The sequence below is a fragment of the Pseudoalteromonas sp. XMcav1-K genome, assembly GCF_044005875.1.
Lineage (GTDB): Bacteria > Pseudomonadota > Gammaproteobacteria > Enterobacterales > Alteromonadaceae > Pseudoalteromonas > Pseudoalteromonas spongiae.
Genome location: NZ_JBIPJE010000051.1, coordinates 173,015 through 229,551, shown reverse-complemented (window position 1 = coordinate 229,551; position 56,537 = coordinate 173,015). Strand labels below are relative to the sequence as shown.

Genomic DNA, 56,537 nt, shown 5'->3' with positions numbered 1-56,537 from the left:
GGTCAGCGACTTGATAACCTAATTCGTCGTCCAGATTTTATTAAATACATGCGTGCAAAAGAATACTTTGAGCCATTAGAGCTGCAATCACCGATTGATCCACACAGTGTATTAGAAGTGAGGGTAACGCCTTATGCAGCATCACAGTTAATGATGGTGGTGCGCGATGTGACGTTAATCAAACAACTCGAAGAAATGCGCCGAGATTTTATTGCTAATGTGTCGCATGAGCTGCGCACGCCGTTAACAGTAATGTCGGGCTATCTCGAAATGTTTGATCCAGATATGGCGCCGCCACCTTCAATGTGGGGCAAAGCGCAACAAACTATGCTGGATCAATGTAAGCGCATGGCAAGCTTAGTAGAGCAGTTACTTGCGCTGGCACGCATCGAAAATTCTGATAAGCCAGACTTCGAGGAGGAAGTAGATGTAGCAGATATGCTCACTGCGATTTACCGCGAGGCGGAACAATTAAACCAAGAGAAACAACACACAATTGTGCTGGATATGGATGAGTCATTAAATTTAATTGGCAAAGAGCAAGAGTTGCGCAGCGCCTTTTCAAATTTAGTATTTAATGCCGTTCGTTACACCCCAGCTCATGGTGAAATAAACATTAGTTGGCATAAAACCGATAAGGGCGCTGAGTTCCGTGTAGAAGACAACGGCGATGGTATTGCTGGCGAGCATATTCATCGATTAACTGAACGCTTCTACCGTGTTGATCAGGCACGCTCTCGCGATACTGGTGGTTCGGGTTTAGGTTTGGCGATCACTAAACATGTATTAAGTCGTCATGATTCTCACTTAAATATTTCATCAAAATTGGGCGAAGGTTCAACATTTAGTTTTTCTTTTTCTAACGAACGTATAAAAAACAAAGTGTTAGAAGTTTAATCTGAATAAATTAGTGTGTTAATAAATTTGTCATATTTTAGTCATTTTAATGTCATGGAAAAGGCTAAAAATAGTCGCATCATCAAAACGGGATAATCAATTGGAGTTACCCAATGAAACTTAAAAACTTAGTGGCTACTATGGGCCTAACTGTTACAGCAATGCTTGCTGGTAACGCGATTGCAGTAGATAACAAATTAGCAGATTATGAAAAAACAACAGGTATTTCTGGTAATTTCTCGTCTACAGGCTCAGACACATTAGCAAACATGATGACCTTTTGGGCAGAAGAGTATAAGCGTCAGTACCCTAACGTAAATATTCAAATTCAAGCTGCTGGTTCATCAACTGCGCCACCGGCACTAACAGAAGGTACATCAAACTTCGGTCCAATGAGCCGTAAGATGAAGTCGAAAGAAATCGAAGCGTTTGAAAAGAAATTCGGTTATAAGCCAACTGAAGTACGTGTTGCTATCGATGCACTAGCTGTATTTGTACACAAAGATAACCCAGTTAAAGGCTTAACAATTAAAGAAGTGGATTCTGTATTCTCATCAACACGTAAGTGTGGTGCAGATAAAGAAGCGACACGTTGGAGCGATGTAGGCTTAGAAGGTTCTTGGGCTGGTAAAGACATCCAATTATACGGCCGTAACTCAGTGTCTGGTACTTATGGTTACTTCAAGAAAAAAGCACTGTGTAAAGGTGACTTTAAAAACAACGTAAATGAGCAACCAGGTTCTGCATCAGTAGTACAGTCAATCTCATCTTCATTAAATGCGATTGGTTACTCAGGCATTGGTTATAAAACATCAGGTGTTCGTACTGTTCCACTAGCGAAGAAAGGTACTAACTACGTTGATGCAACGTTAGAAAACGTAGCAACAGGTAAATACCCGCTATCTCGTTTCCTATACGTTTACGTGAACAAGCACCCTAACAAGCCGCTTTCACCAATCGAAGCTGAGTTCCTTAAGATGGTACTTTCTAAAGATGGTCAAAAGATTGTTGAAAAAGACGGTTATGTACCACTTACTTCAGGTATGGCTAACAAAGAACTTAAGAAGCTAGGCCTTCTATAAGTTAATCGGTTAAGTCATAAAAAAAGCCGCTAATTAGCGGCTTTTTTGTATTTAAAATTATATATTTTTAGTTAATAAATTCAGGGCCTACTTGTGCTTTACAAGCATTGTGTTCGTCAACGCATTTACGCATGCATACGCCGTTGGTCATGCTTTCGTTTAAGCTTGAATTACTACAAGAAGACTCGCACTGAAAGTTTTGCTGTGCACAGCGATTAAGCCCTTCTTTTTGCTCTTGTGTTAAGTTTTGAGAGCTACATGCAGCCAACAAACCTACTAACGCGATAGTGATTAACTGTTTCATTATCCTTAATCCTTATTATTTTTGAATTGAGTATAGAACTGCTTGGTTCTAGGCTGTCGTTACTTGTAAGTTATCAATTAAACGTACATTTGACAAAAATGCAGCAACAAGAATAACTAAATTAGTATCATTCTTAGTGGCTAACTCTAAGGTTTTTGCATTACAAATATTAAAGTAATCAAGTGTAAAGCCGTACTTTTCAATTGCTAACTTAGCTTGCTCTGTAATCTTATCTAAATTTAACTCGTTTGCTTTAAGCGCCGTTTCAGCGTCACGCATAATCTGATACAGCGCACTTGCTTGTTGCTTTTCATCATCCGATAAATAGCCATTACGCGAGCTCATGGCGAGACCAGAGTCTTCACGCTTGGTCGCAACGCCGATAATTTCAATCGGCATCGATAAGTCTTCAACCATGGTTCTAATAACCGCAAGTTGTTGAAAATCTTTTTCGCCAAAACAGGCAATATCAGGTTGAACAAGGTTAAAGAGTTTATTAACAATTGTCGCTACGCCACGAAAGTGACCAGGGCGGCTGGCTCCACAGTGGCCTTCAGATACTCCTGGCACATCGATATAACTTTGTGCGTCTAGCCCTTTGGGGTAGATGGTTTCAACGGTTGGTGTAAACAGTAAATCAGCACCGTGCTCAATCAGGCCATTTTGATCGTTTTGTAAAGTACGCGGGTACTTGTCGAGATCTTCATTTTTGCCAAATTGCATTGGGTTAACAAAAATACTAACAACCACTTTATCGGCGATTTGTTTAGCTTTATCAACCAGTGAAAAATGACCCGCATGCAGATTGCCCATCGTTGGCACAAATGCCACTGTTAGACCTTGCTGTTTCCAGCTTTTGATTTTACTGCGTAACTGAGAAACGTTAGAAACCGTTTGCATAAAAGTAACTACTTAACACTTAAATTAATTGAATTCATGCTCAGAGCCAGGGAACTGACCACTTTGCACATCATCGATGTACTTTTTAACTGCTGCTGGCATGTTGCCTGTTTCCAGTAAAAAGTTTTTTGAAAACTTAGGGATATAGCCCGCAGAAATACCAACAAGGTCATGCATAACTAGAATTTGACCATCGGTTTCTTTGCCTGCGCCAATACCAATCGTTGGAATTGAAATTGCGTCGGTAATGGCTTTAGCCAGTTCTGAAGGAATACATTCCAGTACTAACAATTGGGCGCCTGCGGCTTCAAGCGCTTTGGCGTCGTTAATCATTTTCTCTGCGGCTTCGTTAGTGCGACCTTGAATTTTAAAACCACCAAATACATGTACTGATTGCGGTGTTAATCCTAAATGACCACATACAGGAATGCCTTGTTGTGTTAACAACTCAATTGCTGGGTAAAGCCACTCACCGCCTTCAAGTTTAACCATATTTGCCCCAGCACGCATAAGCTCAGCCGCGTTGTTACACGCATCAGCTGGGCTCGAATAGGTCATAAAGGGCAAATCAGCGATGACAAAGGTATCTTTAGCACCTGCGCGCACACAGCGTGTGTGGTAGGCAATATCTTGATTAGTGACTGCCAAGGTGTCGTTGCCACCTTGCAGTACCATGCCCATTGAGTCGCCCACTAATAAAACGTGAACACCTTGCTCTTCGAAGAGGCCTGAGAAGCTTGCATCATATGCGGTTAAAGCGGCAATTTTCTCGCCTTCTTGTTTCATTTTTTTAAGTTTTGAAACGGTAATTTTAGCCATAAATCCCTCGATTATTTGCCGTTATTAACTTGCTGCAATAATGCTCAAGCTATTTTTATCTATTGTTTTTATTAAATCTGCTAAGTTTGTACCACAAGGTAGTGCAAGATCCGGTGCAATTTCATGCATTGGATAAAGAACAAACTCACGCACTTTCATGCCGTAATGTGGCACAGTTAGGCGTTCATTATCAAGTTGTTGGTTTTTGTATAAAATAATGTCGATGTCGAGCGTGCGTGGTCCCCAGCGATCGGCTTTGCGTACGCGACCAAAATCGAGCTCGATTTGTTGTGTAATATCAAGGAGCTCAAGCGGCGATAGCGCTGTATCAATGGCAACAACTGAATTGACATAGTCAGGTTGGTCTTGCGGTCCCATGGGCTTACTGCCATAGAGTGAAGAGCTTGCAACAAGGGAAATACTAGGGTGTGCGGCTAATGCCTGTGTGGCATTTCGTAATTGCTCTAATGGGGCGTTTAAATTAGCCCCTAAGCCTAAGTAAACCAAAGAATTTACGTGATTAGTCATGGCGTTTTGCGTTATTACTTTTTGCTTTGCGTGGTCTGCGGCGACGGTAATTGCCACCACTTTTAGCGCCTTTATTTAAATCGCTAACCATACGTTTTTGGCTGCCAGCATCTTGCTCTGTGTAGTTATCCCACCACTTTGCAAGCTCTGCCAGTTCTGGCTCAAATTGCGCGCGTAAACAGAAGAAATCTTTTGCGGCACGAAAACGCGGTTGCTGCGTTAAACGGAATGCGCGTTGACCGCCACGTTTATCAAAGCGGTGTTGCAATTGCCAAATCTCACGAGCGCCAATGGTGAAACGTTTTGGTACTGCAAGCGACTTTGCACTTTCAGATAAAATTTGATTCATCGCCATATTAAATGCATTAAATGGTGTTTCGCCCTGCGCTGTAATGCGGTTGGCTAAGCTTTGTAATGGGTACCATAAAAATGCTGCGATTAAATAGGCCGGGGTTACTTTTTTGCCTGCATTAATGCGTTTGTCGGTATTTTTCAATACTTGCGTAACAAGCTGATACTCAGTGCCGTCTGGGTGCTTGTTCAGTAATTTATCAAGTGCAGGAAATAAATAAGTAAATAACCCGTACTGACGCAGTAAGTGGAAGTTAGCTTCTGCTTTACCGTTTAAGAATAGCTTTAACATCTCTTCAAATAAACGGGCTGCTGGAATATTACCAAGCAGCGACGCCAACTGAAACATCGGTTTTTCTGTCGCTGGCGCAATGGTCATATCCAGTTTTGTGGCAAAGCGTACCGCTCGCAGCATACGTACCGGATCTTCACGGTAGCGCGTTTCAGGATCGCCAATCAGTTCGATACGGCGATTTTTAATCGCTTCCATACCACCGGCAAAATCATGAATACTGAAATCGTTAATCGAGTAGTACAACGCGTTGATTGAAAAGTCACGGCGCTCTGCATCTTCGTCGATAGTGCCGTAAACGTTGTCACGTAGTAATTGTCCTTGCTCGCTTGCTTGGCTTTTATTTTTTTCGCCCTGTTCTTCATCACTGTGATGGCCTCGCATGGTTGCCACTTCAATGATCTCTCTGCCAAACATGATATGCGCTAAGCGAAAGCGGCGACCGATTAAACGACAATTGCGAAACTGCTTTTTAATCTGCTCGGGTGTAGCATTGGTAACTACATCAAAGTCTTTCGGTTCTAGGCCAAGTAAAATATCGCGAATACAGCCGCCAACTAAATAGGCGTCGTAGCCAGCATCTTTAAGACGATACAGTACTTTTAAGGCATTTGGGCTAAGTTGTTTACGCGATACCACATGATTTTCGCGGGTAACGACAAGCGGTTTAGAAAAACTCGCAACGCTTTGCGGCTGTTGACCTTGTTCTGATCCAGATAAAATACCTCGACAGATTTTTACAAGCTTAGAAATAATGGGACGGCTCCAGAATTCATACAGGGAAAATTAACCGCGTAATAATATACTAATCACCCAGTTAATGCCATGGCTAGCACGCTTGTGTGGGCTGATATTTAGCCATAATTTAGTGTAAAGATTGCACTAAATTAAAGCGGCTTGAAGGTAAAACTGGTTTCGTTAGTAATAAGTTGAATTTCATCATTGGCAGGTACGTTTTTTCGTTGCCATGCCGTTATTGCCCATTGAATAATTTCATCGACACTGGCATCTAATAGTGTTTTATTGGTATTGACGCCGAGAAATTTAAGCGCAGCAACAAGTGTTTGCTGTGGTTTATCCATATCAATCGCCGCTGCATAGTTTTGTTTTGATAACTTAAACCCGGGCTCTGCTACAGCTAAGGGAAGGTGACCAAATTGTGGCACAGGTGCGTCTAGTTGCTTAAATAAACTGATTTGTCGTACGGTAGGGAATAGTAAATCAGCACCGCGCACAATATGAGAAATTTTTTGTGCTATGTCGTCTAACACTACTACTAGTTGATAGGCAAATAAGCCATCACGGCGTTTAATAATGTAGTCTTCTTCTGAAAACACAGATTCAACGTTGATTTCGCCTTTAAAAAGATCACTAAATTGATAGGTTGGTATGGTTTGTTTTAGTCTCAGCGCTTGGCTATCAAATGTAAGCTGTAAGTCACGGCAATGGCCGTTGTAAAACCCACCGTGTTGCTTAATTTGTTTACGTGTGCATTGGCAGGCATAGACTAAGTCTTTGCTGATCAGTTGTTCAAGTACTGTTTGATAATGCGCTAAACAAGCGCTTTGATAGCGAACTGATTCGTCCCAATGTAGGCCGTAGTTTTCAAGTGTTTTTAAGATTAAGGTGTCGCTACCGCTGACTACGCGTGGTGTATCGATGTCTTCGATACGAACAAGCCAACTACCGTTATGTGCTTTGGCGTCAAGATAACTGCCGAGTGCGGCTACGAGCGAGCCAAAGTGCAATGGCCCAGAAGGAGAGGGGGCAAACCGGCCACGGTATGCCCCAAAATCTGATGTGTTTGCCAACATTTAAGCCAAATTAACGGCCTGATTGTTTTTCTTTGATTTCAGAAAGTGTTTTACAATCAATACATTGATCAGCTGTTGGGCGAGCCTCTAAACGACGAATACCGATTTCGATGCCACAGGTAACACAATAGCCAAAATCTTCATCTTCGATTAGTTGTAATGTTTTCTCAATCTTTTTAATTAGTTTACGTTCGCGGTCACGCGTACGTAATTCTAATGCAAACTCTTCTTCTTGTGCTGCACGGTCAACTGGATCAGGGAAGTTTGCTGCTTCATCCTGCATATGGTTTTTTGTGCGATCTACTTCTTCACGTAAGTTGTTACGCCATGTCTCAAGAATGGTTTTAAAGTGCGCAAGTTGTGCGTCACTCATGTATTCTTCGCCAGGTTTTTCTGTATACGGCGCTAGGCCTGCTTGAGCCAGTAAACTCAAATTATTTTGTGATGGCATAACTGTCTCCTAATTCTTCTATGAATAGAGTCCCAATAAAAGTCGGCGGCTATAAATAGCAGAATAAAAAATTAAGTGCAATTAATTTTTACCAATAAAAAAATTTAGACAAGCCTAATTAACAATAATTTATGCGGTAAAACGTTTGAACTCGTTAACTATTCACTGCAGCGCGACAAAGGGAATGGTTTTATCTATTACAATTTGTTCCGAGCTTATGTTGGTGCGATAACATAAAATTTCAACCCCTGCAGCTAGTGCTTTTTTAATTTCAATTGCATAATTGGCGTCAATATGGGCAGCAGGTGCCACAGACTTAATGCCAGTGTGTTGAATTAAAAAGAATAATACCGCTCGATGGCCTTGTTGCTTCATTGTCACTAATTCGCGCAAATGTTTGCTGCCTCGGGTTGTGACCGCATCGGGAAAGTAACCTTTACCGTTTTCTTCTAACAAGGTGACCGATTTTACTTCGATATAACACGCTGGCTTTTCGGCATCACTCAATAAAATATCAATGCGACTGTTTTCATCGCCATATTTCACTTCTTGTTTTAGGGTATCGTAATTTAATAATTCAGGTATTTGTTGCTTAGCTATCGCCTCGGCAACCACATGGTTGGCCATGCTGGTATTAACGCAGATCAGATCTCCCGCTAGATTTTGTGTCAGTTCGAGCGAATGAGGGTATTTACGCTTGGTATTACTAGATGTTGAATAATACGCAGTAAAGCCAGAATCGGCGCAGCCAGTCATACGCCCGGTGTTCGCACAGTGAATGGTTAATTCTCCTTGGCTGGTTTCGATATCGACTAAAAAACGTTTGTATCGTTTTATAAGCTTGGCTTGTTGCAGCTTTGATTGAAATTGCATGGCTTTAATCGCAAATTATTGGGCTATGTATGTGACTAGTGTACACTGGGGTCACGCAATTATGTGAACACACGAGAGAAAAAAATATGTCAGATCTGTTCAAAGTTCAGTTATCTCAAGATGCCGCAGCGGCGCATTGGGGTGAAAAAGCCTTACTCTCTTTTTCTAATGACGGTGCGACCGTTCATTTACAGCAAGAAGAAACCCTTAAAAACGTACAAAAAGCAGGTCGTGCACTTGCTAATCAAGGCATTAAAACAATCGTTTTAGAAGGTGAAACTTGGTGTACAGAAAGTCAGTGGGCGCTTTATCAAGGCTTTGTGACAGCTAAAAACCTAGATGCAGTTACATTTGCAGAAAACAGCCAATCATCACTTGATGAATTAGCGGCGTTAAAGCGTGCTGCAATTTGGCAACGTCAGATGATTAACGGTACTGCAGAAGATGTTTATCCAGAAAGCCTTGCTGAAAAAGCGGCTGAATTTATCGGTTCAATGGCACCAGAGCACGTAAGCTACGACATTATTAAAGGCGATGCATTATTAGAGCAACAGTGGATTGGTATTCACTCTGTTGGCCGTGGTAGTGAGCGCCCGCCAGTGTTATTAACACTCGATTACAACCCAACAGGTGATGAAAATGCACCAGTAGCAGCTGCGCTTGTAGGTAAAGGCATTACATTCGATTCAGGTGGTTACTCAATTAAGCCAAGTGAAGGCATGTTAACCATGAAGTGTGATATGGGTGGTGCGGCGACGGTTACTTCTGGTCTTGCTCTGGCAATTAGCCGTGGTTTAGATGTGCGCGTTAAGTTATTCCTATGCTGTGCAGAGAACCTAATCTCAGGTAATGCATACAAGTTAGGTGATATTCTTACGTACAAAAATGGTACTACAGTAGAAATCGTAAATACTGACGCGGAAGGTCGCTTAGTACTTGCTGACGGCCTAATGGCGGCTGGCGAAACAGGCGCACCATTAATTATTGATGCGGCAACCTTAACTGGTGCAGCGCTTATGGCGGTAGGTCAAGAATACAATGCGTTGTTTGGTTTAGATAAAGAGCTAGTGCGTGAAGTTGAAAACTTTGCTAGCGACGAGTTTGAAGCTGCATGGGCATTACCCCTTGAGAAGTTCCACCAGTTTAACTGTCCATCACCATACGCAGATACGGCAAACAGCCGTGCGCAGAAAGGCGGTGGTTTTGGCGGTGCATCAAATGCTGCTGGTTTCTTATCTCGTTTTGTGCCAAATGACGGTAAAGGTTGGGTGCATATCGACCTTGCTGCAAGTTTCCAAAACTCTGCGGGTAGCCAGTGGGCTGCAGGTGCAACCACTTGGGGTATGCGTACCGTTGCTCGCACATTGCTTGAAAAAGCATAATAAAAATAAGCATTAAAAAGCCTGCTGTGTGCAGGCTTTTTATTAACGTTTGTTAAAGTTTAGACGCTTTAACTCTTTCTCACTTGGTGTTTTATCATTAAACCTAACGAGGGTTAACGCAACGTAAAGACCAAGCAGCATGAAAGCAAATATCCACCACATATTAGGTACCTCTGTTTATTTGCTTCATCCCTAAAGTATGATTTTTGGTTAAATTTACCAAAAGTATTTCCATACGTTTTTATGTATATTTTCAAAAGCTCTTTTTCGAAAGCTCAATATTTAACCTAGCAGTTTGTGATACCAATTCTGTTAAGTATGTGATCAGAGGTAGCGCTGGATAAATGAAATGATAACAAGGCGGAATTTTTCTAATGTAGCTGTTCTACATTGATAAATTCAAACGCAGTTAGCATGATATTTAACCCGCTAGAATGATCGGCTATTTAAGTGAATTGGTATGATATATTTTAAAAGGCTTAAGACATGCTATTTTGATATAAAGCAAGCTATTTCGTTAAATATAAGCTATTATGCACACCTTTTTTATACCCCAATAATCTCAGGAGCACATCATGTCAGATAAGGTTTTTATTACCGCCGAGCAGCTTTTGCAAGACTCATTTAAACTCGCAGCACAGGTTTTTGATGATGGTTTTCGCCCTGACTATATTGTGGGCATTTGGCGTGGTGGTGCACCAATCGGTATTGCTGTACAAGAATACTATGACTTTAAAGGTGTAGACACAGATCATATTGCGGTACGTACATCGTCTTATTATGGTATTGGTAAGCAATCAAAAGATATTAAAGTACACGGCTTACATTACATCATCGAAAACGCTAATGCATCTGACAGCTTATTAATTGTTGATGATGTATTTGATTCAGGTCGCAGTATTTTTGCACTAAAAGAAAAATTAAAAGAACTGATGCGCTTAAATTTGCCACAAGATATTCGCGTGGCTTGTCCTTACTATAAGCCAAAAAATAACAAAACACCGATTGAACCTGATTACTATATTCATGATTCAGACGAGTGGTTAGTTTTCCCACATGAGCTTTCAGGTTTAACACCAGATGAAATTGCAAATGGCAAAACTGATTTAAAAGAAATTAGCCATTTATTTATTGATAATAAGTAATCACTAGGGCCTGTTGACCTTTCAAGTTTGTTTTTGCAGCAGTTTGATTGGGTTTTATACAAGGCAGAGGCTGCGTGGCATAGTTATTCTATGTGAGTCAGCCGATAACACAGTAGAAAAGCCAATCAAGCGCTGCCGAACGGTTCTTTTGAGTGCACTTTTCTCATTGTTGCTCGATATTCGCTTAGATTGCTAGGCCACACATCGAGCGCCGCGATAAAAGCACGCTCAAAGAGAACAAAAATGGAACAGCAAAGATCAACAGGCCCTAAATAAATAGCATTAAAAAAGGTCGCAATTGCGACCTTTTTTGTTATTGCAAGAATAGTTTAACGACTTGCAAAGCTATCAATAAAGTCTTCGAGTTTATCTTCATCAAGTGGCTTTAAGCCTTGCTCTGTGCGCTGCACTAAGCCTTGTTCTACTAAATCACTTACCACGCGACGGTATGCACGTTCTGTTGTGGCAAAACGCTCTGCTTCAGCACTTACTTTAGGGTAAGGTTTTAACATCGTCACGGTTTCATCTTGGTAACGGGCTAAGCAGTCTTTGGCAATATTAAAACTAAGTGGTAACAGCAGCTTGTTTAAGTTTATTTGTTGGTTTTCAATAAACTTTTCAGCAATGCTTTTCGCGGTGTAGAGCGCTAATTCTGGCTTTTCTTGTAATAATTCACGCCAGTACTTTAACTCAATCAAGTTATAGGTTACTTCACTTTGACAGGTCATGGAATAAATACAAGGTCTGTCATTAAGCGCTTCAACTTCACCCACTAAAGTATTTTGGCAGTCAAGTTGCCCTAGCAATAAGCGCCTACCGTTACCTACGTCGTAACTAAATGAAATTGTACCACTACGTACTAAAATTAATTTACTTAATGGTTTGCCTTGCTCGGCAAGTAACTTACCTTTTTTTAAGGTATAGCTGTTGCCTGCGTACGACAGTAACTCATCAACTAGAGTTTTTGAAAAGTGGTAATCGAACATAAAGTCTCGCTTGTTGAGTACAAGTAATTAGCGTTTGCTGTTGGACAATTGTCCTTCAGCTATTCTATCGGACCGTTTAGCTTACAGCAAATTGGTAATAATTAGAATCGGAGCGATACAATGGTTTGGGAATATTTAGGTTATTTTGCGTCAGCATTGCTCGTTGCTTCGTTAATGATGGAAGATGTCACTAAATTACGTTGGTTTAATTTAGCTGGCTGTATTTGTTTTACCTTGTATGGTTTGGCTATTTCAGCTTGGCCGGTAGCTTTTACCAATGGCTTACTTTCCTTCGTAAATATTTATCACTTAATTAAATTAGCAAAGAAAAAATCAACGACAGCTGATACTAAAGCAGACAGCTAAAAAGCTTCAATATTTAGAATTCAGAGCGCAGCATCAAGACTCTGAATTCTAAACGCTCTTTATACTTACTTTTGTTGGTATTTTAATTTACCCGCCAGCCAGGTTTGTTCAACTTGAGTGTGGTAAATATCGCTCAGTGGCGCTTTAAAATAATTAGTATCCACAATTATAAAGTCTGCCCACTTACCTTTTTCTAAACTACCAATTTTAAATTCTTGGTGAGCCGCATAGGCTGCATCTAAAGTAAATGCTCGTAGTGCTTGTTCGCGAGTTAACTTCTCCTCGGCAAGCCAGCCACCTTTTGGTGCACCATCCTTATCTTGGCGTGAAACTGCGGCGTATAAACCATGAAACGCGTTTGCTAACTCAACTGGAAAATCTGAACCCGCCGCTACGCGAGAACCCTGCTTTAAAAATGTTTGCCATGCATAAGCGCCCGCTAAGCGCGTTTTACCAAGGCGATCTTCCGCCATATGCATATCAGATGTGGCATGCACTGGTTGCATTGAAGGAATAATAGCGAGTTGTTTAAAGCGTTTAATGTCATTTGGCTCAACAATTTGCGCGTGCTCCATACGATTTCTAAGTAGTTTACCGCCACTTTTAGCGTAAACTTTTTCATAAGTGTCGAGTACCACACGATTTGCTCTATCACCAATGGCATGCGTATTTACGCTAAACCCAGCTTTAAACGCCTGAGTAAATACGTTTTCTAACTCATCTTTGCTCATTAGCATTAAGCCTTTGTGGCCAATACGGTCTTGATAGTCTTCAAGTAACGCAGCCCCGCGACTACCTAACGCACCATCCGAATACACTTTTATACTGCGGATCGCCAACATGTCGTTATCATCAAACTTTTTGCCAGCGGCAAGTTGTTTACTTAATTCACTATCTGTTGCACTTAACATGGCATAAATGCGAATAGGTAAGGTGTTGTTAGCTGCGCGTTCTAAATAAACTTGGTAGGTTAAGTTATCAATGCCAGCATCATGTGCTGAGGTAATACCTAAACTCAGCAAATGTTCACCTGCGGCATCAAGGCGTTTATTTACTTCGGCCTTATCAACGCTTGGCATATGTTGATAAACAAGTGGCTCTGCATTATCTATCAAAATACCTGAGGGCTCGCCGTTATCTAAGCGGATAATTTCACCGCCGCTAGGTGCTTGTGTATCTTTATTTATGCCCGCAATTTCGAGTGCTTTTGAGTTTACCCAAAGGGCGTGACCATCAACGCGTGTTAGTGCAACAGGTCTGTCGCTCACTATCGCATCGAGATCTTTGGCGGTAGGAAATACCTTACTAGGCCAGTTTTCTTGGTTCCAACCGCGGCCAATCACCCAACCATCGGTTTGGTTTGCGTATTCTTCTATGCTCTTTAGCGCATCTTTCAATGAGCTACTACTGCGTAAATCAAGTTGGCTTTGATTTTTACCAAGGCCGATAATGTGGCCGTGCGCATCGATTAGGCCTGGTAGTAAGGTTTTACCTTCTACATCGATTTTCTCAGCAGGACTATAAGTTGAAATAATTGATTTATCGCCTGTTGCGACGACTTTCCCGTCTTTAATAACTAAAGTAGAAAATTCGTGAACGCCTTTATTTTGCTTGAGCGTATAACCTTTTGCATTGTGGAAAATGGTGTAATCAGCAAAGGCAAATGGCGTAAAGCTAGCCAAGCTAACACTCACTGCTAGTAGGGCACGTTTTAATTGTTTTTTTGTTGTCATTGTTATTCTCACGCTAAGTGTGTGTATTGAGAATAACAAAGTTAAAACAAATAAATAACCTAAGATTTAGATTACAAATTTGCAAAGCATGCTTGCGGTAATTTAAGTGTGTTTCTCATATAGTTAGCACGCAATTTCACTACTTATGTGCTAAAAAAAGCTGATCTAATGAAAAGAATTTAACGCCACGAACCGCTTGATCGGGCGTTAAATTAAGTGTGACTGGTGAAAGTCACACAGTCGAGGGTTATCGGTTTAATAACTGTTGTGGTGTTTTAATTTGGGCGTTTATGGCAACTAATAACGATGCTAATTTTTGCTCGTTTTCGCAGTTGGTTGTCCAAAGTACAGCGGGTAAATTAAGTTGTTGAGCCAGCTTTAATGCCGTTTCAATGATGTAGTTAAGCGAGTTTGTACAACTAGCAACACCTTTAGCAACAAGGTCATAGCAGTTAATACATACGGCTTGCCAAAGCTCTTGTTCAACGATAATCGCGCTATTTAAAGAGGCTAGGTTTAAGTTATTGTTTGAATCGGTTTGCATTACATATCTACTTCACAACTAATACAATAACTTTATATCGTTTATCGCAATAAAAACTTGAGAAGTTATTTTCAAAAATATCGGTAAGGTAACCAACTTATTCTTAATAATTAGCGGGTTAACGGCTTTATAGTTAACCCTTAAACGTTACTAAAAACTCAACGCCTTGGTTTTTATTGGTAGCTGTAATGGTTGCGCCGTGGAAGTCACAAATTAAACGTGCCATATATAAACCCAACCCTAAATGCGGCTCTTTTTGTTTGCTTGATTCACGTACTGATACCATAGAATCGAATATATGATTGGCCATATCAGGCGGTAATAGCGGACCTGCGTTAAAAATACTAAATTGCGCTTTACCACTCGTGATGTGATAGTTCACTTCAATACTTGTCTCTTTCTCGGCAAAATCAACTGCATTGCTTATCAGTTTGTCGAGCAGCTGTGCAATAAATTCAGGCACCCCATTAAGTGCATAAGCTTCATCGCTAAGGGCTAAGTTGAAGTGTTTATTCGGGTAGGCAAGGGTGTAACCTTGCATACAGCCATTTATTACTTCGCTTAAATTAAATTGCTCTTTTTGGCTATTTTCAATGGCGTGCTCTAGGCGTGTTGCTTCACTCATGGTGGTGAGTATTTTGTTTAAACGCGCCACACCTTCTTTTGCGCGAGCAATATATTTTTGACTGGGTTCGTGAGTATTTTGTAGCTCAAGGCTTTCAAGAGACGAGCGTACCACAGCAACTGGCGTGCGCAGCTCATGCGATAAACGCGAGCTCATATTTTCTAAATAATGAGTGTAGCCGCCAAGGCGATTTACGATACTAGCAAAGCTGCGTGACAAGTCGCCAATTTCATCGCTAGAGAATTGTTTGTCAATTTTGCCTGTAACACGCCCTTGAGCATCAATGGCTTTTTCTGCAGCGTCGCGCAGGCGTCTGATTCGTGTTGAGATAATGGACGCGAATAAAAATAAGCTCAACGTACCAATGAGCATAATGGCTAAAATCACATTAAACAGTTTTTCGAATGCTTTGTTTCTTATTTCGCGAATACCGTTAGTGGTTTCTTCGGCAATTACAGCGCCCATTACTTGGTCGTCAATCCAAATAGGGTATGCCGCAGAAAGGATCACCGCTTTTTGATCGGGGGTTAAGCGCCATGTTGATTTTGCGTGACCATCAAGTGCTGCATTGATATGGCTGCCATCAAGCGCGGCTACATCACGGGTAATATCGGTAAATTCTGTCGCAGGGCGAGTAAGAATTTTGTAGTAAATTGGATGTAGGTATTCTTCTTCAAATTGTTCCCAACGCGATGATTTGCGCTTTTTAATGGTATCACCCCAGCCGCCATCGGCGTTTTTAATGTTGCCAGCATCGGCTAATACACGACGGTGTTGGTCGACAACAAACACACGGCTACCAGCGCGTGCCATGCCTTTAATAATTTCTTCAATTTCAGGAGAGGGCACTAAAATTGAGCCTAAGCTTTGTAACTCACTGAGGTTAGACGTGGCGATTTCGGTTAACTCGTCTTCCCCTTGGTCTTTATCTAAAATAGCAAAACCTAATTTGTTACCAAGAAGGCTTAACGGCAAGCGCAGTTCAATATTGTAGCCTTGCTCGGTTAAACGGAAGTATCCCTGAATCTGGTTAAAGGGGGTTTTTGTTTCAGCGTCGAACGCGTTTACCCAACCAGCTTGGGTGGTTGATATTAAATAGGTTTTCACCACCCCTTCGGCATTGGTAAAGGCGATTTTTAAGTGATCATTGCGCTCTAAACTAATGGTGTTTTTACCGCGCAGCACCACATCGTCATCGGTCACACTAAATTGTGCATACAAGTAGTTATTATACTTACCAACCATATGTTTAAACGATATATCGGCATCGCTATGGGCATTCTTATCTTGTGTTAAATAGGCGTCGCCATAATGCCAAACGAGCGGTAAATAGGGCTGCCATTCCTGTAATTTACCATCGAGCTGAATGGGTCCCACAATGTTGTAGGCGTAGAGATCGCGGCCTTTTTCAACTGAGTCTAAAAAGCTTGCTTGGCTGTCGAATAATTTAGGTCTGTCGTGCAGTGCTGTTGCTAAAGCGCGACTAGTAGCAACGAGGTTCTTTTCTTGCCCTAAGCGTAAAAAGTTTTCCATTTCAGCCACGTATTGGTGACCAAGCCAAGGCAGTAATAGCAAAAAGCTAGAGAGAACAACAACTTTAGTACGCAGACCAATTCTCATGGCTTATTTTGCCTCCCAGCGATAACCCATGCCATACACGGTATCGATATGGTTAAATGCGTCATCAACTTTTAAGAACTTTTTACGAATACGCTTAATATGAGAGGTGATTGTGCTGTCATCTACATAAATTTTAGCTTCATTCATTAAGTCATTACGTTGTTTTACATGACCTGGGCGAATAGCCAACGCATGCACTAACCAATATTCCGTCACGGTTAAATCAATGGTAACGCCTTGCCAAGTGACTTGCATGCGCTCTGGATCAATTACTAACTCACCGCGTTCAATTAGCTGTGCTTGCTGCTGTGGGGTATTGAGCGCCAGTTGGCGACGAAAAATTGCTGAAATACGCGCAGCTAAATGAGTAAGGCTGATGTCTTTTGTTAAGTAGTCATCTGCACCCATACGTAAACCCGATACGGTATCGATTTCGTTATCGCGGGCAGTTAAGAAAATAATCGGTAAGGTTTGGCTTTTTGCACGTAATGCTTGGCACAACATAAAACCACCATCTATTTCATCACCTAAACCAATATCAATAATCGCTAGATCGGGCAGGTTAGCTAATAACTCGTCTTGTGCGCTGATGCGATCTGCATAGCCTTTAACTAAATAACCTTGGCCTTGCAGCATATCAATATAGTTTTCGCGAATAGCGTCTTGGTCTTCAATGATGGCGATTTTTTTCATGGATTACTGATAATTACCTACTCAATAGCCGCCACTATACCGAAAAATTGCGTAAAAAATAGGGACTGAAGCCAATTGCCATTTTTTTGCCACAATTGCTCATCGCATTGCCTTTTTTCACCCCCAAAATTGCCAGAACAGCTTGTTTTAATTACTCCAACGCAAACGGTGCAGCAGCATCAACACATAAACGCAGTAAAAAAATTAAAACACATTCTTGGAGAATATTATGAAAAAAGCACTTTTAGTTTCAGTAATCGCATTAGCACTTTGCAACCCAGCAATGGCAACAGAAAAAGAATTTGAAAAAGAGCCATTAATTGGCTTTGGCGCTGGCGCAACCATGGGAGCAATTATCGGTGGTCCGGTTGGCGCAGTCGCTGGTGGTATTGTGGGGATTTTTATCGGCAAGATTGAAGGGGACAAAGTTGATATTAAAGAGCAGCAAGCTGAAATCTCAAAACAACAACAAACCATTGTTGCACTACAGCATAAAACATCAGATTACCAAGAGTTAGTTGCGTCAAAACAGCAGCTAGAATCTCAGTTAGAACGCATTGCGCAGCAGCGTATCGACAACTTACTAGCAATGTCGGTGCAGTTTCGCTCAGGCTCGGCTGACATTGAACCGCATTTTGCAGAGCAATTGATTGAACTTGCTGAAGTGATGAAACAGCAGCCAGAAATTTATCTCGACCTAAACGGATTTGCTGACCAACGCGGTGATGATGAAAACAACTTAGCACTCTCAAATAAACGTGCCGACAATGTAGCCGCATTCCTAATTAAACAAGGTGTTGACCATAACCGCTTAAGCACACATGGCTTTGGTGAAAGCCAAAGTATTGCCAAACAAAATGCAGAAGACAGCTTTGAAAGCAACGTGTTTGACCGCCGCGTAACCGTACATGCACGTATGCAAGAACAATCTCAAACCGCTAACAACCAATACTAGAGAGGGGCTAGTAATGTTACCAAAACACACAACAGGAGGTGAAAAAGAACAACAAGGTAAACGAAAAGGCGCGCATATGCGCCTTTTCATCAACCTTGCCATTCTTTTAGTTGCTTGGCTTGCCTCGGCCATATTGTTTAGCGCTAAAGTGTCGGCGCAAGGGCTTATTTTAACTAATCAGGCAGGGCAAGAAGTTGAGCAAAGCGTGCTTAAATCGACCCACCTTGATATTCAAGTAAAAGGCATGTTGGCATTTGTTGAATTAAAACAGGTCTATCAAAACCCAGCATTAGAAACGCTAAATGGCAGTTACCAGTTTCCACTGCCTGAAAATAGCGCGGTATTTGCCATGGAAATGATGCTTGATAACCGCAAAATTATTGGTGAAATTAAAGAAAAGCAACAGGCTGAAGTAATTTATAAAAAAGCCCAGCAACAAGGCCATAAAGCCGCGTTAGTTAAAAACCAAAGTGCTAATGTATTCAAAACAAAAGTGGCCAATATTGAACCGGGGCAGGAAGTTGCTGTTAAGCTGAGCTTTCAATTTCCATTAACCTATCAAGATGAAGTGTTTAGCTTGCGTTTACCCACAGTGGTTGCACCGCGCTATTTTAATAACCTTGATCTTGATGAAAATGACCCGAATAGCCATTTTCAAACGCGTTCGCAAAGCAGTTTTCAACCTAATACATTAATGGCTGAGGAGGCGCCAACTCTCGATTTTTTGCCAAACACTGTGTTAACCAGTTTCAATGCAAACAACAAGATTACTATCAATTTTGATGTGAACTTAGGCTTTGAACTCGATAGCATTTCCAGCCCAAGTCATATGTTGTCGGTAGTGCAAACCGGAAATACACAGTATCAACTGATTCCTGCACCACAAAGCTTAGTGGCAAATCGCGACTTTGATATTAAATTTGTGCCGCTTTTAACTGATCAAATTACCACGCAAGTGTTCCATGAAAATATTAATGGTGAGTCATTTTACAAAGTGATGATGATGCCGCCTAAATCGGACTTTGTGTCGCACAGTTTACCCCGCGAATTAGTGTTTGTGATTGATACATCAGGGTCGATGGCGGGCACATCAATAGAACAAGCAAAACAGGCGCTGATTTTAGCGTTGGAAAAACTCGGTACAGATGACTTGTTTAATATTGTGGCATTTGATCATCAAGTAGAACTGTTTAAACCAGAAGCAGTCGCTGCAACCTACTCGCAATTGCAAGCCGCAAAACGCTTTATTGCAGGGCTAGAAGCTGACGGTGGCACTGAAATAAATAGCGCACTAGCAGCAAGCTTTGATGGTCAATTTGATGAAACACGTGTGCGCCAAGTAGTGTTATTAACCGATGGTGCTGTAGCCGACGCTGAATCTGTGAAGGGCTTAGTAAAAAATCGCCGTGCCGATAGCAAGCTTTTTACCGTGGGGATTGGCAGTGCTCCCAATAGCCATTTAATGCGCTTATTAGCCAAGCATGGCAAAGGTGAAACCTTGTTTATTAATAACCTTGAGAACATAGCAAGCGAAGTGTCGCTGTTAAGTGACAAGTTGAGTAACCCAGCACTTCAGAATATTCGCGTGTTAAATGATATGGGCTTACCACTTGCTGAAAGTTTACCGACGGCTGATTTGTATTTTTCGTCGCCGCTGGTGGCTTATTTTAAATTAACACAAGCGGCTCAAGCGGTGCAGATTGCAGGTGATGGTTTACACGGTAAGTTCTTAAAACGGGTTTCGCTTGAAAATGCGATTGCTGCAAAAGGCATCACCCGCGCTTACGCTAAAGAACACATTAACACGCTAGATTTAGTACAAGATAAAGCTGAAATAACTAAGCTTGGTATTCGCCATGGATTATTAACACCATACACTGCCTTTATCGCGGTGGAAGAATACTTTGGTGATGTTGCTAATAAATCATTTGAAGCGCCAAATATGCTGCCGCAAGGTAGTGCGATGCCTCAAACATCAGGCAATAACGACCGTTTGCTTTGGTTAGGTATTTTATTATTAGTCGGCGGTTTTTTATTAGCCATTTGGGGGCAAAAAGAGGACTCAGAAAAATGAAGAGTAGGCGTAAATTGTTACGCCTTTTGGCGCTTTGTATTGCGATGTTAGGTTTAGTCTTAGTGTTTAAATCAAGCTATGTGTATGGCAAAGCGCAACTTGCTCAGTTTTTACTGTGGCAGGCGTGGCAAGAAAATAAAGCGGATGCCAATCGCCAGCAAAAAGCATGGTACTACGCCGATGGTTATCCGGTTGGTGAACTTATTATTGAAAACAGAGGTATTTCGCAAATTGTGCTTAATGAAGCAAGCAACCGTAACCTTGCGTTTGCCCCCGGTATTTGGCATCACCCAAGCAATAACATTTTACTTGCCGCACATAACGACACCCATTTTAGCTTTGTTAAAGAGTTAAAGCTTGGTGAAAAAATTAGCTACCAAGCACAAGGTAAAGGGCAGCAGCACTTTAAAGTAGTAAATAAATTACATGTGGATTACCGTGATTCAAACTGGCTATTAGGACTAGAAGGATATTTAGTGCTGATCACCTGCGAGCGACGCAGTAGTTTGGATTTAGTGCCAGAGGGAAGATTGGTGGTTGTGGCAGAGCCAGTGATTTAGATTTTGCGGCATGCGACACAAAGACAGCGGAAAGCCAAGGTGCAAAATACTGTCCTACTGAACTTGTTTCAGGATCTCAGAGCTCTGACTGGGAAGCTAATTATTAGCTGTAATGCAAATTAGAACGCATATTTGTCGCGCTGGCGACAGCAGCCAAAAGGGGGCTAACGCCGGCCCCCCTTTGGATTCCCCCGACGCCCCAAAATCAAACTGATTCTTCAAACACAATTTAAATGTGAACATAAACGCCATAAATCGGCATCCATGCCTCAGCATGGCTTGCTCAACCGCTTCGCTCCCTGTCTCGCATTATTCATTTAACTTGTATTTTCAGGTTTGATTAAGGGGAGGCAGGAGTGAATCTTGAAAGCTGTTTTTAAGGTTTAACGTGCACGATGCAAGACTTAACCCTAATTTTTACGCCTATTGCAATATAATTAAACAACGTACAAATATATTATGCCAATAGGAACTCCAAAGCCTATTAAATAGATTGTCGCTTGTATCCAGAATGATTCTAAATCACCTTCATTAGGACCATTGAATGGAAATTTACCGAAAGATAACGCTTTAGCAATTAGCCAACCAATCCAATACCATGGCCGTGTTATACATACATCTAGCAAATTAATAAATATTCTAAATACCCATGCTATAGGCTTTAGTATTATCTCGAAAATATCCATATATCCCTAAGGTAAAATAACGCCTAAATCAGGTGCGCCGTAGGCGTTACCTGGATTTACTTGTTAGGTTTCTGGCTCGATGCTGTCTAAATCTGTTATGCCATTGCTAACCATGAACTTTAGAATACAGTAACGAATTATTCTTTCTAATCCAGTGAATGTCGGTGCTTTCTCTAGCACTTTCGCATAATCATTGTCTGTGACAACAGGCCTGTCAAACTGGATATCTTGTAATCTTCCCCTTGGTTTTATCCAATTACCAAAAGGGGCACCAATGTGTACATACTTGCTTCGCAGATCGTAAGCTGAACCGATTCTTTTTTCTATATCGTCACTCTTGAAATGTCCGATCTCGCGTGAAGTTTCAGACTGTATGAAAAATTCATCATCTATCAATGAAGTAAGTGATTTAACGAATTTCTTTTTTATTGATAAAAGTCTCTTTGAAATATGCCTAGTAATTTTATCACCATTTGGCATCTGTGTTCTTATTTCAGCAAGGTAATTTAGCGTAACAGCATCTAAAACATCTTCTTGCTCATAAGAGTAATGACTCGAAATAATTTCACCTGAAGTTATAAGGTGAAGGTATGCAACTTCAGGGTCGGATTCGATTGTTTGTATGGCTTGGCAGTAAAACTTACAAGCTGCAAAGAGTTTAGCCTTAAAATCTGGGTCTATTTCTCGACTCAAGAGCAGTTTATCAACTGCTTTGAAGTGCTCTAAGTTTAATGGAACGCTAAAGCACCTTCTTGCTTTATGAGAATTAAAAGGCAGTTTATGGTTACAGATGTGATTATAAACGGTTAGATCAGGAGTGTTAAAAAAGCCACTTCCTTCAAGAAGGCCATGAGAGTCAAACCGCTTTCCATATAAGACTGATAGCAATGAACAAACTATTTCTCCAATATGTGAATAATCTGGGACTACGACACCGGCTGCCTTTTCATAACCTCCAGTTTGGAAAGCCAAAACGAATGCTGAACGCGAAACAGGATTTTCTTCTTCACGGATGAGTCCATTAGAATTGGAGAAATGCTGCCATGCATGAGATATCAAAAGATCGTCGTTTTCGTAGCAACCAACGAACCTGCTTGTGCTTGAAATCAAGATTTTATGGATTGTTTCATCCGGCATTAACGGATGTCTTTCATTGCTCATAAGAAACTCGATGCATGGGGAAACCTAACAATTTAATATCGACCCATTGGGTCGTTTTTCTACCGAGCCATGGGTTATTTTTATCATTGTACCAGTTCTATCATACTAACTAACTTGTTGCTACAGATATACTTTTAATCATTTTAGAAATTATAAACAGGATAAAAACGACCAAATGGGTCGTTTTCTTGAACATCGGAGAAACACAAAGCAACTGAACATAAAATCAGTGCTGAAAAATAATTTTATAGTGACCGTCGAGGGTTCATTGCTGCCGGATACATAATTAAATTCATAGCTTATTTCCTCGTAGACCCCAGACTATGTAAAAGCCGATTTTGACCAAACCGTTACGCTTTAAAATTCATCCATGAAGCTTGGTTCCATCGGTCATCCATGACCTCACTTCCTCAAACTGCGAAGCGTTGCTTCGGTCTTTCGTCACCCCATTAATCAAACCTGAAAAAGTGGCTTAAATGAATAATGCGAGACAGGGAGCGAAGCGGTCGAGCAAGTCATGCTGAGGCAGGGAAGCCGATTCATGGCGTTTATGTTCATATTTAAGACACGTTGAAGATAAGTTTGATTTTGGGGCGCCGAGGGATTCCAAAGGGAGACCGGCGATAGCCTCCCTTTGGCTGCTGTCGCCAGCGCGACAAATAGCGTATCGAAAATTATTGAACGCTAAGATTGACTCTAAAAATTACTACTTATTAGAAACCTCTACCGGCATGGTATCCATTTGCGGCTCCATATCCTCGTGTGGTTTTGGCTTATGGCGCTGGGCAATAATAACCCCAATAAACACACAGCCAATGGCGAGCCACTGTTGCCATGCCAAGAACTCGTTGAGAAGTAATGACGCCAGTAACAAGGTGAATACAGGGATAAGATTTGAAAATGCAGCGGCAGTTAATACCGATACTTTTGAAATGGCATAGTTATACATGCCGTAGCCACCTAGGGTTACAAATGAGCCTAAGTAGATAATAGCAGCGATGCCTTCTATCGACATTTCAGTTGGTATTTCGACAAAAAACAAAAATGGCGTAAAAAATAAGGTGCCACTAATGCCTTGTAAGGCAATCAAGCTAAGCGGCGAGTAGCGGTGAGCTAAATGTTTTACGCACACTGCATAAATAGCGGCGCATACCATGGCCAAAAACTCTAAAAAGTTACCTAAAATTGGATTGGGTGCGGCGCTGGTATCGGGCGATACAAGGGTAAGCGCAATTCCCCCCACAATACAAAAAACAAACCCGGTGATGATGGATTTAGATAAATATTCTTTCAGCATAAAAAACGCCAAAATCGCTACGATAAGTGGAAAGCAGCTCACAATGACACCCGCTTGGCTCGCCGAAGTGTATTCAAGGGCATAGCCTTCAAACAAAAAGTATAAGCAAGGTTCGGCAAGAGACATACCGAGCAGGTATTTCCAATCACCTTTTTGATAATTAAATTTTTTCACATAGCGCCAAAGCAGCATGCACAGACTAAATGTGGTGAGCATTCGCAGAAAAATTACTACCGCGGGGTGGTATAAATCAATGGCGTACTTTAAGGCAATAAACGAGCTTCCCCACAAAAATGTGGCGATCAGTAAACATAAACTAGCGGGCATAAACACTACTCAAATTTAAGGGGCAGTGAATTTTAACAGGGTAATAAGCACTGTGCGATAAGTGTCGACCAAAGAATAGCAGATTACCAAAGTGCAAAATTTTATGCTGTCATGGATTAGATTTTCTTATTTAAATTTGGTTGATTGGGTTGTTTGCATGATATTTTTTTGTGTGAGACCATTTTACCCTTGTTGATTTTCTCAGCTTTGATATAACAAAGACACTGGCCCGTCGTTTAGGGTATGGGGAATGAGTGAAACAAGTCAAACAATCGTAGTAAAGCTGGGTACAAGTGTATTAACCGGTGGCAGTTTTACCTTAGATAAAGCGCATATGGTTGAATTAGTGCGCCAGTGTACCCAATTAAAAAAGAAAGGGCACAAAATTATTTTGGTTTCGAGCGGTGCGGTTGCCGCGGGAAAAGAGCATTTACATTTAAGTTGCGACTTAAGCAATGTGAACAATAAACAAATGCTTGCAGCCGTTGGCCAAAGCCACTTGATCCATACATGGCAAACCTTATTTAACTTATACGGTATGCATGTGGGGCAAATGTTGTTAACCCGCGCAGACTTAGACGACCGTGAGCGCTATTTAAATGCACGCGATACGCTAAAGGCGCTGATTAAACACGATATTGTGCCGATCATTAATGAAAATGATGCGGTGGCAACACAAGAAATTAAAGTTGGGGATAATGATAATTTATCGGCTTTGGCTGCCATTCTCGCTAAGGCCGATAAATTGTTGTTACTGACGGATCAGCCGGGATTATTTACCGCCGATCCGCGCGCTAACCCAGATGCCAAGTTGATTAACTTGGTCGATAAAATTGACGCTAATTTAAAAGCATTGGCAGGCGGCTCGGGTACGCATTTAGGCACCGGCGGCATGGCAACTAAACTGCAAGCAGCCGATATTGCGTGCCGAGCAGGTGTTGAAGTGATTATTGCCGCAGGCCATAAAGACAATGTCATTGTAGACGCGGCACTAGGCAAAGATGTTGGAACGCGTTTTGTAGCAACAGCGTCAGTGACAGAAAGCCGTAAACAGTGGTTAATGGCAGGGCCGCCAGCAAGCGGTGAGCTAATATTAGATGAAGGCGCTGTTCGCGCAATGAAACACTCAGGATCAAGCTTGTTAGCAAAAGGCTTGAGTGATGTGCTTGGTAAATTCGAACGCGGTGCCATGGTGAAATTATGCGACCAAAATGGGGCGCAAATAGCACGTGGCATTTGTCGTTATTCATCAAGCGATCTGGCCCAGATAAAAGGGCAACATTCCGAGCAAATCAATCAATTGCTCGGTTACGACTACGGGGCGGTGGTGATTCACCGCGATGATTTAGTACTTTTTGGAGGATTAACGTGATTACGCAATTAGCACAGCAGGCAAAGTTAGCAAGTTTTGATCTCGCTGTGGCGACAACAGCACAGAAAAATACAGCATTAGAAAATATTCGTTCCATCATTTTAGAAAATGCCGAACAAATCGAGCAAGTAAACCAACGCGATATTAACGCAGGTAAAGAAAATGGCTTAACCGAAGCCTTGCTTGATCGTTTGTTATTAAATAAAGAACGCATTTTAGGCATTGCCGATGATATTCAAAGTTTAATCGCAATGGATGACCCTGTTGGCGGTGAATATGATGGAAAAGCGCTTGAAAATGGCCTGCGCTTAAAAAAACAAATTGTGCCATTAGGTGTGGTAGGCGTTATTTATGAAGCGCGCCCCAATGTTACTTTAGATATCGCCTGTTTATGTTTAAAAACCGGTAACGCCAGTATTTTACGCGGCGGTAAAGAAACACTTAATACTAACACTTACTTAGTTGAATTAATTGGTAAAGCGCTTATTGATGCCGGCATTAATAAAGATGCAGTGCAATTAATTACCAACCCAGATCGCGTTTTAGTGCTTGAGCTTTTAAAGCAAGATAAGTACATCGATATGATTATTCCGCGCGGTGGCGATACGTTGCAAAAGGTTTGCGTGGAAAACAGCACAATACCGGTGATCACTGGCGGTATTGGTATTTGTCATTTATATGTTGATGCTTCTGCTGATTTGCAAAAAGCGTTGGATGTTATTGAAAACGCTAAGGTACAGCGCCCAAGTGTGTGTAATGCGCTTGATACTGTGCTTATGGATGAATCAATTGCAAAGCAGTTAGTGCCATTATTAGCACAACGTTTAGAGCAAGTGACACTTAAAGGCTGCGAACGAGCAGCTGCGCTTAGTGAGCGTGTTAGCCGAATTGCTGATGGTGAGTACAGCAAAGAATGGTTAAGCCTAACGCTTGGCATAAAAGTAGTGGATGATATTAACCAAGCGATAATACATATTCGTGAGCATTCATCAGGTCACTCAGATGGTATTTTGTCTGAGAGTTTAAGCAACACCAATAAGTTTGTTGCAGCGGTAAATTCTGCGGCGGTATATGTAAATGCGAGCACGCGCTTTACTGATGGCTCGCAGTTTGGTTTAGGTGCTGAAGTTGCGGTATCAACACAAAAACTGCATGCCCGTGGGCCGATGGGTTTAGAGGCACTAACCACCTATAAATGGGTAGGTGAAGGTGATTACCTTATTCGCCAATAAGCTGAATAATAAAATCCCACCCCCTGTGGTGGGATTATTTTGTATGGTGGGTATGTATTTAGTGTCGGATGCTGAATTTACATTTGAGATTATTCGCACAGTTAATTTTAAACTGTTTGTGCTTGCCGTTTTGCTTGGGGTAGCGATTTTACTTGGCAGTTGGTTAAGTTTGTTAGGTGTTGTGGCATTTATGCTGTTTATTGAGCGCTTTCAAATTAAACCAGAAGAAGCCGCGTTAACCGAGCGCTTTGGTGAGCAGTTTACCCAGTATAAAAAACACGTTCGCCGTTGGTTATAAGTAAGACTCCCCTTACTTCGGACTAACCTTTATTCGTTCCAACATTTACAGTAGAATGCCGCCAAATTGATTGGAGGTTGTATGAAGTTTGTTCGTTGGCTATTAGGCCGCATTATTTTATTTTTTGATTTTATTACAACACCACGAGGTGTTAAGCGCGATGCACAGCTGCAAGCTGAAATTGACGCAAAAACCCAAAACCTAAGCTTATATCAATTCAAAGCGTGCCCGTTTTGCGTAAAAGTACGCCGCGCAATGAAGCGCAACAGCTTAAACATTGAATTACGCGATGCAAAAGCTGAAGGTATTCACCGTGAAACACTTGCGGCAGAGGGCGGTAAAGTAAAAGTGCCGTGCTTACGTATTGAGCAAGACGACAAAGTAACATGGCTTTATGAGTCTAACGATATTATTGCCTTTTTAGAAAATGAAGTAGCCAAGAAAGCTGCTTAATTTTCAATAAGTAGTAAAGAGTTTTACAAAACGCAGCTTCGGCTGCGTTTTTTGTTTTTTCATGCGTTATATGTAATATGTCACAGTGTTGTTTTGCTTTTTGTTAAGGAGTGACAAATGAAATGGCTAATATTACTCTTATTTCTTCCACTGAATTTATATGCGAGCCAATGTGGCAAAGACATGGATAAATCCTTAGTAGGTGGTGGATGTGTTTGCCCTATTGGTAAGGATTGGCGCTACGGCCAGTGTGTCAGCTATGGCTTGCCCGAATTTGCCATTGATAATGGCAAAGGCGGGTGGCAATGCATTGAAGGCTATGTTCAAAAAGGTAAACGCTGTGAAAAGTACATTGTGCCGGTAGCGGATAGTAAACTTGTGAAAGTAGCAGTACACGATTGTGATGGCGCAACAACGGGTAAATGCAAATTACCTAAACAAATTCAAAGCTACTTATTAAAGAAACAAAAAACGCAGCTCTAGGCTGCGTTTTTTGTTAAAGCGATTAATTAGCTTTTTTCTTCCAATTGCTTTGCAACTGGCTTGGTTACCTTTTTAGCGGAGGCTTTATCAAAAATACCTAAGCGAATGCGAATAAAGTGAAAGATTTCACGCGGTACGTCAATATCGACTGCGTTTTCTAATCCCTCAAAGCCAGGCGATGAATTCGCTTCGCAAATTTTAAAGTGTTCTTGATCAAATAATAAATCGATACCGGCAACATCTAAGCCTAATACATTAGCTGTTTGCGTTGCTAGCCACTCTATCTCTGGGGTGATTGGATAAAGTTTGCCCACGCCGCCGGCACTTACATTAGCTTTAAAGTTTTCGCCATTTGAATTTCGTTCCATACAGGCAATTGCGCGACCACCTATGGTAAATACACGTAAATCTCGACCATGGCTGGCTTTTACAAACTGCTGAAGAATAATGTTGGCTTTTGGACTTGTAGCTTCAATTAGCTGCATTAAGTCATCAAATTCTCCTGGGGATTTTGATAAAAATACCCCGCTGCCTTGTGAACCCGAAAGGGTTTTAACTACCACAGGAAAGCCAATTTGTTTTTCAACTAGCGCCACATTTACCGGGAACTTAACTAGCATGGTATCGGGGGTTGGTAAGTTTTTCTCAGCTAAAATTTGTTGAGCAAATAATTTGTCTTTTACAACTTCAATAGAATGCGAGCTGTTTACGCAATACACACCTAGTCGCTCTAAGTGACGAACAACAGCAAGGGTAAAGTACGTTGTACCAGCACCCATACGCGGCATTACAAAGTCAGGCAGCTTCTGACGCTCACCATCGATTAATATACTTTTTTCATCATCACGGGTAACCGTAAGATCAAACTGATCCGGTGAAAATACCTGTAACTCAATATTCTCTTCATTTGCGACTTCAACTAAGCGATTAACCTCATATGCTTCTTGTCGTAGTAGTAAGTCATTGTGTTTGTAAATTATCCAACCACGCATTAGTAATTACCTTCTAATTCATTAAATGCGCTGTCAACATTGGCTTTAACTGAACTACTTAGCGTTTGAAATCGTTTGCTTTGAGTAGCCGATTTATACTTGTGCCACAAACTCTCTAATCGAGTTTCGGGGTCTCGTTTTGTAACGCACATAGCCACAAAATTCTCTTCAGTGTGATTTTGTGGCTCTGCTAGTTGATGTTCTAATTGAAATAATCGCTTACCGATGGCTGTTAACAACTCTGCTTCTTGAATTGTAAAGTGGCCGCTACGGTTAAATCCTTGTGGAAAATTCAGGTCATCATAGAAATTGCTTGTTTTTACAAAACCATGTAATAAGTCCATATGAGATACTCATGTTGACAACTTTGCCCATTTTGGCGGAGTATGCGTGAATTGTGTTTACTAAGTACAACAATAAAAATTTATCGTCACGATAAGAGATGCTGCTTTGGATATCGAATTAGTTAAAACCTTTATAGAAGTAAAAAATTGTCGCCATTTTGGTAAGGCGGCTGAAAATTTATATTTAACGCAAGCTGCTGTAAGTTCGAGAATTCGCCAGCTTGAGCAGTATTTTGGCGTAGAGCTATTTATTCGCAACCGTAATAATATTCAGCTTACGCCTGCGGGCGAACGATTTGTTTCGCATGCCGAAGTGATGATGCAAACATTGCGTATGGCTAAACAGGATGTGGCACTAACCCAAGAGCAAGTGACACAAATCTCTATCGCCGGTACGCCGAATACCTGGGATACCTACATTCATGATGCGATTTCAAAAATATACGCAACGCAACCCGATGTGAGCTTGGTAGCTGAAATTTTAGCGCGAGAGCAGATCACGCGACAATTGTTAGAGCGCTCACTAGATATCGCAATTATTTTTGATCCGCCCAAAGCGGAAGAGCTTAAAATTGAATTACTGCATACTTTTGCATTAATCCCGGTATCAACTTCAAGCGAACCAATTGCTAGCCCAAGTGACGTAACCCGTTATATTCGTGTTGATTGGGGCACTAATTTTACTGCATGGCATGGTAAAGAGCTTAAAGGCATGGCAACACCATTAATGCGAACCAGTACAGCACGTATCGCTCTTGATTTAATGTTGCAGTGTGGTGGTACGGCATATTTGCCCGATGTATTAGTAGAGCCTTTTATTGAGCAAGGGTCGTTACATCGATTAGATGCATTACCTGAGTTTAAACGTGATGTGTATATTGCGTACCATAAAGAGAATGAGCATGCGCAAAAACTACATGCTATTCGCCGTATGTTAGGTAAAGAAGAACCAGAAGCCCCTACTATTATTGTGCCTTAATCTTGATAAATATTGGGTAAATAGATTTCCATATTTGCGTCTGGGAATTTAGGCGCTTTAAAGCCAAATTGTTGATAAAGCCCATGCGCATCTTTAGTGGCAAGGGTGAAACGCCTTAAACCTTGTAACTTAGGATGCTCGACAACGGCTTTTATGAGAGTTTTACCAACACTTGCTCCGCGGTATTCGGGTAACACAAAGACATCGAGTAAATTAGCGAATGTGGCATAGTCACTGACTACCCGTGCAAATGCGAGCAATTCGCCGTCTTCATTTTTTATAACAAAGCATAATGAGTTGCTTAACGCCGTTTTTAATGTGTGTTTTGGAATATTTAAACACCAGTATGCATGAAGCGATAAAAACTGATGAATATGTTCAAAATCATGGTCATCAATTATGTGGCACACCTTCATATTGTTTACTCCTTAATAAAAGATAAGTGGTAATGTCAGTAGTAACAGAGTCGCCATAACTAAATTAAAACGTTTTAGCTTTTGTGGATTTTGTAGAAACCCCTTTAGGTATCGACCAACACCAACCCAAAAAAACGAGCAGGGCAAGGTTGCCAAGTTAAACACGATTACGCCTAGCAAAGCTGACGGCCAGTACTGTTCATTGGGTAAGGTAAGTGCGGTTACTAAAGTGAGTAACATTGCCCATGATTTAGGGTTCACCAATTGAAATAGCGCTGCTTGGCTAAAGGTCATAGGGGAGGCGCTACTGTTACTGCTATTTGGCTTACCGCGAGCAATCTTAATGGCTAAATAAATAATGTAGCTGGCAGCAAACGCACTTAATACTTGATGCAACATTGGATACTGTTCAAACAGCTTGCCAAGGCCAAGCAACATAGCTAAATGCATACACGTCATGCCGATACGAATGCCCACAATATGTGGCAGTGTTTTACGAAAACCAAAATTCGCCCCTGAATAGGCGAGCAGAATATTATTTGGCCCCGGTGTGAGAGTTGCGCTTATGCTAAATAATATAAGTGCAGGCAATAATGACAATACTGCGCTGGTTTCCATTTTGATCCTCCAATTGTATCAATACAATTTCATGTTTATTTATATTGTTAGCAATGGCATATTGTTTAAAAAGGATCAATTTAAATATTGTTATGAATACAATTTGGTTGCCAGATGTGACGGAGTATCAAGAGCTCTGTAAATTAAATTCAAAATATCAATCGCTTGCAGATTTAATTGAGCGTGTCGCTCAATCTGGGGTAATTTCTGCTGAGCAAAAATTGCCAGCGCAACGAATTTTGGCCGATCACCTTGGTGTGACTCATGGCACGGTTACGCGCGCCTATGATTTACTCGTTAAACGCGGCATTGCTACGGCAAAACTTGGGGCAGGCACGTTTATAAAAGCGCAGTCAGTTCATCTGGATGAATTAGACGATACCGATTTTTCATCGAGCATGATGCCGCTTATGGGGCAGCAAAATGTATTGGCCGAGCAAATGCGCAAGTTAGCAAATAACGAATCTGCGCTGACAGATATTTTGCGCTACAAACTCAATGGCAGCGATGAACTACAAAGTACGTTTAAAGCTTGGTTAAACGATAAAGGATTGCAAATTGGCAAGCAGGAGCTGATTTTTTGCCAAGGTGCTCAGCAAGCGATTTACAGTGTGCTTGCTGCATTGTGCCAAGCGGGTGATACGGTGCTTCATGAGGAAATGTGTTATCCGGGATTTTATCAAGCATGTGATTCACTCGGTTTAAATACTAAACCGATTGCTCTTACGCCCGCAGGTATCGATTTAAATGCCCTTGAGGCTTATTGTAAGTCGCATAAGATAAAAGCGATTTACATAACGCCAAACTGCCAAAACCCCACCAATATTCGCTATGACCAAGCAACGCTAGATGGACTGCTTGCACTTAGCCAGCGTTATAACTTTTTTATTCTTGAAGATGATGTGAACTACTGTTTGCCTGAAAACTGGCGTTTACCGCTTTGGCAAACTGCCAACGACAGGGTGTTTTATATTGGTAGCTTTTCAAAATACTTTGCTGGTGGCTTGCGTGCTGGTTACTTAATTGCGCCATTTTTGTGGCAACAAGCCGTGCTTAAGCAAATTCATAGTCAGTGTTGGTCGGTCTCGATGATGAATTTTGAGTTGTTAGCACTTGCATTACACGATGATGAATTTAAACGTAACCAATCGCAGCTCGCAGAAGAAGTAAGCGCGCGCATCAACTTACTGCGTTCGCTTTTTGAAAAACATGGTTTAGAGGCCATTTTTTCGGGCTTGAATGTGTATTTACCACTGCCGGAGCATATTAATATGTTCTCACTGGCAAATCAATTAAAAGCAAATCGCGTGATTGTGCGAACCGTTGATGTATTCACACGCAATGGCAACGCGAATTGTAACGCACTGAGATTTACTTTGGGCGGCCCCAGCTCTCGACAAGCATTTGGACTAGGCCTTGCTAGGGTTGATCAAGTGCTAAGGCATCGTGATGGTGGAATAGAGGTGGTCATTTAGCTTAAAAAAGTGCGGGAATGACTTCGAAAAATAGCTGTGGTGTGCTATCTTTTCGCCAATTTTATCGCTATCGATTTATAAGAGACATTTGATGACAATTCGTACACGTGTTGCACCGTCACCAACCGGTGATCCGCATTTAGGAACGGCCTATATTGCACTATTTAACTACTGCTTTGCGAAACAGCAAGGTGGTGAATTTGTACTGCGTATTGAAGATACAGACCAAGTGCGTAGCACGCGTGAATCAGAACAAGCGATTATGGACAGCCTTAAGTGGTTAGGCCTTAACTGGGATCACGGTCCTGATGTGGGTGGTGAGTTTGGCCCTTACCGTCAGTCTGAGCGTTCTGATATGTACAAAAAGTTTGCTCACCAATTGGTTGATGAAGGTAAAGCGTTTTACTGTTTTGCTACAGCTGAAGAGCTTGACCAAATGCGTGAAGAGCAAATGACGGAAGGTCTTCGTCCTAAGTATGACGGCCGTGGTTTAAACTTGTCTGAAGACGAAATTAAAGCAAACCTTGAAGCGGGTAAGCCTTACGTTATCCGTATGAAAATTCCTACGGAAGGTTCTTTCAAGTTTAACGATTACCTACGTGGCGAGATTGAAATCCCGTGGGAAAACGTAGACATGCAGGTGCTTTTAAAAGCGGATGGTTTCCCAACCTATTTCTTAGCGAATGTGGTCGATGATCACCATATGGAAATTAGCCATATTTTCCGTGGTGAAGAATGGATTAACTCGGCGCCTAAGCTATTAAAACTTTATGAAGATTTTGGCTGGCAGCCGCCGGTATTGGGTCACTTACCACTACTGCGTAACCCTGATAAGTCAAAATTATCTAAGCGTAAAAACCCAACATCGATTAATTACTATAAAGAGATGGGCTTTTTACCAGAAGCATTGCTTAACTACCTTGGCCGTATGGGTTGGTCAATGCCAGATGAGCGTGAAAAGTTCACGCTTGATGAAATGATTGAACACTTTGATATGAAGCGTGTATCACTAGGTGGACCAATTTTCGATATCGACAAGCTTAACTGGTTAAACGGTTTATGGATCCGCGAAAACTTATCTGACGAAGAGTTAATGGCGCGTTTCTTTGACTGGAAATTTAACCCTGAGTTACTTGCTAAAGTATTACCACAGGCAAAAACACGTATTAATACGTTATCAGATTTAGTCGATTTAGCAGGCCACTTTGTTGCGGGTACACCACAATATGACCCTGCATTATTAACTGCTGGCAAAGTAGAAGAAGATGTGGTGCGTGAAGCATTACAAATTTTCATCTGGGAATTAGAAGCACTACGTACTTGGGAAAAATCAGAGATTTTTGCCATTGCAAAAGCGGTTGCAACGTACTTTGAGCTTAAGATTAAAGACTTCTTAGAGCCAATTTTTGTTGCTATCACAGGTAAAACATCGTCTACATCGGTTGTTGATGCAATGGAGATTCTTGGTTCAGATATGTCGCGAGCACGTTTACGCGTAGCGTTAAACCATATTGGTGTTTCTAAGAAGCAGGCGAAGAAGCTAGAAAAAGCCTATAAGGCGTACCAAGCGCAATAATAATTACGTTTTAATTTATTGTTTATAAAAGCCAGCATTATGCTGGCTTTTTACATTTTATTACCATTAATTTATGGGCGTTTTTCACAAATTAGGTACGATATATCCGTTTTTAATTTTTCATTCAAATACAAAAGGATATGTTATGAAATCGGTTTCTTTTCTGATTTTTATAGTAACGCTTTTAATTCCCGCTACAGCAATGGCAAAAAACCAAAAGCAAGGTCAATATTTTATCAACTTTGGGGCTGCTTCAAATTATTACAATTACAACAGTAAGGATGCGCGCGACGAGCTAGACCAAAACCTGCAAGATTTATTGGATGATTATGATTTAAATGGTGATGATTCTGACATTGTTAACGCAAGTGTTGGCTTAGGTTATTATGTGACAAACGATTTAGCAGTGCGCGCCAACTATACCTATGGCATTGAACTTGATTGGTTAGACCTCTGTTTTTTTGATTGTAAGAATAATGTGTATCATGACAGCGATGCGAGTATTTTAACCTTAGATGGTATTTATCATTTTTATCATATTAATGATAAGTTATCGTTTTACGGTATCGCTGGTCTTGCAGTAACGCGTGTCTCTACTAAATTAACTTACCATCGCTCGCAGCAGCAAGAGCCGATTGCACGCGAAAACTCAACCAATTTTGGGGCAAATTTAGGCTTAGGTTTACAGTATGATTTCGCCCGCAACTGGGGTTTAAAAGCCGGTTATAGTCACCACACTTTCTTATCTATGGATAAGTATTATTTAAATTTAGAATGGCGCTTTTAGCAATCGTGATTGCCTTTCAACAGGTATGACCAATTATTCAGAAAAACGCTGATAAAATGCGCGGCCAAGTTAAAATTGAGGTTATTTTATGTTATCTGGTTTCTATCAAGAGTCTGAAGGAAAAGTATCGTTCAGCCGTGATCAGGCTAGCCGTTTTGCAAAACTGATTGCTGACGATTACAACCCGCTTCATGATATTGATGCAAAGCGTTTTTGTGTACCAGGTGATTTACTTTTCTCAATGGTGTTAAACAAATACGGTGTAAGTGAAAAAATGCACTTTACTTTTGCTGGCATGGTAGACGAAAAAGTATCGCTTACTTTTCCAAATGCCGACAGTGAAATTGCGTTAACACAAGATGATAAAGTGTACTTATCGGTAAATCGTGAAGGTGAGACATCAACGTGTGAAGAGCTGACCAATAGTTTAATTAAAAACTATGTGGAATTTTCAGGTAAAGCATTCCCACACGTGATTATTCCGCTGATGGGTGAGCAAGAGGTGATGATTAACCCTGCACGCCCTATGGTGATGTATGAGTCAATGTCGATTGAGTTCTCTAGCCTAGATGTTAAACAGCCGGTATTAGAGTTTGTGACGCCTGAATTTGAGCTAACAGGAAAACGCGGAAAAATCACGCTACCGTTTGTTTTTAAAGATGGCGACAAAGTGATTGGTAAAGGTGAAAAGAATATGCTGGTTTCTGGCATTCGTGAGTATTGCCAAAAAACAGTAGATGACCTTATTAGCTACTACAACCAGCGCAAAATTGATTTAAAACCGGCATAATAGATTAGTTGGTTTGGTCAAAAGGCGAGCATTTAGCTTGCCTTTTTTAGTTCTTCTTCTAATGATTGGGTGAGTTGCTCTAGCGCTTTAATTTTTTCTTTCGCAAATTCAATTTGAGAGGCATCAAGTTGTTGGTTTATGCCGTTTACTAACCAAGAGTTTAACAGTTTTACTTTGTCTTTGGCGGCTTGAATATACGCTGTTTTTAACGCGATTTCTTGTTTATTCTCATACGCTAAGTAAGCCTCGTGATCGTCTAAATCACCGGTAAATCTTGTCTCTATCTTAGTTGGTGATATCGGCGGAATATCCACTTTAACATGCGTTTTTACGGGGCTGATTGGTGTTGTTTTTAATCTGCTGTTAACGGTTAATACTGGTGCTTTTGTTTCGATAGATTGTATTTTTTCTGCGGGTTTTTCACTTGAATGCACGGCTTTTGGGGCATTCATTGGAGTATAAGTATTTGGGCTCATTGGCAAATTGCTAAACCAACCAAGCGCGATAATCAACCCTATGACTATGCTAGCAAATAGTAATTTTAATTTCATAATTGGTCGCCTTTTAGCCATTGATTTTTAGCAGTGGCATACTGCTTTTTAGCCAGTGTTGTTGCAAGTGAGGTTTTCGCCTGATAGACAACGGTTTCACTGTTTTCAGGGTAGTAATCATATTTTTTATCAAATACTTGAATGATCACCCATTGCTCTTTAGGTGTGCGTAAAAGCGTTGGACCTTGTTTTGTTGATAAATTAAATGCAGCTTGATTAACAAAGTTATTGTTAAGCGTTTTACGCTTTATAACGGCTTTTTTACTATTAAGTTGCTGTGACAGCGCATTATTTTTGTAGGCGGCTTGTGCAGCTTCTTGCGAGTTAAAGATTAGTGATGCGGCTGTTACTTCTGAACTATAGCGAAATTGCTGTTTATTTTGTTGGTAGTATTTAGCAATTTCAGGTGTTGAAATTTGTTGTTTCAAACTGTCGAGGTATGGGCTTTCATTATGCATACTGGCTTTTACACCAAGGTAGTTAAGCAGAGCTGGCGTGATAGCCTGACTTGTACTGAGTGACTCGAGCACTGGCCAGCGAATATTTGGGTTCTGATGCTGTTGCTTTACGGTTTGGTAATGGGCTTCTACCTTTACGAGTTCAGTTAGTTGCTTAATGTCACCTTGGTGCAGGTTAAAGCGCGCTTGCATGGATGCATCATTATAAGCATCTGCCAATGTATAGCTTGTAGTTAAGGGTTGAGTTAACTTAGCTAAAAGTTGCGTTGTTGCGATGCCATTATGAGGATAGTTACCAAGTAACTGTTTTAGTTTTGTGCTGGTAAGAGCAATGTTTGGCACTGAAACTTGAGTATTTTCGTTACTTAATAAGCTGATCATATAGCGTTTTTTATGATAGTTAGTGCTAAAGCCGACACTTGTAACACGATCTAATAATGTTGGTGCTTTTTGTTTAGCGAGGGCAAGATGAAAGTACAGGGTTTCAAGCCTTTGTTGTGTTTGACTTAGTGTTAACTGCTCACCTTGTTTTACATAAAACTGCTTCATAAAAGCAATTTCTTGGTTATTAAATTGCACATTAGCGTGTGCAAAGCACGCTAAAAGCGTGCTTAATAATACTAAAAACTTCATTTATAGCTGTACCACGGCATGATTAAGTAAATGAACGACCATAGCAATGGCATGTGGGATCACAACTTGCCCGGTATTTACGCGGTCATAGTGATCTTTTGAATTAAGTACTATGCCACCTTGTGAATATGAAAGGGCTCCACCTTGAGTAAGAATAGGGCGAATATCTTGCTGGTTTGCATCAAGTGTTGCGTAGTATTCAAGTGCTTGGCTGACTTTACTAAAATCGTTTAGCTGCTCTTTATCGTAGTAATCTTTTACCCATGATTCCCAACCAGAGTGATTTAAAGCAGACGTTACCCAAGTGTGGTGTGGCTGTAGTAAATCAGTGGTATGAAATACAAATCCTAGGATCTGTGGGTTTTTACTTTCGATAAACTTTTGAAACCAGTACTGACCTAAATGATCAATTGGTTGGAACGGCATTTCTTCAAAGTCATCATACATTTTGTAGTGTGAGTGACCATCGATACGGTAGTTTGCTTCAGTGATTCCGTAGCTATTGTATTTAGTTGAGTCAGAACCAAACCAGCCGGTTTCGCCACCGCGGCCATCGTCCAAGTAATCGCCTTTTAACCAAGTGGCGGCTAAATTATCAATGTCACCCCATACCGTAAGTTTTTGGTAGTTATAACCGCCAAAGTCATTGCCGTGTTGGTCAGGGCCTTGAGTATGGTTTTGAAAGTGCCAGTAGCTAGTGTATTTTACAATGCTCTCAGCTGCGCCCCAAATAGGCGCTTGTACGCAAGACCCTGTGATTGCGCCACAAAAGAATGTATCTTCAAAATCATCAACATCGTAAGCAGCTTGACCAAGTAGGTTAGCCAACTGTGCAACTGACAAGTTAAGTTGAGACGCCCATGCGGACAACTTGGCATATTCAGTAGAGCTTGGGTTTTGTTGCATGTAATTTACTGCATCAATAACAATGCGTTTGTGTGTTTCTTGTGAGAAGGCGTTCGCTTGTTGGCTTGCGCAAGCAATAGCACCAGCAACAAGTAGTGAGATAGCGTTGGTTTTCATGTATACCCTTATTTTTGTTGTTAATAAAGGTACTAAGTTAAGTGTTTAGTTTTACAGCTAATTTACAGTTTAATGAAGTATTTACTCTATATCTTATGTGAGCAGAGCGAAATATTTTTATCTGGTGTAAGCGTTTTAAATGTGAGGTTTATTTAATTGGCTAAGCTAACAAACTTATTAGCAGACATAAAAAAACCGCGAATTTCGCGGTTTTTTTATTTTTGGCTTGTTAGCCAGCTAAGGAATTGGCGTGCGTCGCTTTTGTTTTCGAAATCAACGCGTTGATTGCCTGACTTATCTTCGAAAGTCACCTTGCTTTTGTTGATGGATGCAAAGTCCACAGGCAATGCCACATGGATTTTGGATCCTTGATATAAATAGTCCATTTTCGACTCTCTTATCTAAGTGTTTAGGGTAAACACTGGTTTTACAAGTACAGCCACTGGATCAGGGTGCCTGCGATTTCCATTAACTTAATACAGAGTTATGACGTTTTAATGACGTTAAAGTTCATTATTACACACTGTATTTTCAAAGTGATTCACCAATATAGTGCTTTGTAGATGTTTGAGGTAAGGACATTTGTCCTTAAGGGCGTTTAAAAAACGCCCAGTAGGAATTTTCAGCCTATTTGAACTCTAACTTACCTTTCATAATCGCCCAGTGGCCTGGGAATGAGCAGAAAAATGAATAGTCGCCACCAGCCTTTAATTTGTCGGTCGCAAAAGTGAGTGTGGTTGTTTCGCCGCCACCGATTACTTTGGAATATCCATATACGCGCTCATCGCCTTGTTTTACATATTGGTTATCAATTCCTGCCGACATACCATCTGTTGCAACAGCCTGTATATTTGCTGTGTCTACAACTACAACGTTATGACCCATGGTTTGAGCAGGTAATTTACCAACGTGCTTTAACTCAATGCTAATTTCTTTACAGTCTTTAGAAAAGATCAGTGCTTTTTGGTTGAATTGCATCATATCGTTGGCTTCGAGTGTAGCTTTGCACGAAGCTGATGCATTGGCAGAGAATAGTGCTCCCGCTAACGTAATAAAACCTAACTTAATTAAATATTTCATGTGTTTTCCTATCTAATGCTATTGATAATCGTTTTCATTTTATATTTTAACAACTGACTTGCAAGGTTTTGTTTCAATTAATAAATGGTAAAATGCCTTGTCTTGATACACGTCAGAATAATTTATAGGTTTTACGCGCATGAAATTACAAGAGATCAACAAAGCTCGTTATCGCAATCATTTAAATAAAGTGATTGTTGGCTGCATTGCTGCACTCGTTGTCGGCAGTTTGGGTATTGCACAAGGGCTCATCGCCGTTTTACCGAATGAGCAAGGGGGTCATTTCCACTGGAACCTTGCAGGAGTCGTGATTAGCTGTTTAGTGATTGGTAGCGTGTTAAAAAAATATAAGCATCACGATTTTATGACAGAAGTAACGTATGTTTGGGAGCTAAAAAAGCAGCTAAATTACATTACCCGCAAAATGCGTAGGTTAAAAGCTGCCGTTGAGGAAGGCGATGTTATCGCTATGCAGATAATTAACTACTCATATGCCGGTTCTCGCCAGCTTTGGCAGCTTGATGACAATACTATTACGATGGAAGAGTTGAGTATTTGGCAAGCTGAACTTGATGCAAAAGCCCGTGAAGTGAATGTTATTCTTGATTCTGAAAAATATGATCCGCAAAGCCTTGCAAACTACTGACCGCTTGCTTAAATAAAAAATAAGTGGGGAGTTTTAATTATTTAACTCCCTTTTTATTTTTAAGCAAATACTTAGAGTTACAGGTGAAGTGATATCATTTCTCTATCTGCTTTGGTCATTTTACTAACAACCAATAAAAACGAATTATCTATAAGGCGCTCAATTTCACCTTTTGGCATTGAACCATCAAGAATCACGGTATTCCAAAGCTTTTTATTCATATGATAACCTGGAATAACAGCGTCAAAAATATCGCGTAGCGCAAGTGCTTCATCAGGGTCACATTTTAAATTAATGCAATAGTGACCCGCCATTTTACCATTTGTATCTTTCTCATTACCGTTACCAAGCGATAGGGTCGCAAACATTTTATCTTTGACTTTAAAAACGTCTACGCCTTCTCCAAACGGTTGGCTTACGCTCGTGAAAGGCTTACTCATAAAGTACTCTGTAACCGTGTGCTTATCCATTTTATATGCTTTATTTTATAATTAGGGTTTTATCCTACTAATCAAATTTAGATAAAGTAAAGTCGCAGTAAGCGCTAATTTAAACTTTTAATTGCTTGCCCGATCCCATCTAGCGTAAGGGGAAACATGCGCTTTTCCATTAAGTGCTCAATAATGCCAATTGAAGGGTAGTAGTGCCAATATTGTTTCGGTTGTGGATTAAGCCAAACTACATTACTAAAGTGTTGCGTTATTCTTTCAAGCCATACTCTGCCTGGCTCCTCATTCCAATGTTCAACACTGCCACCGGAGTAATCAATCTCGTAAGGCCCCATTGTTGCATCACCAACAAAAATCACTTTATAGTCGCTCGCAAAGCGGTTGATGATTGTTAAGGTATCCAATACGTCACTGTAACGGCGCTTGTTATCTTGCCATACGTTTTCATATAAGCAGTTATGAAAATAGAAAAACTCTAGGTGTTTAAATTCAGAGTGTGCAGCGCTAAACAGTTGCTCACAGGTGTGAATATAGTCATCCATCGAGCCACCAATATCAAAGAACATAAGTACTTTTACGGCATTGTGGCGCTCAGGTTTCATTTTTACATCGAGCATACCGCCTTGTTTTGCAGTTGCGCTAATCGTGTTATTCAAATCAAGTTCGTCACTTTCACCGCTACGGGCAAACTTTCTGAGCTTTTTTAGCGCGAGCTTCATGGTACGCGAGCTAATATCGGCGTCTTGATCAAGGTTTTTGAACTGGCGTTTATCCCACACTTTTACAGCGCGGCGATGATTGTTGCCATCTTGCCCAATACGTATGCCTTCAGGATTATAACCATAGGCACCAAACGGGGAGGTGCCGCCAGTGCCAACCCACTTATTACCACCGGCATGCCTTTTTTGCTGCTCTTTTAGGCGCTCTGCCAAGGTTTTCATAAGTTTATCAAGGCCACCTAGGGCCTCAATTTTGTCTTTTTCTTCTTGGCTAAGGTGCTTTTCAAATTCCTTTTTTAACCACGCTTCGGGAAGTTGATGTTGGGTTTGCAGCTTAGAGAAAATATCAACAGCCTCAACCCCTTCAAAATATTCAGCAAAAGCGCGATCAAATTTATCAAACTGCGTTTCGTCTTTGACTAGACACAGTTTTGCCAAGTGATAAAAATCGTCGATATTGGCAAATATGACCTGTTTTTTTAATGCATTGATTAAATCCAACAGTTCACGCACGCTCACATTTACGCGGTGTTTTTTTAATGTGGAAAAAAACGCAATCAGCATAAGTGTTAACGCTTAGCGAGAAATGCGAGTTTTTCGATAAGGCTTACATCTTGCTCATTTTTAAGCAGTGCGCCAAAAAGTGGCATAAGTCCGCCTTTTTGAGTTTTATCATGCAAGGTTTGTGCGTCTATATCTTCGGCAAGTAACAATTTAAGCCAGTCGATTAATTCGCTGGTGGATGGTTTCTTTTTAAGGCCATTTACATCACGTAAACCAAAGAAAACTTGCAGTGCTTGTGCAAGTAAATCCTGTTTCACGTTAGGGTGGTGAACTTCAATGATCTGTGCCATTTCCTCTGCTGTTGGAAAGTTTATGTAATGGAAAAAACAGCGGCGTAAAAAGGCATCGGGTAGTTCTTTTTCATTGTTAGAGGTAATAATAACTATTGGGCGGTCGATTGCTTTTACGCGTTGTTGTGTTTCATACACATAGAACTCCATTTTATCGAGTTCTAGCAACAAGTCATTTGGAAACTCGATATCAGCTTTGTCTATTTCATCAATTAATAGAATAGGGCGTTTGTTTGCTTCAAAGGCTTGCCAAAGCTTACCTTTAACAATGTAATTGCTAATGTCGTGTACTTTTTCATCGCCGAGCTGGCTATCTCGCAAGCGTGATACTGCGTCATATTCATATAAGCCTTGTTGTGCTTTAGTTGTTGACTTTATATGCCACTGAATTAACTCAGTATCGAGTGCTTTTGCCAATTCTTCGGCCAACATGGTTTTACCTGTACCCGGTTCACCTTTGATTAAGAGTGGCTTTTCTAACGTAATTGCAGCGTTTACTGCCAGCTTAAGTGAATCTGACGCGATGTAATCTTGTGTACCATTAAATTGCACGGGGCACCTTTTGAAAATTGAACTGGTAAGATCTGTAAGTTTGTCATAATAAGTAATTAAGTAAAGGTCAAACTTGCAGCTAAAAGTAGTAAACCAGAGCAAATTAGTTTAGTTTTGTAGTATTCATCCTGGAGCAAGCGTTGTGAAAATTAGATTTTATTGCTTTTTAAGCTTGTTGTTGTTTTCAACCTGCTGTGTGTCACAACAAAAAGAGATTAACCCCCCAATTCGTTGGGTTACTGACTCTTGGCCAAATTATACTGATAAAGACGGTTCCGGTTTATATCATGAGTTAATGCGCAGTGTTTTTCATAATGTACAAGAGTTTGATGTGCAGTATACGCCTTGGCTGAGAGCGCTTGAATTAGTAAAGTCTGGCAATGCTGATTTTACCGGCGCAATGCCGTTAAATAGCAATTATGTTATGTCGCAGCATATTGTTTTAAGCCAACCAATTTCTGTGTTAATTAAAAAGACCCATTTGAATGCTGTGAAATTGACACAGCTACCTGAATTAGTCGGGGTTTGGCGTTCAGGGTATCGGAATGAATTACTCAGTGGTGAGTTAAAATCCCAAATAAAAGGCGTACCGACCGAAAGCACGGACAGTGGGTTTAACTTAGTGCGCCATAATCGAGTCGATTACTTTATTGATGTTCGCACAATTTTAGCGACGTATTTGTCTAAGCAGCCTGATAAATTGGAATTTGAATTAGTAGATATTGGCTCTTTGAATTTGTATATGGCGTTTTCGAAATCTGAACGCGGTAAACAAATAGCGCAACTGTTTGATGGTCGTTTTGCTGAATTAAAAAAGTCAGGAAAACTGGCTGAAATTTACAATAAGTACCAGCAAACGTTACCAAGCCAACTTTAACTAGTCTGATTTTTTGCGTTTTACTTTTCTATCAACCTTATGCTCTGCGCATTACTGTGATTTAGCTTAAACATCAATTGTGGTATAGTTTCACGACTTTTTACTGATTTGACCGAGTATGAATTACATATCCCTTGATGACTTTAAATATGCGTGGGCATTTCGTCATCAACAACTGCCTATCGAAGAAAATTTACTTTCTAAAATAAAGCCAATGTCAGATAGCCGTGCAACGAATTTATGGTGCACATTTGTCAGCCGTGAAAAAGATCACCCTGATTTTTTCGACACTAAAGATTGGCCGGGTAATGGTAAAACATGGGGTAACTCAGTAAAGTGGGAATCTGCGTGGGATAATGATGAAGCGCTTCCTGAAGAAATTATTAATCATCTTGATTGGGACGAGAACACAACCGTTTATTACTGTTTATCGCGAAAGCATGTTATTGAAACTGATTGGCGTACATTTAAAGCGACGTGGTTAAATTTTCTATTTATGAGCGATGGCTGTTTACTGATTGGTAAAAAACGCCATCAAGTTGTGCAGTTTTTAGAAACTGGTTATGCCAAATTAGGCAAGCGCGTCGATTGATGCGCTTGTGAATTTGATAACGTGTCTTGCTTATTACGTTAATTGTATTTTCAACTAAATTTCACCGTTGCAGTGCATCCTGCGGTATTTGTATTCTCAATTAAGTTAAACCGCCAGCTATAGCGCTGACAAATATCTTGTACTAGTGTTAATCCAACACCGAATCCTTCATACCCCCTTGGTTTTTCATTAAGGCCAACACCTGCATCAATAACACTTAAACTACTTTTTGTTAGCTTAATAATTATGTCGCTATTTTCAGAGCAGTTTATCGCGTTAATAAGTAGGTTGTTGATTAATGACTCTAGTAGTAGAGGTTCTACAAAAAGATTTACAGTATCTGAAAGGTAAGTTGTCACACTACAATTATTGGCGTGTAAAAGGTGACTGTGTTGATTAGTTATTTTTTCTATTAGTGATTGTGTTATTTGAACTGGCTTTTCAATAATATCTTGTTGTCTTGCTAGCAATAGCAATACATTGGTTAGCTGCTCCATTTCGTTAACTGCACTTGATATACGTGAGAGTTGTTTTTTGCTTGCGTACTCTGAACGGTGTAATAAGCTAACGCTTCCTTTAATAACTGTCATGGGAGTTCGAATTTCGTGGCTGATGTAGCGCGTAAAATTTTTTTCACGTGTAAGAGCGTTATTTATTCGGCTGCGATACGTGTTTATTGCGGTAATCATATTTGCGAGCTCATATGATACTTCGCCATCAATTGAGATTGACGAAAAGTCATGGTTTGTGGATTGGTTTAGTAGCCTAGCGCAATCCGAAAATGGCTGTGCCAAGCGGTTTGCGATTTTTTGAATGGCAATACCTGCTAGTAAAAAAACGATTACACCAATTAATAACAAACCGATTTCAATGAGTGCAAAAGACGCGTCACTCCACTCGGTTGCGTCAATATTGAGTACTGCCCACACTAGCTTCTCACCTTGTGGTGAGGAAATCGTTTGTGAGAGTACCGCGAGTTCTGAGTCATCTTCAAAGTGAAAGGATTCGAGCCCCTCACTATTTGGCGCTAAACGACGTTTTACTTCATGGGGTAAATTAGTGTATTCATCGTATAACGTTAATAACGGATCAATTTTGAGAGTACCTTGCTCGCCTTTTTCAAACCGTTGGAAATGATAAGGAGCAGTAATGCTCAGTAAATGCATACTGTTTTGGTTTTCGGTTGCGAGAATCGTCAACTTAAAAATAAAGCCGTAGAGCAATAATATTATCAACGCGACAATCTGATAAATGCGGCTAATTTTTTTGGCAATGGGCAGTGGGTTATTCGACATTTAGTTTATATCCGACTTTAGGAATTGTGATAATCATTTCACTTTCAAAATGTTGATTAAGGTTACTGCGCAATAAGTAAATATGTTTTCGTAAAATGTCTTGATCAGGTAAGTCATCAGGCCATAGCACGTCTTCAATTGTCGATTTGCTTACTACATTGGGATAGTTGTTCATTAAGCACAATAGAATTTTATAACAGCTTGGATTGAGCTTGATTAGTTGCTCTTCTCTGTAAACAAGATGTTCGTCGCGTTTAAGTTTCAAAGGGCCTATCACAAGTTCATTGCTGGAAAATAACCGTTGCTGAGCTCTTCTGTGTAGTGCATTAACTCTTGCATCAAGTAACGTAAGATCAAAAGGTTTTACAATGTAGTCATCAGCACCTGTTGAGAGCCCGAGTAGTTCATCTTGTTGGGTATCGCGGGCGGTAAGCATAATGATTGGAGTGTCGTTACCGTTAGCGCGCAGAGCTTGGCAAACACCGATACCATCTATCCCAGGTAGCATTACATCTAAAATAATTACATCAAATGTATGTTGCTCGGCCAACTTTAAGCCAAGTGTGCCAGTTGCAGCGTAATCCAATTCATAATCAAGTGCTTCAAAATACTCGAAAATGATATCGGCAACTTGCTTATTGTCTTCGACTAATAGAATTTTAAGCATTTAGTTTCCACATTGAAAAAGAACAAAACCTTTGGCTTTGCTTATTTGTGCACATTGGCTCTGTGTGTAGACATTTATCTCAAAGAGATGCTTTTCACTTGCTACCAGTATAAAAGGCAATGCACTATCATCTAGTATGAGAAGCTCTTCTACCGTCGTAATTCTTTGAGCTGCACCGTTAGAATAAAACTGTGCCGAAAAAGGGCGTTTGTACCAATAATATATAGGCTGAGACAGTTGATTTTGGCTTAAGTTCTGCAACACATCTCGGTGAGACACTTTCGACGAGTAGCCAGCAATAAAGTAACCCAATGCAGCAAGAATTAGCATGGCTGATAATAGAGCAAGCAGTATCAGTTTTCTTAACGTCATTTTTGATCGTGCTAACAACATAGCCATCGCGGGTAAACTAGGCAATACATATGCAGGTAAAATATTGCCTGCAAACGTAAATAACAACATCGGTGAGAGTGTCCAATAAAGAAAATAGTGCCTTTTAGTAATCGCATTTTTTTCGCTATTTGATTTTTCGCTTTGTTGCGGGTTAATTGAGTGTATGAATTGCCAAGCCGCGATAAATGACCATGGAAATGCAACTGCTAACCAAAATAGCCAAATTGTGCCTTTTACTTCTTTATGGGCGCTACCATAAAGATCGCCTTGCCATCCAGAAACTAAAAATCGCTGAACGTGTTCACCCCATAAAAAGTAGTTTAAGAAACCAGGGGTTTTTAGTTCTGCCATTAGGTACCAAGGCAAGGTTAAAGCAAGCATTAGTGTACAACCAGCGAGCCAAGGCAATGAATTAAGTGCGTGCCACAGCCTTTTATGATGGAGACTCCATAAGGTAAGCGGAATACCAATTAATATAATTGCTACAGGCCCTTTCGCGAGTAAACCGATGGCGAGAGCGACAAAAAAACAGAGACCTGCAAACTTACTGCCACTAAAGTAGCAATGATAAAAACAGACCATTGCGAGTGTAATTGAAAATAAAAGAAGGCTATCTGTCATTACCATACCGATAGCTACTAAAAATCCAAGTGATGTCGTTAGGATAAGTATGCTTTTGATAGCTATTAATTTTGAAAAATGCGTTTTCGCGAAATAATAGATGGTCAGCAAAGAGAGTATTCCGGTTAAAAAGTGTGGAATGCGCGCACTGAACTCATTGACACCAAATAAAGTGAAGCTAATAGCTGAAAACCATGTATGAAGCGGTGGTTTGCCCCAAAAAGGAATGTTGTAATCAAATTGCGGAGTAATCCAGTCACGAGTTTCAAACATTATGCGAGCGATTTCGGCATAGCGCGCTTCCGTCGTGTCGAAAAGCGGATACATTGCTAAACTTATTAACCTTACACTGATAAGTATTGAAATAAGCGCAAGCGATAGCTGAATTAAGCGACTACTTACTTGCATATGTCACCTGCTCAGCTTGTTTTTCATCTGCTTTGTTTTGTGTGAGTTGTAGTGACTCTTCGACAATGTAAATTGGACGGCCTTTGCTTTCTTTGTAAATTCGCCCTATATACTCACCGAGTACACCTATTGCTAATAACTGTACGCCACCAAGCCATAACTGTGCGAGCATCAGAGATGGGTAACCTTGTACTTGGTTGCCAAAAATGAGTGTTTCAAGAAATAAAAATGCACTATAAAAAAACGCCGCAAGTGAAATTGATACACCAAGCCATGTGGCAATTTTCAGAGGCTTTATGCTAAATGATGTAATGCCTGATAATCCTAACGCGACTAATTCAATAAAGTTCCACTTAGTCTTGCCGGCTGCTCGTTGCGGTCGTTCAAACTCCAAAGTAACCTGTTTGAATCCAGGCCATGCCATTAACCCTTTCATATATCGATTACGCTCTGGTAGTTTGTTGATTTGTTGAACAACTCTCTGTGATAAAAGGCGAAAATCACCTACATCTTTTTTAATCACCACTTCGTCAGACATCAAAGCGAGCAAGCGATAAAATGCGTGCGCGGTCCATTTTTTTAATTTGGATTCACCATGACGTTGGCTTCGCCGCATATTTACCACGTCAAAACCTTGTTGCCATGATGCGATCATTTTTGGAATGAGTTCAGGTGGATCTTGAAGATCTGCGTCAAGCAATATAACGGCGTCACTTTTTGCATGATCAAGCCCAGCGGTCATTGCCGCTTCTTTGCCAAAATTTCGACTTAAGCTAAATAACTTTATTGTGTGCCCGTTAGAAGGCAGTGACTTTAAAATATCCCAAGTACTATCAGAGCTACCATCATTAATGTAAATAATTTCACTTTGAATATGAGTCAATGAGGTTAAAACATTGGCTAATTGGTAGTGAAACTTTGCTAGTACCTCTTGCTCGTTGTAAACCGCTACAACGATACTAAGCGAAGTTTGTATTGTTGCTGGTGTGTCATAATTGTCGGAAATAATTCGCATAGTAAAGCTCTCAAGTTGAAACATAAGAGAGTGTATTGGCTGCAATGTCTAATAAATGTCTTTTTTGAAATGACATTTTTTAGACGTGACCGTCCCTAATATTTAAGTTGGGGGTAGGTATTGTGAATAAAGTCCGGTTTTTATTAGTGGGTGCACTTGTTTTTGTTTGTGATTGCGCAGTCTTTTACTGTTTGGGATTGTTAGGCTTGAAAGTTGAACTTGCTCGTGCGGTTGCTTTGACTATTGCAGTACAACTTACTTTTGTTGGACATAGAGTGTTTGCATTAAATGTTACCAGTAAGTTAGGTTGGTGTAGTGCTTGGTTAAGACATCAAGTAGCATGCGGGGTTGGTGCAATTATCAATTACTGCCTATTTAGCGCATTGTTTTATTTTTCACACAATCAAATCTTTGCATTTTTTATCGCTATATTATGCACTACTCTTGTTAACTTTATGCTCGCCACACAATGGGTCTATAGAACACCAGCTTCGCGAATTCATCATGATGTAAAACAAACCTAATATTTAAGCAACTGCTTATATTACATCCAAATATAGAATCATGTACTATGGTTACTTAAGTGTATTTGGTGGGTTTTTTATAAGTGCAAACAGGGTGTAAAGAACAAACAGAACTTTGGCGCAGCTCGTCAAAAAGCAATGCATATAATGCGTTGTGTAATACGTTTTATGTTCGTGAAATCCATCGTTTGAGTAAAGAGTCATTTAATAATGTAGAGCGACTGCAACGTCGTTTTGCAAGCCTTCCATATTATATTGAAAAAGCCGCCAGTCATATTTTAGACGGCAATAGTCCGTTAACTTTGGATACTCAAAATGGCAGTTGGATTGCAAAGCAGTCGCGTAACCTACCTAAGTACGATTTAGAGAAAAATACACAATTTTTTGGTAAAAACGCCTTTGTTGGTTTAATTATTCCGGTTTTAGTATATGACGCTGAGTATTCAACTGTTAGAATCGATAGCGTTGATGAAGTAACCGCGTCGGGTTTTCACTGCAATCAATTTGGTTGGGTTGATAAGGCAGGAAAATCACAAGAAGGTGTTGGTATTCAGGTATTAAAACCAAGCAAAACAGCGTTTTCTGCGGCGTGTTGTGGCCATGTGTGGTTGCTCGGCCGGGCAACAACACCCAGAGTATTAACGTTACGCGAAATGTTACTTGCAGCACGAATTAATTGGCAAGATTTTAAACACCCATTTATAACTCAAAAATAGAAATTCACTATGCGATTATTTCAGTTAGCGCTTTTGTGTTTATTTGCAAGTTTGCAATACCAACTTTGGTTTGGTCATCACGGCGTAAAAGACTATAAAAAACTGCAGTCTGCCGTTATTCAACACACTAAAGTAAACGCTAGATTAGAAAAACGAAACAAATTACTGAAAGCAGATGTGGAAGACCTCAAACTTGGCCTTGAGGGCATTGAGGAGCGAGCACGCAATGAGTTGGGCATGATAAAGCAAGGCGAAACTTTTTTTCGCGTAACACATAAAAATGACAGATATTAATCCATCTTTTGCATTTGTAGTCCCTGCTGCAGGCGTTGGGGCAAGAATGCAGTCCGATAAGCCAAAGCAATACATTCAACTTGGCGACAAAACGGTATTAGAACACACCATTAATAAGCTAAAAGCAACAATACCCAATGCATTGATTATAGTTGCTATCAGTGAAAATGACGCTTACTTTCCAGATTTAACCGTACCCGATAACGTTATAACTGTATTGGGGGGTAAAGAACGTGCAGATTCAGTATTAAATGCATTGAATTACCTGACAGCTAATCATCCAGTTGACTGGGTGTTGGTACATGATGCCGCGCGGCCGCTGGTTTTACCGAGCGATATACGTACACTCATTTCACATTGTCAATCGCGTCACTGTGGTGGCATTTTAGCAAGTAAGGTGCGAGATACTATAAAGCAGGGTAGTGAGTTTGTTGAAGCGACAGTACCAAGAGAAGCTCTTTGGCAGGCGCAAACACCGCAAATGTTTTTACTGAACGATTTAACCGCGGCACTGACTAATGCTTTAAACGAAAACGTTGCAATTACTGATGAAGCCTCAGCTATTGAATGGGCTGGTGGAAAAGTACAATTAGTATCGAGCCGTGCAGATAATATTAAATTGACTACCCCTGATGATATTGCAATCGCAGAGTTTTTGATTGCGAAGCAAATTTTGGAGAACAACACATGCGAATAGGCCATGGTTATGATGTGCATAAGTTTGGCGGTGAAGGACCGCTAACAATTGCAGGCGTAAAAATTGATTATGAATTTGGTTTTTTAGCGCATTCTGATGGTGATGTGGCGATTCATGCATTGTGTGATGCAATTCTAGGGGCACTAGCGCTTGGTGATATCGGCAAACATTTTCCAGATACCGCAGCAGAATTTGAAAACATCGATAGCCGAATTTTATTGCGTCATGTGGTATCGCTAATGACTGAGCGCGGTTACCAAGTTGGCAATACTGATATCACGATTGTAGCTCAAGCACCAAAAATGGCGCCACACATAAATGCAATGCGTGAAGTGATTGCAGAAGATTTAAATATTCAAATCGACCAAGTGAATGTGAAAGCGACAACCACTGAAAAACTAGGCTTTGCTGGTCGTAAAGAAGGCATTGAAAGCCATGCTGTGGTGTTACTCGTAAATGGATAACTTAAGTTATTTATACGGCAAACCTAATTCAACCGCCGAATTTAAAACCAGTGCTGAAGATTTCCGAGTAGATGAAGAACTCGGTTTTGAGCTTAGCGGAAGTGGCGAGCATGTATGTTTACAGGTAATAAAGAAGGGAGAAAATACCCAATATATTGCCAAGCAAATCGCTAAAATAGCGGGTACGCAAGCTCGCAATGTAAGTTACCCTGGTTTAAAAGACCGAAATGCAGTGACATCGCAATGGTTTAGTGTACCGGTGCCGATTAAAAAGCACATCGACTTTTCAGCGCTGAATAGCGACAGTGTGAGAGTACTTCAGCAAGTTAGGCATAATCGAAAGTTAAAAACAGGTTGCCATAAAGCGAACCGTTTTACGATTACGCTTAGACGCTGCAGTATGGTTGAGGACATTTTGACACGCATTAATGCGGTTCGCCAGGGTGTGCCTAATTATTTTGGTGCACAGCGTTTTGGTCATGATGGACACAACTTAACGCTGGCAGAGCAGTTGTTCTCAGGTAAAGAAATCCACGATCGTAAGCTGCGTGGCATTGTTATTTCAGCTGCACGCTCTCATATCTTTAATCAAATTGTAAGCCAACGTATTGCGCAATATGGTATTGCAAAAACCATGGTAGAAGAAGTGTTCCTACTAGATGGTAGTAATGCATTTTTTAAAGAGCGTATTAGCCTTGAAACAGTCAATCGTTTGGCTTGTGGAGATATTCACTTATCGGCACCTTTGGTTGGTAAAGGCGAGCAGGGCGTTACAGAGCTTGAAAAAAAGTGGTTAGCACCATTCGCCAGCTGGCATGAAAACCTTTCACAACTTGGCCTTAAAGCTGAACGCAGAAATATGCGACTTTACCCTGAAAAATTTGAAGTGCTCGAAGTCACGCAAGATATGATAGAGTTTAGTTTTAGTTTGCCGAAAGGGTGTTTTGCAACGGCCGTACTGCGTGAGCTTGCAGAGTGCCAAGATGTTTCTTTAAAGAATAAGGATAATAATGAAAATCTTGCTGAGCAATGATGATGGCGTAAATGCAAAAGGGATTGAAGTACTCTATCACGCCCTATCGCAGATAGCAGAAGTAGTGGTTGTTGCACCTGATAGAAACTGTAGTGGTGCAAGTAACTCACTTACTTTATTAAACCCGTTAAGAACACATCAATATGATAATGGTTTTATATCGGTTAACGGCACGCCGAGTGACTGTGTGCAATTGGCAATTAATAAATTGCTCGACTTTACGCCAGATTTAGTTGTGGCGGGCATAAATAATGGCGCTAATTTAGGTGACGATACCTTGTATTCAGGCACGGTGGCAGCCGCCAGTGAAGGGCGCTTTTTAGGATTGCCAGCGATTGCTGTATCTTTGTGCTCAAAACAGGAAGCGCATTACGATACCGCAGCTGCCGTTGCAGTTTCCATTATCAAAGAAATAAAAGCGCACCCGCTTGGTCCGGACCAAATTATTAATTTGAATGTACCTGATATTCCGCTTGCTGATTTAAAAGGCATTAAGGTTACGCGCTTAGGCTCACGTCACAAAGCCGAAACCATGCAAGAACAAATAGACCCGTGGGGACGAAAAATATATTGGTATGGTCATTTAGGTGAAGCGCAAGATGCTGGCGATGGCACTGATTTTTTTGCGGTAGCTAATCATTATGCATCAGTGACCCCGTTGACAGTTGATATGACGGCAAAATCGAGCCTTGCCAAAATGGAATCTTGGGTTGAAGGATTGAATATTTCAGGTGTTGAATAATTATCGTCGTAGTGCGCATCAACTCGCGCAATTAGTTTATGAGCAAGGCATTCGATCTCAGCAAGTATTGGATGCGATTGCTGCTACACCCCGCCATTTGTTTGTAGATGACGTGTTAAAACACAAATCGTATCAAAACACCGCGTTACCTATTGGTTTGGGACAAACAATTTCTCAGCCTTTTATTGTTGCGCGTATGACCGAGCTTTTGTTGCAGCTTACAGGTCCAAATGCCAAGGTATTAGAAATTGGCACTGGCTCAGGTTATCAATCCGCAATTCTCGCTCAGTGTTTTCGTTCGGTATATTCAGTTGAACGAATTAAAGCATTGCAATGGCAAGCCAAAAGACGTTTACACCAGCTTGATTTATTCAATGTCACTATGAAACACGCTGATGGTTGGCAAGGCTGGCAATCTAACGCGCCTTATGACGGAATTATTGTTACAGCCGCAGCGAGTGAGTTGCCGCAAGCATTACTGGAACAGCTTAATGAAGGCGGAGTGCTTATTTCTCCAGTAGGCGGTAATGAGCAACAGAACTTAGTTGCAGTGAAGCGTCAAGGTCATGAGTTTATTACGCAAACATTAGAACCTGTAAGATTTGTACCGCTGGTTGCTGGCGCAATTAATTAGGTGATATTAATGCGTCTGTTAACTCAACTACTTATTTGCTTAATCTGTCTTCAGTTAATAGCGTGCAGTAGCAGAACAACGCCGGCGCCGGTCGCGAACCTTTCATCTGGTAAGAGTAGTTCGCAACAAAAAATTAAAATTAATGGAAGTAACTATAAAGTTAAGAAAGGTGAAACCCTTTACTCGATCGCCTTTAGATCAAACAAAGACTTCCGTGATCTCGCTAAGATCAATGGCATTAAAGCACCTTACACCATATTTCCAGGTCAAATAATACACTTAGTATCACCACCCAAACGTGCAAAAAAGGCTAAAAAATACACGGTCACTAGTAGCAAGTCCACCAAAAATAAACAAAAAAATAACAATTTATTAAAAAAACCACTTGATCAGAAAAAACAACAAGAGTATGTTGAAAATCAAGCCAGTTTAAAAAAGCAACAAAAGATAGCGAAAACATCTGGTAAGTTGCGCTGGTATTGGCCTGCTAAAGGTCGTATAGCCCGCAAGTTTTCAGGAAAAGAAAACGGCTATAAAGGAATTCTAATAAAAAATAAGTTAGGGACTGACATTCTTGCAGCAGCAGACGGTATTGTTGTTTATGCGGGAAGTGCGTTAAGAGGGTATGGCAATTTAATCATAGTGAAACATAATGATGATTATCTAACGGCATACGCTCACAACCAAAAAATTTTGGTAAAAGAAAAGCAAAAAGTTACAGCTAGGCAAAAAATAGCCACTATGGGTAACTCTGAAGCTAAGTCGGTTGGACTGAGGTTTGAAGTAAGATACCGAGGTAAATCGGTTAACCCATTAAGGTATTTGCCACGCTAAGTTAGTTGGGGCGCGAACGTGTTTTAGTGTTTAAAGGTCACTGAATGACTCGGGAGGATGCTTATGGGACGCACAAAGAAAGAAAATAGTACAGAACTAAACGTTGATATGGATGTTAAAGACGAGGTTTTGGAAGAAATTGAAGATACAGAAGACGAAATCTTCGCAAAAGAAGAAGTTGTTAAAAATTTAGATGCTACACAACTTTATCTTGGCGAAATCGGCTTTTCACCACTACTTAGTGCAGAAGAAGAAGTATTCTTTGCACGCAAGGCCTTACGAGGATGTGAAGCATCACGAAAACGCATGATTGAAAGTAATCTACGTTTAGTGGTCAAAATAGCGCGTCGTTATAACAATCGTGGGCTGGCACTATTAGATCTCATCGAAGAAGGTAATTTAGGCCTGATCAGAGCGGTAGAAAAATTTGATCCTGAACGTGGATTTAGATTTTCTACATACGCAACTTGGTGGATCCGTCAAACCATTGAACGTGCGATTATGAACCAAACACGCACGATTCGCTTACCGATCCATGTTGTTAAAGAGCTTAATGTTTATTTACGTACAGCACGAGAATTAACACAAAAGCTTGACCATGAACCAACCGCAGAAGAAATAGCAGAGAAGCTTGATCGCCCTGTTGAAGATGTGAGTAAAATGCTGCGTCTTAACGAAAAGATCAGCTCTGTTGATACACCAATCGGCGGTGATTCAGACAAAGCGTTATTAGATATCATTGCAGATGAAAAGGGACGTGGTCCTGAAGGTGAAATTCAAGACCAAGACATTCACAATAATATTGTGCATTGGCTTGAAGAACTTAACGCGAAACAGCGTGAAGTGTTAGCACGACGCTTTGGATTGCTTGGCTATGAACCTTCAACGCTTGAAGATGTAGGTAAAGAAATTGGATTAACACGCGAACGCGTAAGACAAATTCAGGTTGAAGCGTTGCGTCGATTAAAAGAGGTGTTAACACACCAAGGATTAAATATTGAATCGCTATTTAGAGCTTAATAAATAATACCAATTCTGTTAAGTATGTGATCAGGGATAACGCTGGATAAATGAAATGGTAACAAGTCAGAATTTTTCTGATGTAGTTGCTCTATATTGATAAACTCTAACGCAGTTAGCATGATATTTAGTCCGCTAGGATGACCAGCTACTTAAGTGAATTGGTATAACAACCAGTTAAAAATAAAAAACCGCTTATTATCAGCGGTTTTTTATTTAAATACTTTAGTAGTTATTTAAAGCAAAACTCAGTTTGATTAGTATTTTCTATCGACTGATAATTTAGCAAGTGCAATTAATGCATCTTTATACTCTGAATTTGGCAGTACAGAAAGGTAGTTAATTGCTTTTTCGGCTTCTTCTTGTGCTTTTTGCATTGTGAGTGCTAACGCATTGGTTTCTTCAAGAATAGCGAGAACTTTGTCTAGGTAATCTTTGCCATCAGCTTTTTCAATTGCCCCTCGGA

Annotated in this window: 63 protein-coding genes (2 of these 63 running past the window's edge); 31 read left to right on the top strand and 32 right to left on the bottom strand. The window is 40.6% G+C overall.

Translation table 11 applies throughout. From position 1 onward, the window contains the following. Together phoR and ACHSBP_RS20965 are read left to right on the top strand one after the other, a co-directional pair. Positions 1–897 carry the 3' portion of a phosphate regulon sensor histidine kinase PhoR gene (phoR, locus tag ACHSBP_RS20970; RefSeq protein WP_010560996.1) on the top strand. It extends 417 nt beyond the left edge of the window, so 897 of the gene's 1,314 nt are visible here — the last part of the coding sequence; its start codon lies beyond the left edge, outside the window; its stop codon occupies positions 895–897. 113 nt (positions 898–1,010) lie between these two features. Further along, positions 1,011–1,979: a PstS family phosphate ABC transporter substrate-binding protein gene (locus ACHSBP_RS20965; RefSeq protein WP_010560995.1), complete on the top strand. Its 969-nt coding sequence runs from the start codon at positions 1,011–1,013 to the stop codon at positions 1,977–1,979. Between the two features lie 67 nt (positions 1,980–2,046). On the opposite strand, the gene ACHSBP_RS20960 is transcribed toward ACHSBP_RS20965, so the two are convergent. The 8 genes from ACHSBP_RS20960 to sfsA all read right to left on the bottom strand — a co-directional run bounded on the left by ACHSBP_RS20960 (position 2,047) and on the right by sfsA (position 8,311). Beyond that, positions 2,047–2,283, bottom strand: coding sequence for a hypothetical protein (locus tag ACHSBP_RS20960; RefSeq protein ID WP_010560994.1), 237 nt, complete (start codon positions 2,281–2,283; stop codon positions 2,047–2,049). Between the two features lie 48 nt (positions 2,284–2,331). After that, the gene (panC, locus tag ACHSBP_RS20955; protein ID WP_010560993.1) at positions 2,332–3,183 is read right to left on the bottom strand and encodes a pantoate--beta-alanine ligase; all 852 of its coding nucleotides are present in this window, start codon (positions 3,181–3,183) and stop codon (positions 2,332–2,334) included. Positions 3,184–3,207: 24 nt separating this feature from the next. After that, entirely contained in the window at positions 3,208–4,002 is a 795-nt protein-coding gene (gene panB / locus ACHSBP_RS20950) for a 3-methyl-2-oxobutanoate hydroxymethyltransferase (RefSeq protein ID WP_010560992.1), read from the bottom strand. Positions 4,003–4,026: 24 nt separating this feature from the next. Then, the gene (gene folK, locus ACHSBP_RS20945) at positions 4,027–4,530 is read right to left on the bottom strand and encodes a 2-amino-4-hydroxy-6-hydroxymethyldihydropteridine diphosphokinase (RefSeq protein WP_010560991.1); all 504 of its coding nucleotides are present in this window, start codon (positions 4,528–4,530) and stop codon (positions 4,027–4,029) included. Further along, on the bottom strand, positions 4,523–5,896 hold the full coding sequence (gene pcnB, locus ACHSBP_RS20940) for a polynucleotide adenylyltransferase PcnB (RefSeq protein ID WP_267890925.1): 1,374 nt from the start codon (positions 5,894–5,896) through the stop codon (positions 4,523–4,525). The genes folK and pcnB overlap by 8 nt, the downstream gene beginning before the upstream one ends. Positions 5,897–6,060: 164 nt before the next feature. Beyond that, on the bottom strand, positions 6,061–6,987 hold the full coding sequence (gene gluQRS, locus ACHSBP_RS20935) for a tRNA glutamyl-Q(34) synthetase GluQRS (RefSeq protein WP_395390334.1): 927 nt from the start codon (positions 6,985–6,987) through the stop codon (positions 6,061–6,063). A gap of 10 nt (positions 6,988–6,997) precedes the next feature. Beyond that, entirely contained in the window at positions 6,998–7,438 is a 441-nt protein-coding gene (gene dksA / locus ACHSBP_RS20930) for an RNA polymerase-binding protein DksA (RefSeq protein ID WP_010560988.1), read from the bottom strand. A gap of 162 nt (positions 7,439–7,600) precedes the next feature. Beyond that, positions 7,601–8,311 (bottom strand): DNA/RNA nuclease SfsA, encoded by a 711-nt coding sequence (gene sfsA, locus ACHSBP_RS20925; RefSeq protein ID WP_010560987.1) that lies wholly within the window; start codon positions 8,309–8,311, stop codon positions 7,601–7,603. A gap of 86 nt (positions 8,312–8,397) precedes the next feature. Here sfsA and pepB point away from each other — a divergent pair, with 86 nt between their 5' ends. Then, positions 8,398–9,693 (top strand): aminopeptidase PepB, encoded by a 1,296-nt coding sequence (gene pepB / locus ACHSBP_RS20920; protein WP_010560986.1) that lies wholly within the window; start codon positions 8,398–8,400, stop codon positions 9,691–9,693. A gap of 575 nt (positions 9,694–10,268) precedes the next feature. Beyond that, complete coding sequence (locus ACHSBP_RS20915) at positions 10,269–10,838, top strand: phosphoribosyltransferase (RefSeq protein ID WP_010560985.1); 570 nt, start codon at positions 10,269–10,271, stop codon at positions 10,836–10,838. A 329-nt stretch (positions 10,839–11,167) separates the two neighbouring features. Here the strand turns inward: ACHSBP_RS20915 and ACHSBP_RS20910 are convergent, their stop codons facing one another. Further along, positions 11,168–11,824, bottom strand: coding sequence for a Crp/Fnr family transcriptional regulator (locus ACHSBP_RS20910; RefSeq protein ID WP_010560984.1), 657 nt, complete (start codon positions 11,822–11,824; stop codon positions 11,168–11,170). A 120-nt stretch (positions 11,825–11,944) separates the two neighbouring features. Between ACHSBP_RS20910 and ACHSBP_RS20905 the strand changes: the two genes are divergently transcribed. Then, complete coding sequence (locus ACHSBP_RS20905) at positions 11,945–12,190, top strand: YgjV family protein (RefSeq protein WP_010560983.1); 246 nt, start codon at positions 11,945–11,947, stop codon at positions 12,188–12,190. A 65-nt stretch (positions 12,191–12,255) separates the two neighbouring features. Here ACHSBP_RS20905 and ACHSBP_RS20900 read toward each other — a convergent pair whose 3' ends face one another. The 4 genes from ACHSBP_RS20900 to pdsR all read right to left on the bottom strand — a co-directional run bounded on the left by ACHSBP_RS20900 (position 12,256) and on the right by pdsR (position 17,405). Next, positions 12,256–13,923 (bottom strand): amidohydrolase, encoded by a 1,668-nt coding sequence (locus tag ACHSBP_RS20900; RefSeq protein ID WP_010560982.1) that lies wholly within the window; start codon positions 13,921–13,923, stop codon positions 12,256–12,258. A gap of 247 nt (positions 13,924–14,170) precedes the next feature. Beyond that, on the bottom strand, positions 14,171–14,467 hold the full coding sequence (locus ACHSBP_RS20895; protein WP_010560981.1) for a hypothetical protein: 297 nt from the start codon (positions 14,465–14,467) through the stop codon (positions 14,171–14,173). A gap of 133 nt (positions 14,468–14,600) precedes the next feature. Further along, on the bottom strand, positions 14,601–16,712 hold the full coding sequence (gene pdsS, locus ACHSBP_RS20890) for a proteobacterial dedicated sortase system histidine kinase (protein WP_395390333.1): 2,112 nt from the start codon (positions 16,710–16,712) through the stop codon (positions 14,601–14,603). A 3-nt stretch (positions 16,713–16,715) separates the two neighbouring features. Then, the gene (pdsR, locus tag ACHSBP_RS20885) at positions 16,716–17,405 is read right to left on the bottom strand and encodes a proteobacterial dedicated sortase system response regulator (RefSeq protein WP_395390332.1); all 690 of its coding nucleotides are present in this window, start codon (positions 17,403–17,405) and stop codon (positions 16,716–16,718) included. A gap of 229 nt (positions 17,406–17,634) precedes the next feature. On the opposite strand from pdsR, the gene pdsO reads away from it, so the two are divergent. The 3 genes from pdsO to ACHSBP_RS20870 are packed head-to-tail and all read left to right on the top strand — an operon-like array spanning position 17,635 to position 20,994. Next, the gene (pdsO, locus tag ACHSBP_RS20880; protein WP_395390331.1) at positions 17,635–18,360 is read left to right on the top strand and encodes a sortase-associated OmpA-like protein PdsO; all 726 of its coding nucleotides are present in this window, start codon (positions 17,635–17,637) and stop codon (positions 18,358–18,360) included. Between the two features lie 13 nt (positions 18,361–18,373). Then, entirely contained in the window at positions 18,374–20,434 is a 2,061-nt protein-coding gene (locus ACHSBP_RS20875) for a VIT domain-containing protein (RefSeq protein ID WP_395390330.1), read from the top strand. After that, on the top strand, positions 20,431–20,994 hold the full coding sequence (locus ACHSBP_RS20870) for a sortase domain-bontaining protein (protein WP_010560976.1): 564 nt from the start codon (positions 20,431–20,433) through the stop codon (positions 20,992–20,994). The genes ACHSBP_RS20875 and ACHSBP_RS20870 overlap by 4 nt, the downstream gene beginning before the upstream one ends. A 749-nt stretch (positions 20,995–21,743) precedes the next feature. Here the strand turns inward: ACHSBP_RS20870 and ACHSBP_RS20865 are convergent. Both ACHSBP_RS20865 and ACHSBP_RS20860 read right to left on the bottom strand, forming a co-directional pair. After that, complete coding sequence (locus tag ACHSBP_RS20865) at positions 21,744–22,841, bottom strand: HEPN domain-containing protein (RefSeq protein ID WP_148665222.1); 1,098 nt, start codon at positions 22,839–22,841, stop codon at positions 21,744–21,746. 706 nt (positions 22,842–23,547) lie between these two features. Then, the gene (locus ACHSBP_RS20860) at positions 23,548–24,465 is read right to left on the bottom strand and encodes a DMT family transporter (RefSeq protein ID WP_395390329.1); all 918 of its coding nucleotides are present in this window, start codon (positions 24,463–24,465) and stop codon (positions 23,548–23,550) included. Positions 24,466–24,715: 250 nt separating this feature from the next. On the opposite strand from ACHSBP_RS20860, the gene proB reads away from it, so the two are divergent. The 5 genes from proB to ACHSBP_RS20835 all read left to right on the top strand — a co-directional run bounded on the left by proB (position 24,716) and on the right by ACHSBP_RS20835 (position 28,303). Next, positions 24,716–25,837, top strand: coding sequence for a glutamate 5-kinase (gene proB, locus ACHSBP_RS20855; RefSeq protein ID WP_010560972.1), 1,122 nt, complete (start codon positions 24,716–24,718; stop codon positions 25,835–25,837). After that, a complete protein-coding gene (locus ACHSBP_RS20850) occupies positions 25,834–27,069 on the top strand; it encodes a glutamate-5-semialdehyde dehydrogenase (protein WP_010560971.1) in 1,236 nt (411 codons plus the stop codon). Before proB ends, ACHSBP_RS20850 begins: the two co-directional genes overlap by 4 nt. Continuing rightward, entirely contained in the window at positions 27,047–27,367 is a 321-nt protein-coding gene (locus tag ACHSBP_RS20845) for an isoprenylcysteine carboxylmethyltransferase family protein (protein ID WP_233430446.1), read from the top strand. The genes ACHSBP_RS20850 and ACHSBP_RS20845 overlap by 23 nt, the downstream gene beginning before the upstream one ends. 81 nt (positions 27,368–27,448) lie before the next feature. Beyond that, a complete protein-coding gene (locus tag ACHSBP_RS20840) occupies positions 27,449–27,820 on the top strand; it encodes a glutathione S-transferase N-terminal domain-containing protein (protein ID WP_010560969.1) in 372 nt (123 codons plus the stop codon). Between the two features lie 117 nt (positions 27,821–27,937). Further along, positions 27,938–28,303 carry a hypothetical protein gene (locus ACHSBP_RS20835; protein WP_010560968.1) on the top strand — a complete coding sequence of 122 codons (366 nt, stop codon included), beginning with the start codon at positions 27,938–27,940 and terminating at the stop codon, positions 28,301–28,303. A gap of 26 nt (positions 28,304–28,329) precedes the next feature. Here the strand turns inward: ACHSBP_RS20835 and ACHSBP_RS20830 are convergent, their stop codons facing one another. Both ACHSBP_RS20830 and maoP read right to left on the bottom strand, forming a co-directional pair. Continuing rightward, entirely contained in the window at positions 28,330–29,295 is a 966-nt protein-coding gene (locus ACHSBP_RS20830; protein ID WP_010560967.1) for a RimK family alpha-L-glutamate ligase, read from the bottom strand. After that, positions 29,295–29,639, bottom strand: coding sequence for a DUF413 domain-containing protein (gene maoP, locus ACHSBP_RS20825; protein ID WP_010560966.1), 345 nt, complete (start codon positions 29,637–29,639; stop codon positions 29,295–29,297). The genes ACHSBP_RS20830 and maoP overlap by 1 nt, the downstream gene beginning before the upstream one ends. Positions 29,640–29,745: 106 nt before the next feature. Here maoP and ACHSBP_RS20820 point away from each other — a divergent pair, with 106 nt between their 5' ends. After that, entirely contained in the window at positions 29,746–30,618 is an 873-nt protein-coding gene (locus ACHSBP_RS20820) for a LysR family transcriptional regulator (RefSeq protein ID WP_010560965.1), read from the top strand. Here the strand turns inward: ACHSBP_RS20820 and ACHSBP_RS20815 are convergent. Together ACHSBP_RS20815 and ACHSBP_RS20810 are read right to left on the bottom strand one after the other, a co-directional pair. After that, positions 30,615–31,034, bottom strand: coding sequence for a GNAT family N-acetyltransferase (locus ACHSBP_RS20815; protein ID WP_010560964.1), 420 nt, complete (start codon positions 31,032–31,034; stop codon positions 30,615–30,617). The two genes, ACHSBP_RS20820 and ACHSBP_RS20815, sit on opposite strands and share 4 nt — an antisense overlap. A gap of 12 nt (positions 31,035–31,046) precedes the next feature. Beyond that, entirely contained in the window at positions 31,047–31,652 is a 606-nt protein-coding gene (locus ACHSBP_RS20810; protein ID WP_010560963.1) for a LysE family translocator, read from the bottom strand. A 92-nt stretch (positions 31,653–31,744) separates the two neighbouring features. On the opposite strand from ACHSBP_RS20810, the gene ACHSBP_RS20805 reads away from it, so the two are divergent. From ACHSBP_RS20805 to ACHSBP_RS20790, 4 genes are all read left to right on the top strand, one after another. Next, positions 31,745–33,127: a PLP-dependent aminotransferase family protein gene (locus ACHSBP_RS20805; RefSeq protein ID WP_010560962.1), complete on the top strand. Its 1,383-nt coding sequence runs from the start codon at positions 31,745–31,747 to the stop codon at positions 33,125–33,127. Positions 33,128–33,218: 91 nt separating this feature from the next. Continuing rightward, a complete protein-coding gene (gene gltX, locus ACHSBP_RS20800; RefSeq protein WP_010560961.1) occupies positions 33,219–34,703 on the top strand; it encodes a glutamate--tRNA ligase in 1,485 nt (494 codons plus the stop codon). 145 nt (positions 34,704–34,848) lie between these two features. Further along, the gene (locus ACHSBP_RS20795; protein WP_010560960.1) at positions 34,849–35,490 is read left to right on the top strand and encodes an outer membrane protein; all 642 of its coding nucleotides are present in this window, start codon (positions 34,849–34,851) and stop codon (positions 35,488–35,490) included. Positions 35,491–35,578: 88 nt separating this feature from the next. Continuing rightward, positions 35,579–36,280 (top strand): DUF3581 family protein, encoded by a 702-nt coding sequence (locus ACHSBP_RS20790; protein WP_010560959.1) that lies wholly within the window; start codon positions 35,579–35,581, stop codon positions 36,278–36,280. Between the two features lie 32 nt (positions 36,281–36,312). Here ACHSBP_RS20790 and ACHSBP_RS20785 read toward each other — a convergent pair whose 3' ends face one another. The 5 genes from ACHSBP_RS20785 to azu all read right to left on the bottom strand — a co-directional run bounded on the left by ACHSBP_RS20785 (position 36,313) and on the right by azu (position 40,025). After that, positions 36,313–36,831, bottom strand: a complete 519-nt coding sequence (locus tag ACHSBP_RS20785; protein ID WP_010560958.1) for a hypothetical protein — start codon at positions 36,829–36,831, stop codon at positions 36,313–36,315. Beyond that, positions 36,828–37,922 (bottom strand): hypothetical protein, encoded by a 1,095-nt coding sequence (locus ACHSBP_RS20780; RefSeq protein ID WP_395390328.1) that lies wholly within the window; start codon positions 37,920–37,922, stop codon positions 36,828–36,830. Before ACHSBP_RS20780 ends, ACHSBP_RS20785 begins: the two co-directional genes overlap by 4 nt. Then, entirely contained in the window at positions 37,923–38,945 is a 1,023-nt protein-coding gene (locus ACHSBP_RS20775) for a phospholipase (protein ID WP_010560956.1), read from the bottom strand. A 215-nt stretch (positions 38,946–39,160) separates the two neighbouring features. Beyond that, a complete protein-coding gene (locus ACHSBP_RS20770; RefSeq protein ID WP_010560955.1) occupies positions 39,161–39,331 on the bottom strand; it encodes a hypothetical protein in 171 nt (56 codons plus the stop codon). 241 nt (positions 39,332–39,572) lie between these two features. Then, positions 39,573–40,025, bottom strand: a complete 453-nt coding sequence (gene azu, locus ACHSBP_RS20765; RefSeq protein WP_010560954.1) for an azurin — start codon at positions 40,023–40,025, stop codon at positions 39,573–39,575. A 139-nt stretch (positions 40,026–40,164) separates the two neighbouring features. Here azu and ACHSBP_RS20760 point away from each other — a divergent pair, with 139 nt between their 5' ends. Continuing rightward, complete coding sequence (locus tag ACHSBP_RS20760) at positions 40,165–40,671, top strand: DUF3087 domain-containing protein (protein ID WP_010560953.1); 507 nt, start codon at positions 40,165–40,167, stop codon at positions 40,669–40,671. Positions 40,672–40,748: 77 nt separating this feature from the next. On the opposite strand, the gene ACHSBP_RS20755 is transcribed toward ACHSBP_RS20760, so the two are convergent. The 3 genes from ACHSBP_RS20755 to ACHSBP_RS20745 form a co-directional block, all read right to left on the bottom strand. After that, on the bottom strand, positions 40,749–41,141 hold the full coding sequence (locus ACHSBP_RS20755; RefSeq protein WP_010560952.1) for an MmcQ/YjbR family DNA-binding protein: 393 nt from the start codon (positions 41,139–41,141) through the stop codon (positions 40,749–40,751). A 74-nt stretch (positions 41,142–41,215) separates the two neighbouring features. Then, the gene (locus tag ACHSBP_RS20750; protein ID WP_010560951.1) at positions 41,216–42,403 is read right to left on the bottom strand and encodes a VWA domain-containing protein; all 1,188 of its coding nucleotides are present in this window, start codon (positions 42,401–42,403) and stop codon (positions 41,216–41,218) included. Positions 42,404–42,408: 5 nt separating this feature from the next. Beyond that, positions 42,409–43,245 (bottom strand): MoxR family ATPase, encoded by an 837-nt coding sequence (locus tag ACHSBP_RS20745; protein WP_010560950.1) that lies wholly within the window; start codon positions 43,243–43,245, stop codon positions 42,409–42,411. A 142-nt stretch (positions 43,246–43,387) separates the two neighbouring features. Here ACHSBP_RS20745 and ACHSBP_RS20740 point away from each other — a divergent pair, with 142 nt between their 5' ends. Together ACHSBP_RS20740 and ACHSBP_RS20735 are read left to right on the top strand one after the other, a co-directional pair. After that, the gene (locus tag ACHSBP_RS20740) at positions 43,388–44,122 is read left to right on the top strand and encodes an ABC transporter substrate-binding protein (protein WP_010560949.1); all 735 of its coding nucleotides are present in this window, start codon (positions 43,388–43,390) and stop codon (positions 44,120–44,122) included. Between the two features lie 118 nt (positions 44,123–44,240). Further along, positions 44,241–44,714, top strand: coding sequence for a DUF2947 family protein (locus ACHSBP_RS20735; protein ID WP_010560948.1), 474 nt, complete (start codon positions 44,241–44,243; stop codon positions 44,712–44,714). A 50-nt stretch (positions 44,715–44,764) separates the two neighbouring features. On the opposite strand, the gene ACHSBP_RS20730 is transcribed toward ACHSBP_RS20735, so the two are convergent. From ACHSBP_RS20730 to ACHSBP_RS20715, 4 genes are read right to left on the bottom strand one after another with little or no spacing between them, the layout of a single operon-like run. Next, positions 44,765–46,009 (bottom strand): HAMP domain-containing sensor histidine kinase, encoded by a 1,245-nt coding sequence (locus ACHSBP_RS20730; RefSeq protein WP_010560947.1) that lies wholly within the window; start codon positions 46,007–46,009, stop codon positions 44,765–44,767. Further along, a complete protein-coding gene (locus ACHSBP_RS20725) occupies positions 45,999–46,676 on the bottom strand; it encodes a response regulator transcription factor (protein ID WP_010560946.1) in 678 nt (225 codons plus the stop codon). The genes ACHSBP_RS20730 and ACHSBP_RS20725 overlap by 11 nt, the downstream gene beginning before the upstream one ends. Continuing rightward, positions 46,677–48,098: a glycosyltransferase family 39 protein gene (locus ACHSBP_RS20720; protein ID WP_010560945.1), complete on the bottom strand. Its 1,422-nt coding sequence runs from the start codon at positions 48,096–48,098 to the stop codon at positions 46,677–46,679. Then, positions 48,085–49,113, bottom strand: coding sequence for a glycosyltransferase family 2 protein (locus ACHSBP_RS20715; protein WP_010560944.1), 1,029 nt, complete (start codon positions 49,111–49,113; stop codon positions 48,085–48,087). Before ACHSBP_RS20715 ends, ACHSBP_RS20720 begins: the two co-directional genes overlap by 14 nt. A gap of 122 nt (positions 49,114–49,235) precedes the next feature. On the opposite strand from ACHSBP_RS20715, the gene ACHSBP_RS20710 reads away from it, so the two are divergent. From ACHSBP_RS20710 to rpoS, 10 genes are all read left to right on the top strand, one after another. Continuing rightward, positions 49,236–49,637, top strand: a complete 402-nt coding sequence (locus ACHSBP_RS20710) for a GtrA family protein (RefSeq protein WP_010560943.1) — start codon at positions 49,236–49,238, stop codon at positions 49,635–49,637. A gap of 83 nt (positions 49,638–49,720) precedes the next feature. Further along, positions 49,721–50,353, top strand: coding sequence for a hypothetical protein (locus ACHSBP_RS20705; protein WP_010560942.1), 633 nt, complete (start codon positions 49,721–49,723; stop codon positions 50,351–50,353). Positions 50,354–50,362: 9 nt separating this feature from the next. Beyond that, complete coding sequence (ftsB, locus tag ACHSBP_RS20700) at positions 50,363–50,647, top strand: cell division protein FtsB (protein WP_395390327.1); 285 nt, start codon at positions 50,363–50,365, stop codon at positions 50,645–50,647. Next, positions 50,634–51,344 carry a 2-C-methyl-D-erythritol 4-phosphate cytidylyltransferase gene (gene ispD / locus ACHSBP_RS20695; RefSeq protein WP_395390326.1) on the top strand — a complete coding sequence of 237 codons (711 nt, stop codon included), beginning with the start codon at positions 50,634–50,636 and terminating at the stop codon, positions 51,342–51,344. The genes ftsB and ispD overlap by 14 nt, the downstream gene beginning before the upstream one ends. After that, positions 51,335–51,808, top strand: a complete 474-nt coding sequence (gene ispF, locus ACHSBP_RS20690; protein WP_010560939.1) for a 2-C-methyl-D-erythritol 2,4-cyclodiphosphate synthase — start codon at positions 51,335–51,337, stop codon at positions 51,806–51,808. The genes ispD and ispF overlap by 10 nt, the downstream gene beginning before the upstream one ends. After that, complete coding sequence (gene truD, locus ACHSBP_RS20685; protein WP_010560938.1) at positions 51,801–52,841, top strand: tRNA pseudouridine(13) synthase TruD; 1,041 nt, start codon at positions 51,801–51,803, stop codon at positions 52,839–52,841. Before ispF ends, truD begins: the two co-directional genes overlap by 8 nt. After that, positions 52,819–53,583: a 5'/3'-nucleotidase SurE gene (gene surE / locus ACHSBP_RS20680; protein WP_010560937.1), complete on the top strand. Its 765-nt coding sequence runs from the start codon at positions 52,819–52,821 to the stop codon at positions 53,581–53,583. Before truD ends, surE begins: the two co-directional genes overlap by 23 nt. After that, positions 53,573–54,217, top strand: coding sequence for a protein-L-isoaspartate(D-aspartate) O-methyltransferase (locus ACHSBP_RS20675; protein WP_010560936.1), 645 nt, complete (start codon positions 53,573–53,575; stop codon positions 54,215–54,217). Before surE ends, ACHSBP_RS20675 begins: the two co-directional genes overlap by 11 nt. Before the next feature lie 9 nt (positions 54,218–54,226). Beyond that, complete coding sequence (locus ACHSBP_RS20670) at positions 54,227–55,051, top strand: peptidoglycan DD-metalloendopeptidase family protein (protein ID WP_010560935.1); 825 nt, start codon at positions 54,227–54,229, stop codon at positions 55,049–55,051. A 63-nt stretch (positions 55,052–55,114) separates the two neighbouring features. After that, a complete protein-coding gene (rpoS, locus tag ACHSBP_RS20665; RefSeq protein ID WP_010560934.1) occupies positions 55,115–56,071 on the top strand; it encodes an RNA polymerase sigma factor RpoS in 957 nt (318 codons plus the stop codon). Between the two features lie 257 nt (positions 56,072–56,328). On the opposite strand, the gene ispB is transcribed toward rpoS, so the two are convergent. Beyond that, positions 56,329–56,537: the 3' end of an octaprenyl diphosphate synthase gene (gene ispB / locus ACHSBP_RS20660; protein WP_010560933.1), read on the bottom strand. The gene runs 763 nt beyond the window's last position; the window shows 209 of its 972 coding nt (coding positions 764–972); the start codon falls outside the window, past its right edge; the stop codon is at positions 56,329–56,331.

Coding starts and splice junctions, on each gene's coding strand:
- ACHSBP_RS20810 (WP_010560963.1), bottom strand. CDS start 31,652: ATGGAAACCAGCGCAGTATTGTCATTATTGCCTGCACTTATATTATTT.
- truD (WP_010560938.1), top strand. CDS start 51,801: ATGGATAACTTAAGTTATTTATACGGCAAACCTAATTCAACCGCCGAA.
- gltX (WP_010560961.1), top strand. CDS start 33,219: ATGACAATTCGTACACGTGTTGCACCGTCACCAACCGGTGATCCGCAT.
- ACHSBP_RS20755 (WP_010560952.1), bottom strand. CDS start 41,141: ATGGATAAGCACACGGTTACAGAGTACTTTATGAGTAAGCCTTTCACG.
- ACHSBP_RS20720 (WP_010560945.1), bottom strand. CDS start 48,098: ATGCAAGTAAGTAGTCGCTTAATTCAGCTATCGCTTGCGCTTATTTCA.
- rpoS (WP_010560934.1), top strand. CDS start 55,115: ATGGGACGCACAAAGAAAGAAAATAGTACAGAACTAAACGTTGATATG.
- ACHSBP_RS20905 (WP_010560983.1), top strand. CDS start 11,945: ATGGTTTGGGAATATTTAGGTTATTTTGCGTCAGCATTGCTCGTTGCT.
- pepB (WP_010560986.1), top strand. CDS start 8,398: ATGTCAGATCTGTTCAAAGTTCAGTTATCTCAAGATGCCGCAGCGGCG.
- proB (WP_010560972.1), top strand. CDS start 24,716: ATGAGTGAAACAAGTCAAACAATCGTAGTAAAGCTGGGTACAAGTGTA.
- ACHSBP_RS20775 (WP_010560956.1), bottom strand. CDS start 38,945: ATGAAAACCAACGCTATCTCACTACTTGTTGCTGGTGCTATTGCTTGC.
- ACHSBP_RS20790 (WP_010560959.1), top strand. CDS start 35,579: ATGTTATCTGGTTTCTATCAAGAGTCTGAAGGAAAAGTATCGTTCAGC.
- ACHSBP_RS20780 (WP_395390328.1), bottom strand. CDS start 37,922: ATGAAGTTTTTAGTATTATTAAGCACGCTTTTAGCGTGCTTTGCACAC.
- ACHSBP_RS20795 (WP_010560960.1), top strand. CDS start 34,849: ATGAAATCGGTTTCTTTTCTGATTTTTATAGTAACGCTTTTAATTCCC.
- pdsR (WP_395390332.1), bottom strand. CDS start 17,405: ATGAAAAAAATCGCCATCATTGAAGACCAAGACGCTATTCGCGAAAAC.
- ACHSBP_RS20785 (WP_010560958.1), bottom strand. CDS start 36,831: ATGAAATTAAAATTACTATTTGCTAGCATAGTCATAGGGTTGATTATC.
- ACHSBP_RS20870 (WP_010560976.1), top strand. CDS start 20,431: ATGAAGAGTAGGCGTAAATTGTTACGCCTTTTGGCGCTTTGTATTGCG.
- ACHSBP_RS20715 (WP_010560944.1), bottom strand. CDS start 49,113: ATGCGAATTATTTCCGACAATTATGACACACCAGCAACAATACAAACT.
- ACHSBP_RS20750 (WP_010560951.1), bottom strand. CDS start 42,403: ATGCTGATTGCGTTTTTTTCCACATTAAAAAAACACCGCGTAAATGTG.
- ACHSBP_RS20760 (WP_010560953.1), top strand. CDS start 40,165: ATGAAATTACAAGAGATCAACAAAGCTCGTTATCGCAATCATTTAAAT.
- panC (WP_010560993.1), bottom strand. CDS start 3,183: ATGCAAACGGTTTCTAACGTTTCTCAGTTACGCAGTAAAATCAAAAGC.
- ACHSBP_RS20735 (WP_010560948.1), top strand. CDS start 44,241: ATGAATTACATATCCCTTGATGACTTTAAATATGCGTGGGCATTTCGT.
- sfsA (WP_010560987.1), bottom strand. CDS start 8,311: ATGCAATTTCAATCAAAGCTGCAACAAGCCAAGCTTATAAAACGATAC.
- ACHSBP_RS20670 (WP_010560935.1), top strand. CDS start 54,227: ATGCGTCTGTTAACTCAACTACTTATTTGCTTAATCTGTCTTCAGTTA.
- ACHSBP_RS20840 (WP_010560969.1), top strand. CDS start 27,449: ATGAAGTTTGTTCGTTGGCTATTAGGCCGCATTATTTTATTTTTTGAT.
- ACHSBP_RS20815 (WP_010560964.1), bottom strand. CDS start 31,034: ATGAAGGTGTGCCACATAATTGATGACCATGATTTTGAACATATTCAT.
- dksA (WP_010560988.1), bottom strand. CDS start 7,438: ATGCCATCACAAAATAATTTGAGTTTACTGGCTCAAGCAGGCCTAGCG.
- ACHSBP_RS20965 (WP_010560995.1), top strand. CDS start 1,011: ATGAAACTTAAAAACTTAGTGGCTACTATGGGCCTAACTGTTACAGCA.
- ACHSBP_RS20865 (WP_148665222.1), bottom strand. CDS start 22,841: ATGAGCAATGAAAGACATCCGTTAATGCCGGATGAAACAATCCATAAA.
- surE (WP_010560937.1), top strand. CDS start 52,819: ATGAAAATCTTGCTGAGCAATGATGATGGCGTAAATGCAAAAGGGATT.
- ACHSBP_RS20960 (WP_010560994.1), bottom strand. CDS start 2,283: ATGAAACAGTTAATCACTATCGCGTTAGTAGGTTTGTTGGCTGCATGT.
- gluQRS (WP_395390334.1), bottom strand. CDS start 6,987: ATGTTGGCAAACACATCAGATTTTGGGGCATACCGTGGCCGGTTTGCC.
- ACHSBP_RS20860 (WP_395390329.1), bottom strand. CDS start 24,465: ATGCCCGCTAGTTTATGTTTACTGATCGCCACATTTTTGTGGGGAAGC.
- ACHSBP_RS20830 (WP_010560967.1), bottom strand. CDS start 29,295: ATGCGTGGTTGGATAATTTACAAACACAATGACTTACTACTACGACAA.
- folK (WP_010560991.1), bottom strand. CDS start 4,530: ATGACTAATCACGTAAATTCTTTGGTTTACTTAGGCTTAGGGGCTAAT.
- maoP (WP_010560966.1), bottom strand. CDS start 29,639: ATGGACTTATTACATGGTTTTGTAAAAACAAGCAATTTCTATGATGAC.
- ACHSBP_RS20915 (WP_010560985.1), top strand. CDS start 10,269: ATGTCAGATAAGGTTTTTATTACCGCCGAGCAGCTTTTGCAAGACTCA.
- ACHSBP_RS20895 (WP_010560981.1), bottom strand. CDS start 14,467: ATGCAAACCGATTCAAACAATAACTTAAACCTAGCCTCTTTAAATAGC.
- ispD (WP_395390326.1), top strand. CDS start 50,634: ATGACAGATATTAATCCATCTTTTGCATTTGTAGTCCCTGCTGCAGGC.
- ACHSBP_RS20900 (WP_010560982.1), bottom strand. CDS start 13,923: ATGACAACAAAAAAACAATTAAAACGTGCCCTACTAGCAGTGAGTGTT.
- ispF (WP_010560939.1), top strand. CDS start 51,335: ATGCGAATAGGCCATGGTTATGATGTGCATAAGTTTGGCGGTGAAGGA.
- azu (WP_010560954.1), bottom strand. CDS start 40,025: ATGAAATATTTAATTAAGTTAGGTTTTATTACGTTAGCGGGAGCACTA.
- ftsB (WP_395390327.1), top strand. CDS start 50,363: ATGCGATTATTTCAGTTAGCGCTTTTGTGTTTATTTGCAAGTTTGCAA.
- pdsO (WP_395390331.1), top strand. CDS start 17,635: ATGAAAAAAGCACTTTTAGTTTCAGTAATCGCATTAGCACTTTGCAAC.
- ACHSBP_RS20730 (WP_010560947.1), bottom strand. CDS start 46,009: ATGTCGAATAACCCACTGCCCATTGCCAAAAAAATTAGCCGCATTTAT.
- ACHSBP_RS20725 (WP_010560946.1), bottom strand. CDS start 46,676: ATGCTTAAAATTCTATTAGTCGAAGACAATAAGCAAGTTGCCGATATC.
- ACHSBP_RS20770 (WP_010560955.1), bottom strand. CDS start 39,331: ATGGACTATTTATATCAAGGATCCAAAATCCATGTGGCATTGCCTGTG.
- ACHSBP_RS20875 (WP_395390330.1), top strand. CDS start 18,374: ATGTTACCAAAACACACAACAGGAGGTGAAAAAGAACAACAAGGTAAA.
- ACHSBP_RS20910 (WP_010560984.1), bottom strand. CDS start 11,824: ATGTTCGATTACCACTTTTCAAAAACTCTAGTTGATGAGTTACTGTCG.
- pdsS (WP_395390333.1), bottom strand. CDS start 16,712: ATGAGAATTGGTCTGCGTACTAAAGTTGTTGTTCTCTCTAGCTTTTTG.
- ACHSBP_RS20805 (WP_010560962.1), top strand. CDS start 31,745: ATGAATACAATTTGGTTGCCAGATGTGACGGAGTATCAAGAGCTCTGT.
- panB (WP_010560992.1), bottom strand. CDS start 4,002: ATGGCTAAAATTACCGTTTCAAAACTTAAAAAAATGAAACAAGAAGGC.
- ACHSBP_RS20835 (WP_010560968.1), top strand. CDS start 27,938: ATGAAATGGCTAATATTACTCTTATTTCTTCCACTGAATTTATATGCG.